This window comes from Ectopseudomonas composti (assembly GCF_001567565.1).
In the GTDB taxonomy this organism is placed as follows: Bacteria; Pseudomonadota; Gammaproteobacteria; order Pseudomonadales; family Pseudomonadaceae; genus Aquipseudomonas; species Aquipseudomonas composti_A.
Genome location: NZ_LSSW01000013.1, coordinates 56,828 through 111,304, shown reverse-complemented (window position 1 = coordinate 111,304; position 54,477 = coordinate 56,828). Strand labels below are relative to the sequence as shown.

Annotated in this window: 59 protein-coding genes (2 of these 59 only partly in view); 28 read left to right on the top strand and 31 right to left on the bottom strand. The window is 64.0% G+C overall.

Annotated features, from left to right (window positions below):
- Both PCLY_RS02825 and PCLY_RS02820 read right to left on the bottom strand, forming a co-directional pair.
- On the bottom strand, positions 1 to 182 hold the beginning of the coding sequence (locus PCLY_RS02825; protein ID WP_061237728.1) for a carbon-nitrogen hydrolase family protein. It extends 703 nt beyond the left edge of the window; the window shows 182 of its 885 coding nt (coding positions 1–182); it begins with the start codon at positions 180 to 182; its stop codon lies off the left edge, out of view.
- Positions 179 to 769: a GNAT family N-acetyltransferase gene (locus tag PCLY_RS02820; RefSeq protein ID WP_061237727.1), complete on the bottom strand. Its 591-nt coding sequence runs from the start codon at positions 767 to 769 to the stop codon at positions 179 to 181. Before PCLY_RS02820 ends, PCLY_RS02825 begins: the two co-directional genes overlap by 4 nt.
- Positions 770 to 881: 112 nt before the next feature.
- On the opposite strand from PCLY_RS02820, the gene PCLY_RS02815 reads away from it, so the two are divergent.
- Entirely contained in the window at positions 882 to 1,280 is a 399-nt protein-coding gene (locus PCLY_RS02815; protein ID WP_061237726.1) for a nuclear transport factor 2 family protein, read from the top strand.
- A gap of 84 nt (positions 1,281 to 1,364) precedes the next feature.
- Here PCLY_RS02815 and PCLY_RS02810 read toward each other — a convergent pair whose 3' ends face one another.
- The 4 genes from PCLY_RS02810 to PCLY_RS02795 form a co-directional block, all read right to left on the bottom strand.
- Positions 1,365 to 2,537 (bottom strand): MFS transporter, encoded by a 1,173-nt coding sequence (locus PCLY_RS02810; protein WP_061237725.1) that lies wholly within the window; start codon positions 2,535 to 2,537, stop codon positions 1,365 to 1,367.
- 76 nt (positions 2,538 to 2,613) lie between these two features.
- Positions 2,614 to 3,102: a DUF3237 domain-containing protein gene (locus PCLY_RS02805; RefSeq protein WP_061237724.1), complete on the bottom strand. Its 489-nt coding sequence runs from the start codon at positions 3,100 to 3,102 to the stop codon at positions 2,614 to 2,616.
- Between the two features lie 40 nt (positions 3,103 to 3,142).
- Complete coding sequence (locus PCLY_RS02800; RefSeq protein ID WP_061237723.1) at positions 3,143 to 4,477, bottom strand: alginate export family protein; 1,335 nt, start codon at positions 4,475 to 4,477, stop codon at positions 3,143 to 3,145.
- 127 nt (positions 4,478 to 4,604) lie between these two features.
- Positions 4,605 to 5,867 carry a serine hydrolase domain-containing protein gene (locus tag PCLY_RS02795; RefSeq protein ID WP_082767997.1) on the bottom strand — a complete coding sequence of 421 codons (1,263 nt, stop codon included), beginning with the start codon at positions 5,865 to 5,867 and terminating at the stop codon, positions 4,605 to 4,607.
- 146 nt (positions 5,868 to 6,013) lie between these two features.
- Between PCLY_RS02795 and PCLY_RS02790 the strand changes: the two genes are divergently transcribed.
- From PCLY_RS02790 to PCLY_RS02755, 8 genes are all read left to right on the top strand, one after another.
- Positions 6,014 to 6,625: a TetR/AcrR family transcriptional regulator gene (locus PCLY_RS02790; RefSeq protein ID WP_061237721.1), complete on the top strand. Its 612-nt coding sequence runs from the start codon at positions 6,014 to 6,016 to the stop codon at positions 6,623 to 6,625.
- 211 nt (positions 6,626 to 6,836) lie between these two features.
- Positions 6,837 to 7,526 carry a thermostable hemolysin gene (locus PCLY_RS02785; protein WP_061237720.1) on the top strand — a complete coding sequence of 230 codons (690 nt, stop codon included), beginning with the start codon at positions 6,837 to 6,839 and terminating at the stop codon, positions 7,524 to 7,526.
- The gene (locus PCLY_RS02780) at positions 7,510 to 8,958 is read left to right on the top strand and encodes an AMP-binding protein (protein WP_061237719.1); all 1,449 of its coding nucleotides are present in this window, start codon (positions 7,510 to 7,512) and stop codon (positions 8,956 to 8,958) included. The genes PCLY_RS02785 and PCLY_RS02780 overlap by 17 nt, the downstream gene beginning before the upstream one ends.
- Positions 8,955 to 9,614: a TenA family transcriptional regulator gene (locus PCLY_RS02775; RefSeq protein ID WP_061237718.1), complete on the top strand. Its 660-nt coding sequence runs from the start codon at positions 8,955 to 8,957 to the stop codon at positions 9,612 to 9,614. The genes PCLY_RS02780 and PCLY_RS02775 overlap by 4 nt, the downstream gene beginning before the upstream one ends.
- Positions 9,615 to 9,618: 4 nt before the next feature.
- Positions 9,619 to 10,410 (top strand): SDR family oxidoreductase, encoded by a 792-nt coding sequence (locus PCLY_RS02770; RefSeq protein WP_061237717.1) that lies wholly within the window; start codon positions 9,619 to 9,621, stop codon positions 10,408 to 10,410.
- An 11-nt stretch (positions 10,411 to 10,421) separates the two neighbouring features.
- On the top strand, positions 10,422 to 11,072 hold the full coding sequence (locus PCLY_RS02765) for a tetratricopeptide repeat protein (RefSeq protein WP_061237716.1): 651 nt from the start codon (positions 10,422 to 10,424) through the stop codon (positions 11,070 to 11,072).
- Positions 11,073 to 11,099: 27 nt separating this feature from the next.
- Entirely contained in the window at positions 11,100 to 11,756 is a 657-nt protein-coding gene (locus PCLY_RS02760; RefSeq protein WP_061237715.1) for a response regulator, read from the top strand.
- Positions 11,753 to 13,243, top strand: coding sequence for an ATP-binding protein (locus PCLY_RS02755; protein ID WP_061237714.1), 1,491 nt, complete (start codon positions 11,753 to 11,755; stop codon positions 13,241 to 13,243). The genes PCLY_RS02760 and PCLY_RS02755 overlap by 4 nt, the downstream gene beginning before the upstream one ends.
- Positions 13,244 to 13,472: 229 nt before the next feature.
- Here the strand turns inward: PCLY_RS02755 and PCLY_RS02750 are convergent, their stop codons facing one another.
- The 9 genes from PCLY_RS02750 to PCLY_RS02710 all read right to left on the bottom strand — a co-directional run bounded on the left by PCLY_RS02750 (position 13,473) and on the right by PCLY_RS02710 (position 19,576).
- On the bottom strand, positions 13,473 to 13,775 hold the full coding sequence (locus tag PCLY_RS02750) for a ribbon-helix-helix domain-containing protein (protein WP_061237713.1): 303 nt from the start codon (positions 13,773 to 13,775) through the stop codon (positions 13,473 to 13,475).
- A 90-nt stretch (positions 13,776 to 13,865) separates the two neighbouring features.
- The gene (locus PCLY_RS02745; RefSeq protein WP_061237712.1) at positions 13,866 to 14,447 is read right to left on the bottom strand and encodes a DJ-1/PfpI family protein; all 582 of its coding nucleotides are present in this window, start codon (positions 14,445 to 14,447) and stop codon (positions 13,866 to 13,868) included.
- 96 nt (positions 14,448 to 14,543) lie between these two features.
- Positions 14,544 to 15,152, bottom strand: a complete 609-nt coding sequence (locus tag PCLY_RS02740) for a DUF2846 domain-containing protein (RefSeq protein ID WP_061237711.1) — start codon at positions 15,150 to 15,152, stop codon at positions 14,544 to 14,546.
- 155 nt (positions 15,153 to 15,307) lie between these two features.
- A complete protein-coding gene (locus tag PCLY_RS02735) occupies positions 15,308 to 16,219 on the bottom strand; it encodes an SDR family oxidoreductase (protein ID WP_061237710.1) in 912 nt (303 codons plus the stop codon).
- A gap of 111 nt (positions 16,220 to 16,330) precedes the next feature.
- Positions 16,331 to 16,636, bottom strand: coding sequence for a hypothetical protein (locus PCLY_RS24990; RefSeq protein WP_061237709.1), 306 nt, complete (start codon positions 16,634 to 16,636; stop codon positions 16,331 to 16,333).
- 92 nt (positions 16,637 to 16,728) lie between these two features.
- Positions 16,729 to 17,259 carry a DUF1569 domain-containing protein gene (locus PCLY_RS02725; protein ID WP_061237708.1) on the bottom strand — a complete coding sequence of 177 codons (531 nt, stop codon included), beginning with the start codon at positions 17,257 to 17,259 and terminating at the stop codon, positions 16,729 to 16,731.
- Positions 17,252 to 18,145, bottom strand: coding sequence for an alpha/beta fold hydrolase (locus tag PCLY_RS02720; RefSeq protein ID WP_061237707.1), 894 nt, complete (start codon positions 18,143 to 18,145; stop codon positions 17,252 to 17,254). Before PCLY_RS02720 ends, PCLY_RS02725 begins: the two co-directional genes overlap by 8 nt.
- Positions 18,142 to 18,918, bottom strand: a complete 777-nt coding sequence (locus PCLY_RS02715) for a class II aldolase/adducin family protein (RefSeq protein WP_394326845.1) — start codon at positions 18,916 to 18,918, stop codon at positions 18,142 to 18,144. Before PCLY_RS02715 ends, PCLY_RS02720 begins: the two co-directional genes overlap by 4 nt.
- 208 nt (positions 18,919 to 19,126) lie before the next feature.
- The gene (locus PCLY_RS02710; RefSeq protein ID WP_061237705.1) at positions 19,127 to 19,576 is read right to left on the bottom strand and encodes a flavodoxin; all 450 of its coding nucleotides are present in this window, start codon (positions 19,574 to 19,576) and stop codon (positions 19,127 to 19,129) included.
- A gap of 102 nt (positions 19,577 to 19,678) precedes the next feature.
- Here PCLY_RS02710 and PCLY_RS02705 point away from each other — a divergent pair, with 102 nt between their 5' ends.
- Both PCLY_RS02705 and PCLY_RS02700 read left to right on the top strand, forming a co-directional pair.
- Positions 19,679 to 20,125 carry a PAS domain-containing protein gene (locus PCLY_RS02705; RefSeq protein ID WP_061237704.1) on the top strand — a complete coding sequence of 149 codons (447 nt, stop codon included), beginning with the start codon at positions 19,679 to 19,681 and terminating at the stop codon, positions 20,123 to 20,125.
- Between the two features lie 50 nt (positions 20,126 to 20,175).
- Positions 20,176 to 20,799 (top strand): PilZ domain-containing protein, encoded by a 624-nt coding sequence (locus PCLY_RS02700; protein WP_231740098.1) that lies wholly within the window; start codon positions 20,176 to 20,178, stop codon positions 20,797 to 20,799.
- Positions 20,800 to 20,808: 9 nt separating this feature from the next.
- Here the strand turns inward: PCLY_RS02700 and PCLY_RS02695 are convergent, their stop codons facing one another.
- Positions 20,809 to 21,762 (bottom strand): MerR family transcriptional regulator, encoded by a 954-nt coding sequence (locus PCLY_RS02695; protein WP_061237870.1) that lies wholly within the window; start codon positions 21,760 to 21,762, stop codon positions 20,809 to 20,811.
- Between the two features lie 407 nt (positions 21,763 to 22,169).
- Between PCLY_RS02695 and PCLY_RS02690 the strand changes: the two genes are divergently transcribed.
- From PCLY_RS02690 to PCLY_RS02660, 7 genes are all read left to right on the top strand, one after another.
- Positions 22,170 to 22,736 (top strand): antibiotic biosynthesis monooxygenase, encoded by a 567-nt coding sequence (locus tag PCLY_RS02690; RefSeq protein ID WP_061237702.1) that lies wholly within the window; start codon positions 22,170 to 22,172, stop codon positions 22,734 to 22,736.
- 317 nt (positions 22,737 to 23,053) lie between these two features.
- Positions 23,054 to 23,764 (top strand): dihydromonapterin reductase, encoded by a 711-nt coding sequence (folM, locus tag PCLY_RS02685; protein ID WP_061237701.1) that lies wholly within the window; start codon positions 23,054 to 23,056, stop codon positions 23,762 to 23,764.
- 22 nt (positions 23,765 to 23,786) lie between these two features.
- Positions 23,787 to 24,347 carry a GTP cyclohydrolase I FolE gene (gene folE / locus PCLY_RS02680; RefSeq protein ID WP_061237700.1) on the top strand — a complete coding sequence of 187 codons (561 nt, stop codon included), beginning with the start codon at positions 23,787 to 23,789 and terminating at the stop codon, positions 24,345 to 24,347.
- Entirely contained in the window at positions 24,347 to 24,718 is a 372-nt protein-coding gene (gene folX / locus PCLY_RS02675; protein WP_037003250.1) for a dihydroneopterin triphosphate 2'-epimerase, read from the top strand. The genes folE and folX overlap by 1 nt, the downstream gene beginning before the upstream one ends.
- Before the next feature lie 75 nt (positions 24,719 to 24,793).
- Positions 24,794 to 25,087 carry a DUF1244 domain-containing protein gene (locus tag PCLY_RS02670; RefSeq protein ID WP_061237699.1) on the top strand — a complete coding sequence of 98 codons (294 nt, stop codon included), beginning with the start codon at positions 24,794 to 24,796 and terminating at the stop codon, positions 25,085 to 25,087.
- Positions 25,084 to 25,425 (top strand): HopJ type III effector protein, encoded by a 342-nt coding sequence (locus PCLY_RS02665; protein ID WP_061237698.1) that lies wholly within the window; start codon positions 25,084 to 25,086, stop codon positions 25,423 to 25,425. The genes PCLY_RS02670 and PCLY_RS02665 overlap by 4 nt, the downstream gene beginning before the upstream one ends.
- Positions 25,426 to 25,587: 162 nt before the next feature.
- Positions 25,588 to 26,175 (top strand): putative glycolipid-binding domain-containing protein, encoded by a 588-nt coding sequence (locus PCLY_RS02660; RefSeq protein ID WP_061237697.1) that lies wholly within the window; start codon positions 25,588 to 25,590, stop codon positions 26,173 to 26,175.
- Positions 26,176 to 26,210: 35 nt separating this feature from the next.
- Here PCLY_RS02660 and PCLY_RS02655 read toward each other — a convergent pair whose 3' ends face one another.
- From PCLY_RS02655 to PCLY_RS02635, 5 genes are all read right to left on the bottom strand, one after another.
- Positions 26,211 to 26,540 (bottom strand): AzlD domain-containing protein, encoded by a 330-nt coding sequence (locus PCLY_RS02655; protein WP_061237696.1) that lies wholly within the window; start codon positions 26,538 to 26,540, stop codon positions 26,211 to 26,213.
- Complete coding sequence (locus PCLY_RS02650; RefSeq protein ID WP_061237695.1) at positions 26,540 to 27,250, bottom strand: AzlC family ABC transporter permease; 711 nt, start codon at positions 27,248 to 27,250, stop codon at positions 26,540 to 26,542. The genes PCLY_RS02655 and PCLY_RS02650 overlap by 1 nt, the downstream gene beginning before the upstream one ends.
- Positions 27,251 to 27,313: 63 nt before the next feature.
- Positions 27,314 to 28,123, bottom strand: coding sequence for a PAS domain-containing protein (locus PCLY_RS02645; RefSeq protein WP_061237694.1), 810 nt, complete (start codon positions 28,121 to 28,123; stop codon positions 27,314 to 27,316).
- Positions 28,123 to 28,785 carry a response regulator gene (locus PCLY_RS02640; protein WP_061237693.1) on the bottom strand — a complete coding sequence of 221 codons (663 nt, stop codon included), beginning with the start codon at positions 28,783 to 28,785 and terminating at the stop codon, positions 28,123 to 28,125. The genes PCLY_RS02645 and PCLY_RS02640 overlap by 1 nt, the downstream gene beginning before the upstream one ends.
- Positions 28,782 to 29,891: a sensor histidine kinase gene (locus tag PCLY_RS02635; RefSeq protein WP_061237692.1), complete on the bottom strand. Its 1,110-nt coding sequence runs from the start codon at positions 29,889 to 29,891 to the stop codon at positions 28,782 to 28,784. Before PCLY_RS02635 ends, PCLY_RS02640 begins: the two co-directional genes overlap by 4 nt.
- Before the next feature lie 300 nt (positions 29,892 to 30,191).
- Here PCLY_RS02635 and PCLY_RS02630 point away from each other — a divergent pair, with 300 nt between their 5' ends.
- The 6 genes from PCLY_RS02630 to PCLY_RS02605 all read left to right on the top strand — a co-directional run bounded on the left by PCLY_RS02630 (position 30,192) and on the right by PCLY_RS02605 (position 39,031).
- On the top strand, positions 30,192 to 31,562 hold the full coding sequence (locus PCLY_RS02630) for an NAD(P)-binding domain-containing protein (protein WP_061237691.1): 1,371 nt from the start codon (positions 30,192 to 30,194) through the stop codon (positions 31,560 to 31,562).
- Positions 31,563 to 31,641: 79 nt separating this feature from the next.
- Positions 31,642 to 33,987 (top strand): DUF1989 domain-containing protein, encoded by a 2,346-nt coding sequence (locus PCLY_RS02625; protein ID WP_061237690.1) that lies wholly within the window; start codon positions 31,642 to 31,644, stop codon positions 33,985 to 33,987.
- 123 nt (positions 33,988 to 34,110) lie between these two features.
- A complete protein-coding gene (locus PCLY_RS25350; protein WP_061237689.1) occupies positions 34,111 to 35,097 on the top strand; it encodes a methyl-accepting chemotaxis protein in 987 nt (328 codons plus the stop codon).
- Positions 35,098 to 35,344: 247 nt separating this feature from the next.
- On the top strand, positions 35,345 to 36,715 hold the full coding sequence (locus tag PCLY_RS02615) for an ammonium transporter (protein ID WP_061237688.1): 1,371 nt from the start codon (positions 35,345 to 35,347) through the stop codon (positions 36,713 to 36,715).
- A gap of 55 nt (positions 36,716 to 36,770) precedes the next feature.
- Entirely contained in the window at positions 36,771 to 36,950 is a 180-nt protein-coding gene (locus tag PCLY_RS02610; RefSeq protein WP_037048173.1) for a hypothetical protein, read from the top strand.
- 425 nt (positions 36,951 to 37,375) lie between these two features.
- Entirely contained in the window at positions 37,376 to 39,031 is a 1,656-nt protein-coding gene (locus PCLY_RS02605) for a methyl-accepting chemotaxis protein (protein WP_061237687.1), read from the top strand.
- 50 nt (positions 39,032 to 39,081) lie between these two features.
- Here PCLY_RS02605 and PCLY_RS02600 read toward each other — a convergent pair whose 3' ends face one another.
- The 6 genes from PCLY_RS02600 to PCLY_RS02575 form a co-directional block, all read right to left on the bottom strand.
- Complete coding sequence (locus PCLY_RS02600; protein WP_061237686.1) at positions 39,082 to 39,768, bottom strand: type 1 glutamine amidotransferase; 687 nt, start codon at positions 39,766 to 39,768, stop codon at positions 39,082 to 39,084.
- Positions 39,769 to 39,778: 10 nt separating this feature from the next.
- Positions 39,779 to 40,120 (bottom strand): DMT family transporter, encoded by a 342-nt coding sequence (locus PCLY_RS02595; protein ID WP_061237685.1) that lies wholly within the window; start codon positions 40,118 to 40,120, stop codon positions 39,779 to 39,781.
- A gap of 101 nt (positions 40,121 to 40,221) precedes the next feature.
- Positions 40,222 to 41,352 (bottom strand): aminomethyltransferase family protein, encoded by a 1,131-nt coding sequence (locus tag PCLY_RS02590; RefSeq protein WP_061237684.1) that lies wholly within the window; start codon positions 41,350 to 41,352, stop codon positions 40,222 to 40,224.
- Between the two features lie 89 nt (positions 41,353 to 41,441).
- Positions 41,442 to 42,470: a heme-dependent oxidative N-demethylase family protein gene (locus tag PCLY_RS02585; RefSeq protein ID WP_061237683.1), complete on the bottom strand. Its 1,029-nt coding sequence runs from the start codon at positions 42,468 to 42,470 to the stop codon at positions 41,442 to 41,444.
- Positions 42,471 to 42,480: 10 nt separating this feature from the next.
- Complete coding sequence (locus tag PCLY_RS02580; RefSeq protein ID WP_061237682.1) at positions 42,481 to 43,425, bottom strand: PDR/VanB family oxidoreductase; 945 nt, start codon at positions 43,423 to 43,425, stop codon at positions 42,481 to 42,483.
- A complete protein-coding gene (locus PCLY_RS02575) occupies positions 43,422 to 43,967 on the bottom strand; it encodes a dimethylamine monooxygenase subunit DmmA family protein (RefSeq protein ID WP_061237681.1) in 546 nt (181 codons plus the stop codon). The genes PCLY_RS02580 and PCLY_RS02575 overlap by 4 nt, the downstream gene beginning before the upstream one ends.
- Before the next feature lie 494 nt (positions 43,968 to 44,461).
- Here PCLY_RS02575 and PCLY_RS02570 point away from each other — a divergent pair, with 494 nt between their 5' ends.
- The 3 genes from PCLY_RS02570 to PCLY_RS02560 all read left to right on the top strand — a co-directional run bounded on the left by PCLY_RS02570 (position 44,462) and on the right by PCLY_RS02560 (position 48,649).
- Positions 44,462 to 45,661, top strand: coding sequence for a GGDEF domain-containing protein (locus PCLY_RS02570; protein ID WP_061237680.1), 1,200 nt, complete (start codon positions 44,462 to 44,464; stop codon positions 45,659 to 45,661).
- 482 nt (positions 45,662 to 46,143) lie between these two features.
- Positions 46,144 to 48,105, top strand: coding sequence for a methyl-accepting chemotaxis protein (locus PCLY_RS02565; RefSeq protein WP_061237679.1), 1,962 nt, complete (start codon positions 46,144 to 46,146; stop codon positions 48,103 to 48,105).
- Positions 48,106 to 48,181: 76 nt separating this feature from the next.
- Positions 48,182 to 48,649, top strand: a complete 468-nt coding sequence (locus PCLY_RS02560; protein ID WP_061237678.1) for a GNAT family N-acetyltransferase — start codon at positions 48,182 to 48,184, stop codon at positions 48,647 to 48,649.
- An 899-nt stretch (positions 48,650 to 49,548) separates the two neighbouring features.
- On the opposite strand, the gene PCLY_RS02555 is transcribed toward PCLY_RS02560, so the two are convergent.
- The 4 genes from PCLY_RS02555 to glnT form a co-directional block, all read right to left on the bottom strand.
- The gene (locus PCLY_RS02555) at positions 49,549 to 50,874 is read right to left on the bottom strand and encodes an FMN-binding glutamate synthase family protein (protein WP_061237677.1); all 1,326 of its coding nucleotides are present in this window, start codon (positions 50,872 to 50,874) and stop codon (positions 49,549 to 49,551) included.
- A gap of 30 nt (positions 50,875 to 50,904) precedes the next feature.
- Entirely contained in the window at positions 50,905 to 51,588 is a 684-nt protein-coding gene (locus tag PCLY_RS02550) for a GltB/FmdC/FwdC-like GXGXG domain-containing protein (RefSeq protein ID WP_061237676.1), read from the bottom strand.
- A 160-nt stretch (positions 51,589 to 51,748) separates the two neighbouring features.
- Positions 51,749 to 52,651, bottom strand: a complete 903-nt coding sequence (locus tag PCLY_RS02545; RefSeq protein WP_061237675.1) for a class II glutamine amidotransferase — start codon at positions 52,649 to 52,651, stop codon at positions 51,749 to 51,751.
- Positions 52,652 to 52,775: 124 nt separating this feature from the next.
- The gene (gene glnT, locus PCLY_RS02540; RefSeq protein ID WP_061237674.1) at positions 52,776 to 54,110 is read right to left on the bottom strand and encodes a type III glutamate--ammonia ligase; all 1,335 of its coding nucleotides are present in this window, start codon (positions 54,108 to 54,110) and stop codon (positions 52,776 to 52,778) included.
- Positions 54,111 to 54,354: 244 nt separating this feature from the next.
- On the opposite strand from glnT, the gene PCLY_RS02535 reads away from it, so the two are divergent.
- Positions 54,355 to 54,477 carry the beginning of a helix-turn-helix domain-containing protein gene (locus PCLY_RS02535; RefSeq protein ID WP_061237673.1) on the top strand. 477 nt of this gene lie beyond the right edge of the window, so 123 of the gene's 600 nt are visible here — the first part of the coding sequence; the start codon lies at positions 54,355 to 54,357; its stop codon lies off the right edge, out of view.

Here is a 54,477-nt window from a genome sequence, read left to right as displayed (position 1 = left end):
AGATCGCTGCGCTGGGTCTCTGGCAACTGCCCGGTCAGCACCAACCCGGCGTATTCCGGCAGCAGCAGCAGGTCGGCGCCCTGCCCGGCCGCCTCTTCGCACAGCGCGCTGAGGTGCGCGGCGTAGGCGTCCCAGCTGGTCAGCAGGTCGATGTGATATTGGCAGGCGGCAACCTTGATCATGGTGTGAGTTCCTTCAACCAGAACGACATGGGCTTGGCCGACTCCTCGGCTTCGTCCAGGTCGCGCCAGTGGTACTGGGTGTGCAATTCGGGGTGATGACGGTAGCCACGACGCGCCCAGAAGGCGTCCAGCGGCTGATAGTCGGCAGGCCGGCGCGGGTGCTCGGCCGGGCGCTGCACGGCGCAGAAGGCGCACCAGTTGAAGCGCCCCAGGCGCCGTGCATGGGCCTCGCGCTCGGCAAAGAAACGCACGCCCAGGCCGCGCCCCCGCCAGGCCGGCAAGACCACCGACTCGGCGCAGTAGAAGATGCGCGCAGGATCCCAGCCGGCATCGATGAACGGCTGCTGGAACTCTTCGGTTTCGTCCATCAATGGCAGCGCGGTGGAGGCGCCGACCACCCGACCCTCGTCACGCACCAGCACGCACAGGCTGCCCGCGCTGCGCACATAGGTGTCGAGGTACTCGGCCTCGTAGTCGAAGCTGCCGTCGTAGAGGTAGGGAAATTCGCGGAAGACCGTGATCCGCAAATGCGCCAGGTCTTCGATATGGGGCGCGATCTGCGGCCCCTGGAGCAATTCGATGTCCATCTGGAGTCGTTCGCCAGCAGCAGGGTGACGCCGGCGGCTATGCCGGCACGAAAGCGCGAACTTATCATGCGTGCCAAGCAACCACTAACCACGCTACGAAAGGAATTTAGCCATGACCGCCACCGAACTGGTTCAGGCCTACTATGCCGCCTTCAACGCCGGCGACATGCCCGCTTTCCTCGACCTGCTGGCCGAGGATGTGGTGCACGACATCAACCAGGGCGAGCGCCAGGTTGGCAAAGCCACCTTCGCCGCCTTCATGGACAAGATGAACCGCTGCTACCGCGAGCGCCTGGCCGACATCGTGGTCATGCAGAACGCAGCCGGCGACCGCGCCGCCGCCGAGTTCGTGGTACACGGCGAATACCTGGCCGACGACGAAGGCCTGCCGCCGGCCAACGGCCAGACCTATGTGCTGCCGGCCGGCGCCTTCTTCGAGATCAGGGACGGCAAGGTCGCGCGCATCAGCAACTACTACAACCTGGGCGACTGGGTTGCACAGGTAGGCTGACCACCCGCGCCATACCCGTCTCGCGCCGCTCGGCGACTGCAATGAGCGGCCCGGGGCACCTTCATCGGTGCCCCAGGCCTCACCTCAGACCGAGTACCCGAGCGGTTTGCCGTGCGGGTTGCGGCGCCCGAACAGCAGCATGATGATCACCAGCATGCAGCCGATCAGGATCGCGCCCGAGGACAGCACGAAGATGCTGAAGCGGTCGTTGCCCTCGATGAACAGGCTGAGCAGGGTCGGCGCCGCAGCGGCTGATGCCACCTGCACCACGCCAACCAGCTTGGTCAGGCGCCCGGTCGGGTCATGGGTCACCACCGAGGACATGTAGTAGGACAGCGCCAGGTTCCAGCCGAAGTTCATCAGGAACACCGCGATCATCAGATCCGAAGCCGTGTGGATGCGCGTGGCGAGCATGTAGATGGCGCCGAGTACGGCCAGCGAACCGGTGAGGATCATCGACACGCGGCCCAGGTGACGACCGGCGATGCTCGGCAGCGCCGCACCCGGCAGGCCGCCGAGCAGGCCGATGCTGATCGCCCAGCCGATGTCCACCGGCGCAATGCCGGCTTCACTGGCGATGCCTTCGACGAAGCCCCACAGCGAGTAGATCGCCAGCTGCAGGAACAGCATGCCGAGCAGCGAACAGACGCCGATCAGGGTCAGCCCGGACAACAGCGGCACGCTGGAGCGCTGCTGCTGATCCTCACTCTGCTTGACCGGCAGGATGAAGCACACCAGGCAGAGCAGCACGAACCAGGCCACCAGGTAGTAGATCGCTCCGGAGAAGCCCTGCCACTCGGCGACGATCGGCAGGATCACCGCGCTGCTGGCGAACAGCGCAGTCTGCACGAACAGCAGGATGCCGAAGGAGCGATCCGGCCCACTCATGCGGCCCAGGCAGTAGATGGCGTAGGAATACAGGATGCCCGAGCAGATGCCCGAGATGCAGCGCAACACCAGCAGCGTGTCGAGCTGGGTGACGCTGGCCGTGGCGGCGTTGGCGAGCAGCAGCACGAGGGCCGTACTCAGGGCGATGGTGCGTGGCCCGAGAAAGCGCAGCATCGGCACGTACAACAGCGTGCCGACGATGGAACCGCACATCTCGGCGGACATGGTCCAGCTCTGCTGGAGCAGGCTCAGGGTCAGGCGCTCGGTCAACAGGCCGATGAAGATCGGCTGCACACCGATGACGATGATCGAAGCAGCCGCGATGAAAATGCACGCGGCGCGTACGAGGGTTTGGTTAGCGATGTTCATGGTCGGTACCTGCCGGCTGGGCCACCGGGTGGCCTGCCGCTTCAGTGAAATTCATGAATGACGAAAGGAAAGCCGGTCAGACGAGTCGGTAACAATGAATGGCAACCAGGTCCGCAGCGGGATAAATCACCTTGCCGATCAGTGCGCTGCGGGTCAGCCAGTCCAGCCGCCCGCTCGCCACCTGAAAACGCGGCGAACAGCTGCACTGGTACTCCTGCTCGCCGACCGGCCAGATGCCCTGCGCATCCAGTTCACGGGCCTTGTCGCTGAGCACGAGCAGGCCGACGTTGTGGATGTTGATCAGCTCACCGCGATCGCTGAGCAGGCTGTAGCGAGCATCCAGCTCACCCACGCCGTCGCTGCGCTGCAGGTAGAAGTCGGCGCCGCCGGCGAGGACTTCGCCGCGCACGTCCAGGCCTTCGAAATGCCCGCCAAGTATTCTGAAGTTGCTGCGCTGGCCATCCGTGCAGGCGCCCAGTTGATCCCCCGCGGCAATTGACACGTGGATACTCATCACCCATTCCAGAGTCGGCACGCCGAGCCCGGTTTGCGCTGTGTTTGTCATCACGCACTCCTGCGCCCCGAGAGGCGCTGCTGGCTCGGTTTCAGTAACGGTAGGTAACGTAGAGTTCGAGGGCGCTGAACGGGTCGTCGCCGCCGAAAGCATGCTTGGCCGCCGACTTGGCATTCACCCAGTTGTAGGCCACCGAGCCGTAGAAACTCGGAGTAGGCGTCCAGTCGAGAAACACCACGGTCTCGTCGGCGAAACGGCGACTGTCCATGGCGGCGCCGCGGAAGTTCTTCTCGTCGAGCCAGAACTGGTAGTGGATGGTGCCGATGGCCAGGGTGTCGGTCAGGCGGCTTCTGAGCGAGAACTGCTGAACCCGCTCGTTGCTGTTGAACAGCAGGTAGTTGCCCACCACGTCGCCGATCAGCCAGCTGCTCCAGTCGACGAAGCCCTTGCTGAGCGGGTCCCAGGCTTTCTGGGTGTTGTCAGCCAGGTTGTCGTCACCGGAGAACACGGCGTAGCGGTAGCCAAGCGTGGGTGTGAACGGCAGATCCTGAAACTGGTAATCGGCTTGCGCGTACCAGGCCTTCGCATCGAATTTCAGCCTGGAGTCGCCGCCGCGCTGTACGGCGTACTCGCCATTGAGGGTCAGGTTCGGCAGCCCCGGCAGATGGCCGCGCAACGCGCGCAGGTTGAAGACCTGCATACCGTCGCGGCGCATCGCGTCGCTGCTCTTGCTGGCCTCGGTGTCGACCTTCATGGCCATGACGCCGAGGGTCACCTGGCCTTCGAGGTCGTAGTCCAGGTTGGCGCCGCTCATGCGGTAGTCGCCGTAGTGGTCGTCGGTACCCAGGGTGAATGCCTGGGCCTGTACCGGGCCGTGGCTCCAGTCGAGGATCGCCGAATCCTTGAAGGCGGTGCGCGGAGCGAGCCAGTAGGCACCATCGCCGAACAGGTCGAGATTGCCATCCATGACGATGAAGCCGCTGCCGATGGTGTAGTTCTGCCGGCCGGCGGTGAGCTTCCAGTCGCCAGCGCGGATGCCGACGTAGGCCTCTTCGGTGTTGATGCGGTTATCGGAGCTGCGCGTGAATCCTCCTGCATCGCCGTCACCGAAGGTCCAGGTGCCAATCGCCGACGCGCCGGCCAGCAGGCTGACGGTTTCGTTGAGTGAGTAGTCGAGGGTGATACCTGGCTTGAGGTAGGCCTCCTGCCAGTCGACCTTGGAACCCTTGTTTTCGAAACTGCGCATGTCCACCGCACCGGCACCGAAGTTGACGCCGCGGGTGCTGACGGAGGCGGCTCCGGCCGTCAGGTTGAGTTCGCCTTTGAGGTTCTCGTATTCGAACGGGTAACCGGCCAGAGCCGGTTGGCTGAGCAGCGGAATGCCGAGGGCAAGCAGCACGCAGGGGGAACGCTTGGACGTGTACATATGAAGCTCCTGTGTATTTTTTTTGTATTACAGGGCAGTTGGTGGCGGCCGAATCGACCACCGATTACCTGACGCAGCAGGCTGGAGCGCTGGCGAACCGGCGCTCTTGGTTCTTGTATTCGGTGAGTCAGCCGTGCAGATGGGCGGCGATGGTTCTCAGCATTTGCACGGTGTCGATATCCAGCTCGGTCACCGCATCGGGCAGCGACGACTGCTTGACGATCACCACGTCCGAGTTGAAATCGACGAACAGGTACTGGCCGTGGATGCCGCTGGCCATGATGGCCGGGCAATGATCGTTGAAGACGTACCACTGGCTGCGGTAGGAAGCGCCCGGGGTCCACTCGGAGAAGTCCTTGTGCACGCCGTAGATGGCCGGATCGGAGCCGGCCGCGATGGCCTCGATCACCGCCTTGTCGATGACCTGCTCGCCATCGACCTTGCCGCCGTTGGCGAGCATCAGGCCGAAACGGCCCATGTCGCGCAGGGTGGCGTTGAAGCCGGCACCGGCGACGCTGCGCCCCCAGGGATCGGCCATGAAATAGGCATCGCGCTCGCAGCCCAGTCGCTGCCACACGGCCTGTAGCTGCTCGGCGCAGCCCACGCCACTGGCACGCTCCATGACCCAGGCCAGCACTTCGGTGGTGGCGGTCACGTAGTGGAACAGGCCGCCATGTTCGCAGCGCTTACGCAGCGACGGCAGGTACTGATACAGCGACTCGTACTGGGCATATTCGGGCAGCGCCGGCTTGAAGCCGCAGGCGTAGCCGTACTGAGAGCTTTCCGAGGCGGGATCGTCGTACATCTCGGTGTAATGAACACCGACAGCCATGTCGAACAGCTGGCGCACGGTGGCATCGCCAAAGGCGCTGCCGGCCAGTTCCGGCACGTAATGCTGGGTCTGCGCCTCGGGGTCGAGCACGCTGTCGTGGATCAGTTGTTCACCGAGTACGCCGATCAGCGACTTGGTGACCGAGAACATGATGTGGCGGTCGCTGGCGACCTGGCCATTGAAGTAATTCTCGTAAACCACGCGGCCCTTGTGCAGGACCAGGAAGCTGTCGGTCTTGCTGGCGTGCAGGTGGTCGAGCACGCTGACGCTGCGCCCGCAGGTGCTTGCGAACCGCAGACCTTCGACCTCTACCGGCGCATCGGCCAGCACAGAACTGGGTCGCGCCCCGGCGGCGACATCGATGGTGGGACGCAGGCGTGCCAGGTTGCGAAAGCCCCAGCGGTTGAACGGCGGCGACATCCAGTTGGCCCAGGTCACACGCTGTTGCGGCTCGGCAGGGAAACCCTGCATCAGTACGGGCTCTTGTTGTTCTTGGTCGTACATCTCGCTGACTTCCGTATTACGGGAAACCAGGGAGCGGTCGAGGATATGGTTCATCTGACTCATCCTGGAAGTGGCCCTGCGTGCAGCAGGTACAGGAAATAATTAATGCCATTAACTATTTAAGTCAATAAAATATTTTTGCGAGAAAACCTAAGCCGCTATCATTCACACATGCCCTCCCCACCAACCAAGGAGCGACGGTGAGCGGACTACGTGAACGTCAGAAGGCACTGCGCCGCAAGGCCATCTCGGCAGCGGCCGTGGCGCTGTTCCAGCGCCAGGGATTTCGCGAAACCACCGTCGAGCAGATCGCCCGCGATGCCGGTGTCTCAGCGCCCACGGTGTTCAACTACTTCGGCAGCAAGCACGAGATCATCCTGGAGATGATCAAGGAGGCCGACCGCCGCGCCCTGGTCGACGTGCACACGCGCATCCGTGACTTCGACGACCCGATCGACGCGCTCTGCCATCTCGAACACATCCTCGTCAGCTATGCGTTGCACGTGCTGCCCCCCGCACTTTGGCGCGAGCTGCTGCCGCTGGTGCTGGTCGGTGGCAACGGTGGCCTGCCCGAGGCCTACCGGCAGATGAACCGGGGCCTGCAGGCCGAGATCGCCAATGTGCTGCGCGAGCTGCAAGCGGCCGGCAAGCTGCGCGCCGACCTGGACGTGGAGCTGGCCGGCTTTCTGCTCAATGACTATTCGCACCTGCAACTGCTGCGCCTGACCGCCAGCGACGAGCTGGACATGCAGGCCCACTCGGCCACCGTCAGAGCCACCACGCGCCTGATGTTCGAAGGCATGCGCGCCTGATCGCATCCAACAGGCGGCCGACCTGCCCTGATGCAATCCAGGCGGCAACCTGACAGCACACTCTCACGGCCCGGCCATCGCCTCGGCGCGGATTCATCCGCGATGGCACGGCGGAAAAACCACAGGTCCGAAACATTCTGCAAAGGCTTAATACAGCGTTAAGCCAACCCCTCACACAATCGGCACCAGGTTCATTACCGAGGTTCCGCACATGGAACTACCCTGGGCGCATCATGATCGTCCCGTTGCCCGCATCGGCCGCGGCGACAGTTACGAACTCCACCTGGCCTCCCCCGACAGCGCACGTCGTGTTGTCCTGGAGCAGTTCATTCGCCAGCGCTTCGAGTTGCAGCACGGCGCGCGCATCCGTCACTTCATGCCCTGCCTGTTCGGCCTGGAAAACCCGGCCGGTCAGCTGCTCGGCGCGGTGGGCGTACGCAGTGGCAACAGCGGCCCGCTGTTTCTCGAGCGCTATCTGGACGAGCCGATCCAGACGGCCATCGGTGCGCGCCTGGGCAACAGCGAGCCGGGCCGTGGCGAGGTGGTGGAGGTCGGCAACCTGGCCGCCGACAGCCCTGGTGCGGCGCGCCTGCTGATCGTCGCCCTGACCGATCTGCTGGTGGCCCTGGGGTTTCGCTGGGTCACCTTCACCGGTACGCCGACCCTGCTCAACAGCTTCCAGCGCCTGGGCCTGACCCCCATCGCCCTGGGTGAAGCCAATCCGGCGCGCATGGGCGAAGAGCTGGCCGACTGGGGCAGTTACTACGACAACCGTCCGCTGGTCATGGCTGGCGACATCCACGGCGGCCATCAGCGTCTGCTGCAGCTGGGCGCCTATCCGCGTCTCGGCCATCAACCGTTCTATGCCCTGGAGGACATGCCTGATGTGGTCTGCAGCTGAATCCCTGTTCGCCCGCCTGGCCGAGTTCGGCCCGCAGATCGCCCTGGCAGAAGGCGAACGCACCCTGACCTATGCCGAATTGCTCGGCGCGGTCGCGGCGCGTGGCAGGCACCTGCGTGCTCTCGGTACCCATCGCGTGGCACTGGCCCTGGACAACGGCATCGACTGGGTACTGTGGGATCTGGCTGCGCTGCATGCCGGCCTGGTCTGCGTACCGGTACCGGCGTTCTTCTCCGCCGAGCAGCAGCGCCATGTGCTCGACAGCGCCGGCATCGACTGCCTGATCGGCAACGGCGCCCCCGGCTTCGCCAACGTGGAAGCCAATATTCATCGCCGCACGGTGGCACAACCAGCTGCGCTGCATGCCAACACCTGCAAGATCACCTACACCTCCGGCACCACTGGCCAGCCCAAGGGCGTGTGCCTGGACCTGGCCACCCAGCTGGCCGTGGCCGGCAGCCTGGTCGAAGCCAGCGCCAGCCGCGATGTGCAGCGGCACCTGTGCATTCTGCCGCTGGCGACCTTGCTGGAGAACATCGCCGGCGTCTATGCGCCGCTGCTGGCCGGCGCTCGGGTGGAATTGATGCCCATGGCGCAGATCGGCCTGACGGGCGCCAGCGGCTTCGACCTGGCGCGTTTTCTCGAAGCCCTGCAAGCGGTCCAGCCGAACAGTCTGATCCTGCTGCCACAGCTGTTGCTGGCGCTGGTCAGCGCTGCCGAGCGCAAACTGCCGGTGCCGGGCTCGCTGCGCTTCGTAGCCGTCGGTGGCGGGCGCGTCTCCGCCCAGTTGCTGGAACGGGCCGACGCCTTGGCGCTGCCGATCTTCGAGGGCTATGGCCTGTCCGAATGCGCCTCGGTGGTGTGCCTGAACACACCCGAGCAGCGCCGTATCGGCAGCACCGGCAAGCCGCTCGGACACCTGCAGGTAACACTGGCCGCCGACGGCGAAGTGCTGGTCAAGGGCGCCCGCATGCTGGGCTACCTCGGTGAGCCGGCGCCGCAAGGTGAATGGCTGAGCACCGGTGACCTCGGTCATTTCGAGCAGGGTTTCCTGGTGCTGCACGGGCGCAAGAAGCATCAGTTCATCACCGCCTACGGACGCAACGTCAACCCGGAGTGGGTCGAGTCCGAGCTGGTGCAGCAGTTGCCCCTCGCCCAGGCCTGGCTGCACGGCGAGGCGCTGCCAGCCAACGTCGCGGTGCTGGTAGCGCGTTTCCCCAATACCCCCGATGCGCAGTTGCAGGCCGCCGTGGATGCCGTCAACGCAGGCCTGCCGGACTACGCCCGCGTGCACCACTGGCTGCGCGCCGATGCCCCTTTCAGCGCGAGTAACGAGCTGGCCACGAGCAATGGTCGCTTGCGCCGCGCCGCCCTCTTCACCCATTACCAAAACGCCATCCATGAGCTGATGGCGGAAGGAGTAAACGCATGAGTTTCTACGAATCCCTGCTGGCCCAGACCCAGGCCGAACGCGACTACCTGCTGGGCGCGCCGATCATCCATCAGGCCATGACCGGCCAGGTCGCCCTGCACAGTTACATCGCCTTCCTCACCGAAGCCTACCACCACGTCAAGCACACCGTGCCGCTGCTGATGGCCTGCGGTGCGCGTCTGCCGGAACGCCTGGAGTGGCTGCGCGAAGCCATCGCCGAGTACATCGAGGAAGAAACCGGCCACCAGGAATGGGTGCTCAATGACATCGCTGCCTGCGGGGCGGACAAGGAAGCGGTGCGCAACGGCACCCCGCACATGGCCACCGAGCTGATGGTGGCCTATGTCTACGACCGCATCGCCCGGCACAACCCGGTGGGTTTCTTCGGCATGGTCAACGTCCTCGAAGGCACCAGCATTGCCCTGGCCACCCAGGCCGCCGGCATCATCCAGGACAAGCTGCAGTTGCCGGCCAAGGCCTTCAGCTACCTCAACTCCCACGGCAGCCTGGACCTGGAGCACATCGAGTTCTTCAAGAAACTGATGAACCGCCTGGACAACGACGATGACAAAGCCGCTGTGGTGCACACTGCCAAGATCGTCTACCGCCTGTACGGCGACATGTTCCGCAGCCTGCCGCTGTCGGGCGAGGAGTAAGGTCATGCAACCGACGGATTGCCGTGCCCTGCTGACCGGTGCCAGTGGCGGCATCGGCCTGGCCCTGGCGCATCGCCTGGCCAGCGAAGGCGCTCATCTGCTGCTGGTAGGCCGTCGCCTGGAACCGCTGCAGGCGCTGCTGCAGAGCTTCCCCCAGAACGTGCAGCTGGTACAGGCCGACATCGCCACCCGCAACGGACGTGATGCGCTGGTCGCTGCCGCGCAGAACTTCGGCGGCTTGAACTGCCTGATCAACGCAGCCGGGGTCAACCGCTTCGGCCTGCTCGACCAACAGGACGAGCAGCAGATCGCTGAGCTGATCGACCTCAACGTCACCGCCACGCTGCAGTTGACGCAGCGCCTGCTGCCACTTCTGCGCGCACAACGGCGCGCCCTGGTGATCAATGTCGGCTCCACCTTCGGCGCCATCGGCTACCCGGGTTTCGCCGCCTACTGCGCCAGCAAGTTCGCCCTGCGCGGTTTCTCCGAGGCGCTGCGCCGCGAGCTGGCCGACACCCATGTGCGCGTCCTCTATTTCGCACCGCGTGCCACCCATACGTCGATGAACGTGCCCAGCGTGGTGGCGATGAACGATGAGCTGGGTGTGGCCATGGACCACCCCGAGCAGGTGGCCGATGAGCTGCTCGATACCATCCGCCGCGAGCAGGAGGAACGTCACCTGGGCTGGCCGGAACGCCTGTTCGTGCGCCTCAACGGTCTGCTGCCACGCGTGGTCGACCAGGCCCTGCGCAAGCAGTTGCCGATCATTCAACGCTTTGCCCGCCACAAGCACTGAGGAGATTTCCCGTGAACGCATTTCGCACCCTGATCATCACCGCCCTCGGTTTCACCGCCCTGCCCGCCTTCGCCCTCAGTGACAACGGTCAGGCTCAGTTGCAGCAGTTGCAGACTCGCTGGGCCGAGATCAATTACCAGACTCCGCAAAAGCAGCGCGAAGAGGCCTTCGCCAAGCTCGTCACACAGGCCGACGCGGCCCTGGCCAGCGAGCCCAAGGCACCGGAACTGCTGATCTGGCGCGGCATCATCCTCAGCACCCAGGCCGGCGCCAAGGGTGGTCTCGGCGCTCTGGGCCTGGTCAAGGAGGCCAAATCCAGCCTGGAACAGGCGCTGGCCATCGATCCGCAGGCCCTGGCCGGTTCGGCCTACACCAGCCTCGGCAGCCTGTACTACCAGGTGCCCGGCTGGCCGATCGGCTTCGGCGATGACGAACAGGCCGAGAAAATGCTCACCCAGGCCCTGGCCATCAACCCGGACGGCCTCGACCCGAACTACTTCTATGCTGACTACCTGCAACGGCAGAAACGCTACGAGGAAGCTCGCGCCGCCCTGGAAAAAGCCTTGGCCGCCAAGGATCGCCCGGGCCGTGAACTGGCCGACAAGGGCCGCCGTGCAGAAGCCCAGGCGCTTTTGCAGCAGGTCAAGAGTAAACTCAAGTAACTCGGACGCACCCTTACAGGAGTTGCCATGCGCATTCTTCTCGTCGAAGACGACCAGGCATTGGGCGAAGGCATTCGCACCGCACTGAAACCCGAAGGCTATACCGTGGACTGGCTGCAGGACGGCGCCAGTGCGCTGCATGCGCTGAGCCACGAGAGCTTCGAGTTGGCCATTCTCGACCTTGGCCTGCCGCGCATGGATGGCCTGCAGGTGCTCAAGCAGCTGCGCGCCAACGCCAACCCGGTGCCGGTGCTGGTGCTCACGGCACGTGACGCCACCAGCGACCGCATCGCCGGCCTCGATGCCGGCGCCGATGACTACCTGATCAAGCCCTTCGACGTCGCCGAGCTCAAGGCACGCCTGCGCGCCCTGCTGCGGCGCAGCTTCCAGCGCCCCGAGCCGGCGCTGGAATACCGCGGCATCCGCCTCGATCCGGCGAGCCAGGTGGTCGAATACCAGGGCCAGACCATCAACCTGCCGCGCAAGGAATTTCTCCTGCTGCACGAGTTGTTGATCCAGCCCGGTCGTGTGCTGACCCGCGACAAGCTGCAACAGGCGCTGTATGGCTGGGACGAGGAAGTGGAAAGCAACGCCCTGGAAGTGCACGTGCACCACCTGCGCAAGAAGTTCTTCCCAGAGCTCATCCGCACGGTACGCGGCGTCGGTTATCTGGTGGACAAATGAGGTTGCTGAAAACCTTCGGCTCCATCCGCACCCGTCTGCTCGCCCTGCTGCTACTGCTGATAGCGGCCAGCTTCGGGCTGATCAGCCACAAGATCTACAACGACTCGGTGCACGAGGTACGTGAACTGTTCGATGCGCAACTGGCGCAGACCGCTCGCCTGCTCATGGGCCTGGTACGTCACGACCTCAGCGAGACCGAGCGCCGCGAAATGCAGGCGGTGCTCGACGAGGCCCTGCTGCTGCACAGCGCACGCAACCCGGACAACCTGCTCGGCCACGAATATGAAGGCAAGCTGGCTTTCCAGATGCTCGACGACGATGGCGAGCTGCTGTTCCAGTCCGCCAGTGCTCCGCCCGGCCTGCTCAACGACATGATCGAGCAGCTCGGCCTGGCCCTGCCCAATGATCAACAGCCGATGCGCGAACGCCTGGCGCAGCTGGCCCGCTACCTGATCGGCTACCACACCCTGACCATCGGCGAGCACCAATGGCGGGTGTTCGTCCTGCACGATAGCCGCGACTACCACTGGGTACTGGCTGGCGAGCGCGAAGACGTGCGCGGCGAGCTGATCGGCAAGATCGCCCAGCGCAGCCTGCAGCCGCTGCTGATCAGCCTGCCCATCGTCGGCCTCCTGCTGTGGCTGACCGTGGGCTGGGGCCTGTATCCGCTCAAACGCATGGCCGATGCCATTCGCGGCCGCGCGCCGGACAACCTGGCGCCCCTGGTCTTCCCGCCGCTGCCCAACGAACTGGAGCCGATGGCCGCGGCGCTGAACCGCCTGCTGATGCAGGTCAACCAGTTGCTGGAGCAGGAAAAACGCTTCATCGCCGACGCCGCCCACGAGTTGCGCACGCCCCTGGCCGTGCTGCGCATCCACGCGCAGAACGCCCTGGAGGCACCGGATCCGGGTGACCGCGAAGAGGCGCTGAAACAGCTGGGTAACGGCGTCGACCGTGCCACCCGCGTGGTCGCCCAACTGCTGACCCTGGCGCGCCTGGATCCCAACGGCGTGCGCCTGAACATGAGTGACCTCGACCTGCTGGCCTTCCTGCGCAGTGAACTGGCCGAGCTGACACCACTGGCCCTCAATCGCGGGCAGGAGCTGATTCTCGAAGCGCAGGAGCCTGGTGACTATCAGTTGCCGGCGGATGGCCCCAGCCTGGGCATCCTGTTGCAGAACCTGGTGAGCAATGCCGTGCAGTACACGCCGACCGGCGGCTGCATCCAGGTACAGTTGCAGGCTACGCCGCAGAATCTGGTCCTGCAGGTACTCGACAGTGGCCCCGGTGTGCCGGTGGAGTTGCGCGAGCGCTTGTTCGAACGCTTCTTCCGCACTGGCGAAGGCCAGGGTGCTGGCCTGGGGTTGTCCATCGTGCGCCGCGTGGTCGAATTGCATCAGGGCAGTATCGCCCTGGACGAATCACCGCTCGGCGGCCTGCGCGTCAGCGTGCATCTACCTCGACGTGGCAGCAGCGCGACGGCGTGATCACAGCGACCCGGTTGACGAGCCATCATAGCCATCACTAATTACCAGAATAGAGACAATCCGTTTCATCAATCGAAGCGGTTTCCCGATCATGCACGCCTGTTCCCCCCCTCACAGGAGCCACCGCGCATGAGCCTGATCAAACGATTCTTCCAGCAGCCCCGCACAGCCCAGCAAGCCGAGGCCGCCAAGGCGCAGGAACATCCCAACTTCTGGATGTACCAGTGACTCAGGCGTTGGCACCCACCACCCTCAGCGGTACCTGACGCCCGGCCTTCTGAGCCAGGTAGCGGGTGCAGCTGACGCGCAGGAACGAGGCGAAATTGACCACTTCGCCGCGAAAGTCCATGACCTCTTCATACAGCTTGGCGATCAGCTGGTTGGTGGTCATGCCATCGACCTCGGCGATTTCGCGCAGGATGTCCCAGAACTGATTTTCCAGACGCAAGGTGGTCACCACGCCACGGATGCGCAATGAGCGCGAGCGCGATTCGTAGAGGATGGGATCGGCCTTTACATAGAGTTCACACATCGCCTTGATCTCCTCGTGAGCGTCGTCGCCCGGACGCGATCCGGGGGTACCGACAATGGTGCGCCCCCGAATGGCATCCGGCTACCTGGGTTACAGGCGAATTTCCGTGCCGAGCACCTTGAGAAACGCCGCCAGCCAGGCCGGATGCGCAGGCCAGGCCGGCGCGGTGACCAGCTTGCCCTGCACGTGGGCCTGATCCACCGGAATGTCCACATAGGTGCCGCCGGACAGCCCCACCTCCGGCGCGCAGGCGGGGTAGGCGCTGCACTCGCGGCCTTCGAGCACGCCTGCGGCAGCCAGCAGTTGCGGGCCATGGCAGACGGCGGCGATGGGCTTGTCGGCCGCGGCGAACGCCTTGACCAGGGCGATCACATCGGCGTTCAGGCGCAGATACTCGGGCGCGCGGCCACCGGGCACCAGCAGCGCGTCGTAGTCCTCGGCACGCACCTTGGCGAAGTCATAGTTGAGGGCGAAGTTGTGGCCCGGCTTTTCGCTGTAGGTCTGATCGCCCTCGAAATCGTGGATGGCGGTGCGCACCGTCTGCCCCGTGACCTTGTCCGGGCAGACCGCATGCACGGTGTGGCCGACCATCTGCAGCGCCTGGAACGGCACCATGGTTTCGTAGTCCTCGGCGTAGTCGCCGACCAGCATGAGAATCTTCTTGGCAGCCATGATCGTCTCCTGAAGGTAGGTGGAACGAACGCCATTATTCGCCCCTGTTACTTCCGACAGGTAACAGCCGGGTACTACTCCCCGCCTTGCCGGAGATCAGATACCGACCTTGTCCAGCGACTCACCGATCGAGCGCCAGAAACCACGCTGCGGCCGCTCCGGTTCCTGATCGCTGGCCTCGATACGCGCCAGCGGCTGAACCTGGCGGGTGGCCCTCAACTCGGTCTGCGCCAACTCGGCTGACACCAGCTGCAGCGGGCCTTCGCCAGCGCCGCCGGGCACAACGCCGCTCGGGGGCGGGCCGTCCTCGTCGTAACGCAGGTAGTAGGTGGCGCCGACTGCAGCGTCGAGGGTGAAGCTGGCGATCAGGGTGAAGTCGAACGGCCCGTCGGCCAGCAGCGTCCAGAAGCTGCCTGCCAGCGGCCGGCGCATCTCCAGCTTGTAGTTGGCGGCATCGAACTCCAGCACCAGGTAGCCGTTGCTGGGCAGGCTGCCGATCAAGCGGTTGTCGAGAAACAGCCCCGGCGCCTCCAGCTCCTGGTCGGCCCAGTCGTTGCGCGGGCGATAGAGATAGACCAGCGCATGGTTCTCGTCACTGAGCCTGTGAGGCGCGAAGGCTTCACCTTGCGTGGCACCGAAGAAAGCACCCGGGGTGGAACAGGCGGCCAGCAGGACGATGGGCAGCAACCACAGCAGACGGCGCATCGGTCATTCCTTCTGATGATGATGCAGCGAGCTTAGCCGCGCTGTGCAGCGGCGGCACCCGACGAAAGTGCGGCCCAGCGCTACCCGCCCGAGAGTCGATCAGGCGAACGAAAAAGGCCGGCATCGCGGCCGGCCTGATGGTGTTTCCATGCGACTCAGAGTGCGTACTTCTGCAGGTTCGCCATCATCTCCTTGAGCGCCTCGACGTTGTCCGCCGGGTGCGCAGCGCCCTCGAAATCGCAGATGCGTTGCCACTGCGCCGCCACGTCCTCCGGGCTGAAGCCCGCCTTGGGATCGAAACCGGCGCCCAGGCTGCGCTCCCAGCGCACCTTGCCGATCCAGCCGCCGCCGACCTCGAACAGACCGCCGCTGTCCTGACAGGCCGCACTGCCCAGGTACACCACCAGCGGGCTGACCAGCTCGGGCCCCAGTTGCTCGAACACCTGCGGCGGGATCAGACCTTCGGTCATGCGCGTGGCACCGGTGGGGGCGATGGCGTTGACCAGGATGTTGTTCTTGCGGCCTTCGATGGCCAGGGTACGCGTCAGGCCGTATAGGCCGAGCTTGGCCATGCCGTAGTTGCTCTGGCCGAAGTTGCCGTAGATACCGGAGGTGGACGAGGTGAAAATTACCCGGCCGAAGTTCTGCTCGCGCAAATGTGGCCAGGCCGCGTGGGTGGTCTTGTAGGCGCCTTCGACGTGGACCTTGTAGACCAGATCCCAGTCGACGTCCTCCATCTTGGGGAAACTCTTGTCGCGCAGGATGCCGGCGTTATTGACCAGCACGTCGATGCGGCCGAAATGATCCAGCGCGGTCTGCACGATCTTGTCGCCATCGGTCACCGAGTCATGGTTGGCCACCGCGCTCCCGCCGAAGGCGCGAATCTCTTCGACCACCTTGTCGGCAGCCGAGGCGTTGGCCCCTTCACCGTGGGTGCTGCCGCCGAGATCGTTGACCACCACCTTGGCGCCGTGCCGGGCGAACAGCAGCGCATGGGCACGACCCAGGCCACCGCCGGCGCCGGTGACTATGACTACTTGATCTTCGAAACGGATGGCATCGCTCATCGGCAGCTTCCTCGGGCAGGTTGTGAATGCGCCGAGTGTCAGGCAGCCCCGCGTGCTTCACAAGGCGCGCGGGGCTGCTGAATGACGGCCGATAATGCGACCTTATGCGGCTCAGTTACCAGTGCCGGAACCGGAACCGGAACCGGAACCCGAGGAGCCTGAGCCCGAACCGTTGCCGCCAGTACCATCGCCCGACCCAGCACCCTGACCGCCCGGGTTGCCCTCGGTGTTCGGCCCTTGAACCGGCGGGATGCCATCCTCGTCGTCGGCCGGAGGCATCGGCTTGGTGTCGTCCGGCGTCGTCGGCATGGTAGTGCCCGTAGAGGTGCCGCCACTGGACTCGGTATCGGCAAGAGCCGGCAGCGCCATCGCGCCCAGAATCCCGCTCAGCAGCAGTGCAGATAACGTCTTGTTCATCGCTAACCTCGACTTTCCTGTGAGTGACACAGTTACTGAGTCGCTCACGAAGACCGAGGTTCGACAAAAATTATTCGAGCGCCCGCCCCTGCTCAGACCATGCGGATCAGGCTCAGGTGGTTGTACAGGTGCAGCACGTGCGCCTCGGCGTATTCGGCATGATCGAGCGCACCGTAGGCGAAGTGCGGCTGTAGCTCGCCCTCGTGAGCGGCGAAACGTGCGAACGCCACCTGCAAGCGCTGCAACGCCTGCGCCTGACTGGCCGGCTCACTCAGAGCAGCGGCGCCGGGGATCGCTTCATCCAGCGGATGACGCATCGCCCCGCGCGCACTGAATACGGCGAACGCCGCAGGGCCCAGGCTGTGGCGAAACCAGGCCGGCTTCAGCTCGGGGTAACCGTCGATGCAGTAGTCGATGCTCTGCGCGCAGTGATTGAACACCTCGCTCGGGCTCCAGCCACGAATGCTGCGCAAGGTCTTGCCATGCAGGTCCGCCAAGACCTGGCGCGCGCCCTCCAGGCTGACGTCTGCCGGTCGCGGCCCCCCTGGCAAGGCCCAGTAGCCGACACCGAGTGCGGCGACGCCGCCAAGTGCAGCGCCTTTGAGCAGGGTACGTCTACGCATGCGCGCTCCTCGCATCGCGAAACTGCAGGTAATGATCGAGCACGGCGGCTGGCGCCTCCAGCTGTGGATAGTGGCCGATACCGTCGAGCAGCACCGTGTCGGCGCCGCTGATCAGCTCACGGTAACGCGCCACCATGTGCGCGCCGGAGATCGGATCGAAGGCACCATCGATCACCCGCATCGGCAGCGTCGTGGCCTGCATCGCCGAGACCCAGCGCTGGCGCTGCTGACGCCGCTCGGGCATGTAGCGAATCAGGCGATGCATCACCGCCGGGCCATCGTTGTAAGCCACCAGTTGCCACAGGGCATCCAGCTCGGCGTCACTGGCCTGGGTGTGCGGGCCGAAGATGCGGGCAAAACTCTGCGCCAGCTTGCGCCGCGAAAACAGGCGTCCGATCAGCGGCCCCAGTGGCCCGAGCAACAGCTTTTGCACCCGCACCGGATGATGCGTCTCGGGGAACAGGCCGCCATTGAGGAACACGCAGCTCGCCAGCTGCAGCCGCCCCTGCTGATGCCGCGCGATCAGCTCCTGAGCGACGCTGTCGCCATAATCGTGGGCCAGCACGTGCAGCGGGCGTTGCTCGCCGACATGGGCCAGCAACGCCTGCTGCAGATCGGCCTGCTCCAGCAGGCTGTAGGCATGCCCGCGCGGCTTGGCCGAATAACCGAAGCCGAGCATGTCGCAGGCAATCAGCCGGTAGCGCTCGGCCAGCGGCGCCCACAGGCGGTGCCAGTCCCAACTGGCGGTGGGAAAACCGTGAATCAGCAGCAGCGGCTCGGCGTCGGCCTCACCGCCCAGCCAGTAGCGAATCTGTCGACCGGCGAAATCCAGCGTCAGCGCCCTTGCCCTCCAGTCATCCAGCTCGATCCCTGGCAAGCCCGTCACTGGTCATAACCCGGCATCTGCTGGTCCAGCTTGCGCAACAGTGCCGGCCACGGCAGCGCTCCGCCCATGCCCTGTGACGTCTTCATCACACCCGCGACCATCGCCCGCGCACCGTCGAGAATCTGCTGCGGAATGTGGATCAGCGCGGCACCGCCGCTTTGCGCCATGACCTGGATCTCGCAGGCACGCTGCAGGATGAACATGCCGAGGAAGGCATCGGCAATGCTGCCGAACGCGGTCAGCAGTCCGTGGTTGGGCAGGATCATGAAGTTCTTGTCGCCCAGGTCCGCCTGCAGCCGCGCCTTCTCGTCATGATGCAGCGCCACCCCTTCATAGCCGTGGTAAGCCAGGCTGGAGAGAACGAACAGCGATTGCTGCGACAACGGCAGCAAGCCCTGCTGCTGCGCCGACACGGCGATGCCGGCTGGCGTATGGATGTGCAGCACGCACCCGACGTCCTCGCGCACCTCGTGCACGGCACTGTGGATGGTGTAACCGGCCGGATTGATGTCGAACGGGCTGTCCATCAGCTTGTTGCCCGCCAGGTCGACCTTGACCAGGCTCGACGCGGTGATTTCGTGGAACATCAGCCCGTAGGGGTTGATGAGAAAGTCCTCGGTGCCCGGCACCTTGGCGGAGATATGCGTGAAGATCAGGTCGTCCCAGCCATAGAGGGCGATAAGCCGGTAGCAGGCGGCGAGGTCGACGCGCGCGCGCCATTCGACCTCGGACACCTGATTCTTCACGGCAGGGAGCTTCAGCGGAGCATTCACGGCGGTCACCTCGATATTCTTGTTGATCGGTGGTGTCCGCAGTCTAGCCAGGCGCGTCGCCGGCGATAGTTGCCCTGGCAGCCATGTTGATGGCTTTACGAGTCACGGCGCCGATGCGCCGCGGGGCGATAGGCAGGTATTCGCCGTCTTTATCGGCAGTAGCCAACCTCGGGCAAGCGACCAGCCCGAGGTGTCGCGAGGCTGCGCGTCAAGCCTTCAGCGCGGCAGCGAGGTCGTGCAGCCAGGGTTCGGCATCGGCTTCCGGGGTCACCGTCTCGCTGGAGTCCAGACGCAGCATCTGCGCCACCTCGCGCAGGCCCAGCTCGGCATACAGCTCACGTATCAGCTCGCCGCCGCCGCAGAAGGTGTCATAGCTGGAGTCGCCCAGCGCCAGTACTGCAGCCGGCTTGCCGCTCCAGGCCGGCAGGCGGTCGCGAATTTCGCAGTACAGCGGCAGCAGGTTGTCCGGCAGTTCGCCCATGCCGGTGGTGGACGTCACGGTGAGGAACGCATCCGGCGCAAAGGCCAGCAGCTCCTCGAGGCTCATGTTCGACTTGTACCAGGCATCCAGCCCGGCGGCCTTGAGCAGGCGCTCGGCATGACGAGCGACTTCCTCGGCCGTGCCGTAGACCGAGCCCGAGAGAATGGCGACTTTCATGACAACTCCAGAAACAGGAAAAACGCCGCGCATTATGCCGCAAGTGGACAGCCCGACCCGATGTTTTAGAATGCAACGCACCTCCATCGCGGAACCGGACCCATGATCAATGCCAAACTGCTGCAACTGGTAGTCGACGCCTCCAACGATGGCATCGTGGTGGCCGAGCAGGAGGGCGAAGACAATATCCTGATCTACGCCAACGCGGCATTCGAACGCCTGACCGGCTATACCTGCGATGACATCCTCTATCAGGACTGCCGCTTCCTGCAGGGCAGCGACCGCGCCCAGCTCGGCCTGCAGGCCATTCGCGAAGCGGTCAAGGCCGGCAAGCCGTGCCGTCAGATCATTCGCAACTACCGCCAGGATGGCAGCGCCTTCTGGAACGAGCTGTCGATCACGCCCGTGCTCAACGAGAGCGATCAGCTGACCTACTACATCGGCATCCAGAAAGACGTCACCGAGCAGGTCGAAGCCAAACAGCGCGTACGCGAACTGGAAGCGGAAGTGGCCGAGCTCAAGGCCGAACTGACGCGGCTGAGAAGCTGACGAACGGCCAAAACTATCCTCCGGCAGCGCAGTCAGATGAGTTTGTTCACATGCAGTCTCATCCCATGCAAAGCGACCCGCTGCTGACTCAGGACGAACTGGATTTCATCCAGAAGATCGTCTCCAAACCTGCGCAAAAGCGACGCACCAATGTTGCGCCGCAGTTGACGCTGGGCGAACAACTCAATGAGCTTCTGGCCCGCCTCGGCGGCGAAGAACAGTTGAGCCTGGACACCCACACCGACCAGCAGCACCTGAGTTTTCCCCTGCACCTGATTCAGGATGGGCACAGCCAGTCGCGTCTGGAGCTGGGCGCACCCTTGATCTTCGAACAAGGTGTGAGCGAACGCCCCTGGCGCCTCGTGCTGCCCATGGCGCTGACCCTGCTCGACAGCAGTGATCGCCCCAGCGGCCTCAAGGCGCTGGAGTTGTCGAACAACGGGATGCGGGTGAAGTACAGCAAGAGCGGCACGCCGGCCAAGGATCAATTGCTGCAGCTGCTTCTACCGCAGGGGCAGCGCGTACAACTGCGCGCCCAGCTGGTCAGGCGCGTCGGCCAGACGCACTACGCCTACACCCTGCAGACGCTGCATGCTGAAGATGAACAGACCCTGCGCCAGTACCTGTTCGAGCAGCACAGTGAACTGCACCTGCAAACGGCGGCGGTTGGCTGAAGCGCCGCTTCAGGTGTCGAGGTGACCGGCCAGAAACTGCTGCAGACGACGCTGCATCAGACGCCCTTCATTACCCAGACAGGCAATGGCCGAGCCGGCCAGACTTTCCTCCGCCAGATCGGCACTGTCACCGGCCAGCAACACCGGGCATTGCAGCCCCAGCGCCAGACGTGCCAGCTGCCGCGGAAATTCCTCGCCTGGCGGCTGATTGCTGAAGACCACCAGCGCCTGCGGCTGCATGCGTTCGCAGACCAGCGCCAGGTCGGTCAAGGGTACTCCGGGGCCCATCACCGTCACTTCGATGTCCTGATTGCCCAGCAACAACGCGGCAACCAGCAGCTCCAGCTCCCGGCAGTGACTGGGTAAAGCCACCAGCAGAATACGCTCGCGCGAATCATCACGCCCCAGTTGCAGGCGCTGCAGGCAGCGCCCACGCAGGAAGCCGTCGAGCATCAGCCACTCGCCGCGTTGGCCCACTTCGTCCTGACGCAGCAACAGCTCCTGCCAGACCGGCATGAAGATGTCCTGAAACACCACCGGCAGCGGATAGCAGGAAAAAATCTGCCCGTAGAGGCGTTCCAGGCGAGGCTCGTCGAAGTTCTGCAGCGCACTGCGCAGCTGCTCCTGCCACTGACTCCAGTCGTCACCGCTGACTTCGTTGTAGGCGGGCGCAGCGGTGCTGCGACTGCCGGCACTCTTGGCCAGGATCGAGCCGACCTTGCTGACCGCGACGCCGCGCTCGATCCAGGCGAGGATGCTGCGTACTGCATCGATATCGGCTTGCGAATAGAGGCGATGGCCGCTGTCGGTCCGTGTCGGTTGAATCAGGCCATAACGCCGCTCCCAGGCACGCAAGGTGACCGGGTTGACGCCGGTAAGACGGGACACCTCACGGATGGGGAACAGCTCTTCCTGCTTCAACGCGCTGGACGTAAGCGATGTGACGGAGGCGAGTTCGGGCATGGCTTCGGGCATCATGGCAACGAATGTTCGGGAATTGTAACCCAGCTTGGCCGGGCTCACATTGTGCAAGAATTATACAAGATAGCTCCATGCACAACCCGGCTTGGTCATCGAGCCTTTGTTTCTGCGGCGACTGCTCGCTCTGTGCGCGTAAGCGGCTAGGAGTGGGGCTATCGACTGTTCTGCCGCCTGCGCCCTCATCTGGCGCAATTACCGCACCCTGACAGTGCGGCGCATTGCCGAAGAAACGACACCTGCCCGCCCCAACGCCCACCATCAGCTGGCGCTGGCTAATTTCCGCAAAACGGGAATAATCCTTGCTGCATTGTTCGTCGAGCACAGCACCCCGTGTTCGACCACGCCCAACGCCATACCCCGGCTGACGGCAACACCCGAGGAGATACACAATGTCCCCTGTAACCCTGATGGTGGCGCGCCGCGTCGCCAATGGCCGTTATCACGACTTCATCGCCTGGCTGCGTGAAGGCGAACACCTGGCCACCGACTTCCCGGGCTATCTCGGCTCCGGCGTACTGGCACCACCAGCCGGTGACGACGAATTCCAGATCGTTTTCCGTTTCAGTGACGAACAGACCATGGCCTCCTGGGAGCATTCCGCCTCACGCCAGGCCTGGCTGCAGCGTGGTGCAGGGCTTTTTGCGCAACCGCAGGAAAAGCGCGCAGTCGGCCTCGACGCCTGGTTCGGCAGCGCCCACCGCCAAGCGCCGCGCTGGAAGCAGAGCGTGGCGATCTGGCTGGCGTTCTTTCCGGTATCACTGGCGTTCAACCTGCTGCTGGGCCCTTGGCTCGCCGACTTGTCACTGGTGACCCGCGTACTGTTGTCGACGCTGGCCCTGACGCCACTGATGACCTATCTGTTCATCCCGCTATCCACGCGCCTGCTGGAGCCTTGGCTGCTGGGCAACCAGCCGCAGCGCTTGAACAGGCGAGCCGTAAGCATCGGCAAATCCTGATCGCCCCCGCCCCCACCGAATCGGCCAGCCCAGCGCTGGCCGATTTCGTTGCGCAGCCACCAACACCTATACAAAACACACAGAACGTACAGGTAACGTATAAATAAAAACCGCTCAAACATCCCTACAAAAAGCCTTGAAACTCAGACAAATAGGCCTATCCGCTGATCCTGACGGCAAAACCACATGGCCCGCATGGTTGTACAACCTGCAGCTCTGGTATAGCTTTGTCCGACGATTGACCAACATCGCCTGCCACGGCCAGGTATTGCAGGGGCGCAAGCGCCCTGCCCTCCCATGTCTCACACGAGTTGCACATGAGCGCTGCCAGCTTCCCCATTCTGATCACCGGCGCCGGCCAGCGAGTCGGCCTTCACTGCGCCGAGCGCCTGCTCGACGCGGGCCAGCCGGTGATCATCAGCTACCGCCAGGAACGCGACAGCATCGCGCGGCTGCGTGAGCGCGGCGCCATCGCCGTGCAGGCCGACTTCAGCGATGAAACGGGAATTCTGACCTTCATCGAGCAAATCAAGGCGCAGTGCAGCGGCCTGCGCGCAATCGTGCACAACGCCTCGCAGTGGCTGGCCGAAACACCCGGCGAAGAGGCCGATGCCTTTCGCCAACTGTTCAGCGTGCACATGCTGGCGCCCTATCTGATCAACCTGCACTGCAGCGATCTCCTGCTGCAGTCGGCCCAGGCCGATATCGTTCACGTAAGCGATGACGTGGTGCGCAAGGGAAGTGCCAATCGCCCGGCCTACTGCGCCAGCAAGGCCGGCCTGGAAAGCCTGACGCTGTCGTTCGCCGCGCGCCTGGCGCCACGCATCAAGGTCAACACCATCGCGCCGGCATTGCTGATGTTCAACGCCGACGATGACGACGCCTACCGCACCAGGACCCTGGCCAAATCGGCGCTGGGCATAGAACCCGGCCCAGAGGCCTTCTACCAGACGTTGCGCTATCTGCTGGACACCCCCTACGTAACCGGAACCACCATTACCCTCAACGGCGGCCGCCACCTCAAGTGAGGCGACCGCTCAGGACCCTGCCATGAGCCAACCACTTTCCCAGCAATATCGCGAAATTCTTCTAGGCCTCGGTGAAAATCCGGAGCGCGAAGGCCTGCTCGACACGCCCAAGCGGGCCGCCAAGGCCATGCAGTATCTGTGTCATGGCTACCAGCAATCGCTGGACGAAATCGTCAACGGTGCGCTGTTCGAGTCCGACAACGACGAGATGGTGATCGTCAAGGACATCGAGCTGTACTCGCTGTGCGAACACCATCTGCTGCCCTTCATCGGCAAGGCGCATGTCGCCTACATTCCTACCGGCAAGGTGCTCGGGCTGTCCAAGGTAGCGCGCATCGTCGACATGTACGCGCGGCGCCTGCAGATCCAGGAGAACCTCACCAAGCAGATCGCCGACGCCATTGCCAGCGTGACCAACGCCGCCGGCGTCGCGGTGGTGATCGAAGCCAAGCACATGTGCATGATGATGCGTGGCGTGGAGAAGCAGAACTCGGTGATGAGCAGCTCGGTGATGCTTGGCGCCTTCCGCGAGTCCTGCAACACTCGCCACGAATTTCTGCAATTGATCGGACGGAACAACTAATGCCGCGACTGGAACCCGGAATGGCGCGCATCCGCGTCAAGGACCTGCGCCTGCGCACCTACATCGGCATCAAGGAAGAAGAGATCAACAACAAGCAGGACGTGTTGATCAACCTGACCATCCTGTACCCGGCCGTCGATGCCGTGCAGGTCAACGACATCGAGCATGCGCTCAACTACCGCACCATCACCAAGGCGATCATCGCCCATGTCGAGGGTAATCGTTTCGCCCTGCTCGAACGCCTGACCCAGGAAATCCTCGACCTGGTCATGACCCACCAGGCCGTGCGTTACGCTGAAGTGGAAGTGGACAAACCCCATGCCCTGCGTTTCGCCGAGTCGGTATCGATCACCCTCGCCGGCCATCGCTGACAGCCTCCCCTGGCGGCTTGTCGCTCCCCGGCGAGGCTCTTATCATCGCGCCACCCAATCCCCGGAGAGCCCACCATGACCGAGCAAGAACGCCTCGAGCTGGAAGCTGCAGCCTTTCGCGCACTGGTACAGCACCTGCGCAGCCGTCCTGACGTGCAGAACATCGACCTGATGAACCTGGCCGGTTTCTGCCGCAACTGTCTGTCCAAGTGGTACAAGGCCGCCGCCGACGACCTCGGTGTCGACGTCAGCGCCGACCAGGCCCGCGAGAGCGTGTACGGCATGCCCTATGCCGACTGGAAGGCCAAGTATCAGAAAGAGGCCTCTGCCGAGCAGAAAGCCGCATTTGCCAAAGGAAAGCATGAATGACCGCTCTCAATGCGCTGCGCAGCCGTCTGCAGCAGGACGACTACGCCTTCAGTGAAACCCTGGCCTTCGTCGCCGAGCACTATGACTATCAGCCCAGCGCCTTCCGCAACGGTGACGTGGAGAACGCGGCCGGACAGAACGAAGGCTCCTGCAAGACGCTGGGCCTGGCCCTGCTGGAAGGGTTCAGCCAGGACGAAGCGCTGCGCGCCTTCGGTGAGCACTACCGCAGCGTAGTGGCCACGCCGCAAGGCAGCGATCACGGCAACATCCGTGCGCTGATCAAGCATGGTCTGGACGCCGTGAAGTTCGAGCAGCAACCGCTCAAGCCGAGAGTTTGAAGCTGTAGCGCAAAAAACTGCGCAACTGTCAGCAAAAGCTGACAGACATCACATTGCTATCGTTTTATGCTGCGCGCACAAACAACATGGAACACGAGGGAACGTGTTCTGCGCGCAGTAGCCGCCTTCCCTCCTGTTTCGCGCTCGGCATGGAGTCGACCGATGCAGCAAACCCTGGTATGGAAACCCTGGTACACCCCCGGCGTGGAAACCCTGCGCCTGAGCCAGGATGCCAATGGCATCCACGCTACCAGCCACCTCATGCAAGTCATCAAGGGCAACAGCATCGTTGCCAACTACCTGATCGATTGCGACCCACGCTGGCGCTTCCGCCGTCTCTGGCTGAAGGTCGACAACCACGGCCAGCGCAACCTGTGCCTGCAGCGCGATCTGCGTGGTAACTGGCTGCTCAACGGCGAACCGCGCCCCGACCTGCAGCAATGCCAACACGTCATGCTCTCGGCCTCGCCTTTCACCCACACGCCAGCCCTGCAACGCAGCGCGCTGGAGACTGGGCAGAGCGAGGAAATGCAGGTCGCCTATATCGACATGCTCAGCCTCAAGGTGGAGTCACGCCAGCAGCGCTATCAATGCCTGCGGCGCCGCCCCGGTGAAAGCCTCTACCGCAGCCAGGCCGAAGGACGCGCGCAGGCAGAGCTGAGCGTCGACGACCAGGCGCTGCTGCTCAAGGCCGACGAACACTACCTGCGCCTGAGCCAGCGCGAGCTGAAGGTCAGCGCGCTGGTGTAGAGGGCCTCAATGCACGATGCGGGTGCCGCCCATCTTCAGATGGGCAGTTGCCCGAACGCCCAGCGCAGCAGAAAGAACACCAGCAAACCACCACCAATGGTCGCCAGCAGATGCCGGGTACAGGCGACAATGGCGATGGCCGCCACACCCGCCAGCAGATAGGCATTGTTCCAGCTCAGCATCCAGTTCTGTCCATCCGGCATCAGCATGCCGGGTATCACGATGGCCGTGAGCACGGCAGTCGGTACGTAATGCAGCCCCTGCCTGATCAACGGCGGGAAACGCAGATCAGGGAAGGCGAAGAGGCTGTAGCGAGTGATGAAGGTGATCACCAGCATGCCCAGGATCAGCAACCAGATATCCATCAGGCCAACTCCTCCTGCAGCGCCGGATTGCGTCGCTCCAACCACACGCCGACGACGATGCCACTGGCCGCAGCCGCCATCAGCCCGAGCTTGTAGGGCAAGGCATGGCACAGCAGCGCCACGGCGCCAGCGACCAGAGCGGCAGCCACTTGCGGCTGGTTGCGCAGCATCGGCACGACGATGCCGATGAAGGTCGCCAACATGGCGAAGTCCAGCCCCCAATCAGCGATGTTTGGCACCGCCTGGCCGAACAGCACGCCGACCAGCGTGCACAACTGCCAGTTGCAGTACATGGCCAGGGCCGCGCCAAGAAAGTACCAATGGCGATAGACCCCCTGGTCGCCCCGCGCATAGCGCTGCACCACCACCGCATAGGCCTCGTCGGTGAGCCAGAAGGCCAGCGGCATGCGCCAGCGCTTGGGCAGATGACGCACGTGGGGCTGCATGCTGGCGCTGTACAGGGCGTGGCGCAGATTGACCACCAGGGTGGTCAGCAGCACCACGGCGATGCCGGCACCACCGCTCAGCAGGCTGATGGCGATGAACTGCGCCGAGCCGGCGAAAACCAGCAGGGACATGCCCTGAGTCTGCCAGGGATCGAGCCCGGCAGCGCCTGCCAGGCTGCCGAAGATGATGCCGAAGGGAATCGCGCCGAGCAGCATGGGCAGCATATCGCGGGCGCCGTGGGTGAATTCGTGTTGACGGGACATAGAACCTCCTTGGGACGGCGAGCTTAGCCAAACGCCCCAGGCAGGTCTTGAACGTTCTTGCTCTCAGTAAAAGCCCGCGACCACCTCCTGCAGATACGCCGATTCGCCATCGCGCGGCATGACCACCCCCTCCAGCCCGAGCAGATCGCCGAGATCCGAGTAGATGCCACGGCCACGCTCGCTGACCGCCTTCTCGCTGCCGTCGGCGCACAATAGGCGATAGTCGAAGCTGAATGGCCGCGCACTGCGCACGCCCTCCTGGACGAGACGCCAGATGCGTCCGCGATCCTCAGGATGGATCAGGCTGTTGAAGGTCAAACTCTGGCTGTCGACCAGCGCGTGTGGCGCGTAGCCAGTCAGCTCCAGGCAGCCGGCGCTGACGTACTCCATGGTCCACTGCCGATTGTTGCGGCAGCGGTACACCATCAGCGGCAGGCCATCGAGCAGGTTGCTGAGGCTGCGATAACCTGCCTGCAGCTGCTGATTACGCGGCACCTGGGCACTGATGTCGGCCAGGCTGGCCACGTAGCCACACGTGCGCCGCACCAGCCGGGCCTCGACCCAGTACAGCTCACAACCACGGCCGAGGTAGCGCAAACTGCCGATCCACGGCGGCATCCCCACACTCAGGCCGTGCATGGCCTGCTGCCATAGCCCCCGATCCTCGATATGCAGAAACTCACGGTGATCGAGGCCCAGGCAATCGCGCACGCGATGTCCGCTGAGCACTTCCCAGCCACGATTGCCGCGCACCATGGTCCCGGACTCATCCAGCTGAATCAGCGCCACCGGCAGCTCATCGAAATCCGGCGTACCGATGGCCCTGGCAAGACGGCCACGCAACGGCCCCAGGCATTGCTTCAGCCACTCCATCACGACTCTCCCATGCCATCGCTCAGGTTCATACGATGCGCCCAGGCTGCCAGCTCCAGGCGCGAGCGCAGGCTGAGCTTGCTCAGCAGATGCTTTACGTAGATCTTCACCGTGCCCTCGCTGATGCCCAATTGACGGGCAATCAACTTGTTGCTGAAGCCCTCGGTGATCAGCACCAGGGTCTGCCGCTCGCGCTCGGTCAGCTCGACGCGCGGCGCCTCGCGGCAAACTGCGCGCTCACGCATGCCGCCGGCCAGCAGCGCCGAGAGCGCCGGATCGAGCCGCGCCTGCCCGCTGGCGCAGGCCGTGACCGCCTCCAACAGCTCCTCCGGCTCGCTGTCCTTGAGCAGATAGCCATCGGCGCCGGTGCGCAGCGCGGCGAGCAGATCGTCACGGGCAGCCGAAGCGGTCAGCACCATGACCCGACTGTCCGGCAGATCCAGCTTGAGCGCATGCAACGTATCCAGCCCATCCAGACCGGGCATGTGCAGATCGAGCAGGATCATGTCCGGCAGCAGACGCCGTGCCAGCTCGATACCCGAGGTACCGCTGGATACGCTGCCAACCACCCGAAACGCCCCGGATGCTTCGAACAGCTCCGCCAACCCTCGTCGCAACAGCGGGTGGTCATCGATCAACAGCAGGCTGAAAGGCGCGTTCATGTTCGTCCCCACTGCAGGCGTACGCAGGTGCCCTTGCCAGGCGACGATTCGATGGCCAGCTGTGCGCCGATGGAAGCCGCCCGCTCACGCATGATGTTCAGGCCGAAATGCCCTTCTTCTGGCGGCATCGGTGGCAACCCGACACCGTCGTCATGCACCGCCACCACCACACCGCTGCCCTGCGGCCACAGGCGTATCGACACCTGCCTGGCATGTGAGTGACGCACGACATTGGCCAGCGCCTCACGCACGATCTGCAGCACCTGCAACTCCACCTCGCTCGGCAGCGAATGGGCGGGCAGGCGATTATCCAGGCTGAAGACGCAGCCATTGCTGCGCGAGAACGCCTCCACCGAGGCTTCCAGTGCCTGGCGCAGGGAGTGGCCGTCCATGGTCAGTCGCGCACTGCTGATCAGCTCGCGCACCTGCCGATGCATGACCCGCAAGCCCTCACGCAAATCGTCGAGCATGACATCGGCCGCCGCGTGCTCTCGCTGCTCCAGCACAGCCTGCAAGCGGCTGGCCCGAATCTGCAGGTAACTGAGCTGCTGCGCCACCGAGTCGTGCAGCTCACGCGCCAGTACGCCACGCTCGGCGCTCAGTTCGCGCCGACGTAGGCGCCGCTCCTCGGCGAAGGCCTGCAGGGCCTCTGCCAACGGGCGAGCCATCTCGCGCAAGCGATCACGCTGCCACAACTGCGGGCGGCGGGCGAAATCCACCTGCAGCACAGCACTATGCCCCTGCTCCTGATAGAGGCCGGCCAGAGCACGATAGCGGCCCTGAGACAGGCACCCGGCACAAAGCTTCACAGCACCTGGCAGCGGCAGTTCATCACCGTGCCCGGGGCAGTCGCCTGCCTCCAGCGCGGCCGGCGCTCCCAGGTAGCGCCAGCCCGGTCCCCCCTGCTGCGGCAACCACAGGCTGAGCGCGGCAGCATCGAGCGCGCGCTGCAGTTCCGGCAGCAGCTCCAGTAGCGGTGCATCAGCTCCGCCCTGCTGCAACAGGCGCAGGGGCAAGGCGGCGAGCGCCTGACGATAGGCCGGCGCTGCCGGCACGCCTCGTGGCCGACGCTCGGCCAGGAAGGTCCGCAATAGCAACTGGAGCATGCGCTCTCCACCAAGGCAGGTGATGGTCAATGGAACCAGCAATTTCCATGCCCCAGGGCGTTCGGTAAAAAACACCATAAAGAAAGATTATTTCCCGAAGAGAAACAAAAACACTCACTCAATTGCACCAGCGAGAGGCCGTCCTGCCCCGCAGCGGGGCAACGCCAGGCGGCCATCTACCCCCAACGAGGTATCTCTTCAGAGCGAATTGCAGGGAGGCGCCAAGCCCGTATCGTATTTCTCAGCAGGAACTTTTATTTCCTTAAAGTCATTAGAAATGATCGACACTGGAGACTCTCCATGACCACTCGCATCGCCATCATCGGCGCCGGCCCCTGTGGCCTGGCTCAGCTTCGCGCCTTCCAGTCCGCCGCCGCCAAGGGCACGCAGATTCCCGAACTGGTCTGCTTCGAGAAACAGAGCGACTGGGGCGGCATGTGGAACTACACCTGGCGCACCGGTCTGGACGAGCACGGCGAGCCGGTGCACGGCAGCATGTACCGCTACCTGTGGTCGAACGGGCCGAAGGAATGCCTGGAGTTCGCCGATTACACCTTCGACGAGCACTTCGGCCGGCCGATGGGCTCCTACCCGCCGCGCGAAGTGCTGTGGGACTACATCAAGGGTCGCGTCGAAAAGGCCGGCGTGCGCCAGTACATCCGCTTCAACACCGCCGTGCGCGGGGTCGCCTTCGACGAGGCCAGCGGCCAGTTCGAGGTCACCGTGCACAGCTACGACCAGGACCTCACCAGCAGCGAACACTTCGACTACGTGGTGGTCGCCAGCGGCCACTTTTCCACCCCCAACGTGCCTTATTTCGAGGGTTTCGAGAGCTTCGCCGGGCGCGTGCTGCATGCCCATGATTTTCGCGATGCACTGGAATTCAAGGGCAAGGACGTGCTCATCGTCGGCGCCAGCTACTCGGCAGAGGACATCGGCTCGCAGTGCTACAAGTACGGTGCACGCTCGATCACCAGTTGCTACCGCAGCGCGCCGATGGGCTACAAGTGGCCGGAAAACTGGGAAGAGAAACCGCTGCTGAGCCACGTCCAAGGCAGCACCGCGTTCTTCGTCGACGGCACCAGCAAGCACGTCGACGCCATCGTCCTGTGCACCGGCTACAAGCACCACTTCCCTTTCCTAGCCGAGAACCTGCGCCTGAAGACCGACAACCGCCTGTGGCCGCTGAACCTGTACAAGGGCGTGTTCTGGGAGGACAACCCGAAGCTGGTCTACCTCGGCATGCAGGACCAGTGGTACAGCTTCAACATGTTCGACGCGCAGGCCTGGTACGCCCGCGACGTGATCCTCGGACGTATCGCCCTGCCCGACCACGCCGCCATGCACGCCGAGAACCTGGCCTGGCGCGAGCAGGAGCTGACCCTGAAGAACGCCCAGGAAATGTTCGAGTACCAGGGCCAGTACATCCAGACCCTGATCGACGCCACCGACTACCCCAGCTTCGACATCGCCGCAGTGAACCAGACCTTCCTCGAGTGGAAGCACGACAAGTACGACGACATCATGGGCTACCGCAACAAGTGCCACCGCTCGCTGATGACCGGCACCCTGGCCACGCCGCATCACACCCCCTGGTTGGAAGCACTGGACGATTCGCTCGAAGCCTACCTTTCCGATTCGCCACAGACGGCCATCAAGGCCGTGGGCTGAGCCCCCTGCCAGCCTGCGCACGCCCCCCCAGGGTGCGCCATGCGCACCGGTAGCAATCACAAGAACCCAGGTGCCCTGCATGCAGATGCCCGTGATTTCCCGGCCGCACGAGCCGGCGCTGTTCGCTCGCACACCGGGAGTGGAACGCCACCGCGTCGCCCCCGGCGGGCTGACGGTGATCGCCCTGGAGCCGGGCGACCGGATCGAGGTAATCGACCTCGAAGGCGACCAGTTGGCCGAGCTGCTGGCCTTCGACGAAGCGGGCCGCGAAGCACTGGCCGCCCTCGGCCTGCAGGCCAGCCCCGGCGCCGACTTCATCGGCCGTCTGCTCAGCGATGGCAGCCGCGAATCGCAGCACGTTGCCAGCGGTTTGGGCAAACGCCATATCGATGCTCGGCACCTGCCCGCGGCGGCGTGTCTCTGGCAGCCCGCTACGCCCGCCGGCTTCAGCCGCAGCCTGAGCGCCAGCGCGGCGCTGCTGGTGATAGTCGCGGCGCCCGGCGGCGCGGTCACCGTGGACAGCCAGCAACGCGCCAGCGAGCTGCGCCTGCTCATCCACCGCGCCAACCCCTCGAGCCTGCTGATTCCCAGCCTGCCGGCGCCGCTCGGCGAAGTGGTCGACGAATTCACCATCGCCCCTGGCACGGCGCGTGACTACATCGTCGCGCCGGGTCAGTACATCCAGGTGATCGACGTCGCCGGCCGGCAGTGCTCGGACTTCGTCGCCTTCGACCGCCATGGCCTCGACGCCGGCCGCGAGATCGACCTCGACCCCACCGTCACCCGCACCCTGAACGGCAACGCCTATCCCGGCCCGGGCCTGTTCAGCCGCTTCTTCGATCGCGACCTGCGGCCGATGCTGGAGGTGGTGCGCGACACCGTCGGCCGCCACGACACCTTCGCCCTGGCCTGCAGCGCACGCTACTACGAGGCGCAGGGTTACTTCGGCCACGCCAACTGCAGCGACAACCTCAGCCGCGCGCTCGCCGCCCACGGCGTGCAGGCGCGGCGCGGCTGGCCAGCGATCAACTTTTTCTTCAATACCGGAATCGATGCGCACCAGCAGCTGACCCTGGATGAACCCTGGTCGCGCCCCGGCGACTACGTGCTGCTGCGTGCCCAGCGCGAGCTGGTGTGCGCCAGCAGCTCCTGCCCGGACGACATCGACCCGGCCAACGGCTGGCAGCCGACCGACATCCATATCCGCCTGTATGCCGACAAGGAGCGCTTCAGTATCGCCATGGCCAACCGCAAGACGCCCGACGCCGACCCAGTGCTGACCCGCGAAAGCGGCTTCCATCCGGGCACCAGCGCCCTCACCCGCCAGTTCGTCGACTATCGCGGCTGGTGGACGCCCACCCAGTTCGACGGTTACGGCACGCTGGCCGAATACCACGCCTGCCGCGAACGGGTGGCGGTGATGGATCTGTCCGCCCTGCGCAAGTTCGAGGTGCTCGGCCCCGACGCCGAAGCCCTGCTCAACCTCTGCCTGACCCGCGACGTGCGCAAGCTGGCGGTCGGCCAGGTGGTGTACAGCGCCATGTGCTTTGATCACGGCGGCATGCTCGATGACGGCACGCTACTGCGCCTGGGGCCGGACGCCTTTCGCTGGATCGGCGGCGAGGACTTCGGCGGCGACTGGCTGCGCCAGCAGGCCGAGAAGCTGGGCATGAAGGTGTGGATCAAGTCCGCCTCCGAGCAGATCCACAATATCGCCGTGCAGGGCCCGCTCGCCCGCGAGCTGCTGCGGCAGATGATCTGGACGCCCGGCACTCAACCGAAGCTGGATGAGCTGGGCTGGTTCCGCTTTCTCATCGGTCGCCTCGACGACTATGACGGCGCACCGTTGATGGTCTCGCGCACCGGCTACACCGGCGAGCTGGGCTATGAAATCTGGTGCCACCCCAGCGATGCGATGAAAGTCTGGCAACGCCTCTGGCAGCTCGGCGAACCGCTGGGGCTGGCGCCGCTCGGCCTGCACGCGCTGGACATGCTGCGCATCGAGGCCGGGCTGATCTTCGCCGGCTACGAGTTCAGCGACCAGACCGATCCGTTCGAGGCCGGCATCGGCTTCTGTGTGCCGCTCAAGAGCAAGCAGGACGACTTCATCGGTCGCGACGCCCTGCTGCGGCGCAAGACGCACCCCCTGCAGCAGTTGGTAGGCCTGGAGCTGGACGGTAACGAGCCGGCCGCCCACGGCGATTGCGTGCATGTCGGCCGCGCTCAGGTCGGCGTCATCACCAGCGCCACACGCTCGCCGGTACTGGGCAAGAACATCGCCCTGTGCCGCCTGGCGGTGGACTACTGCACGCTCGGCACGCGGCTGGAGGTCGGCAAGCTGGATGGCCAGCAGAAACGCATCGGCGCCACTGTCGCTGCCGGCACCGTGGCCTATGACCCGGACAAGAGCCGGGTCAAGGCCTGAGGTCGGCAGGCCGCGAGCACCGTGCGCACTGCCGCGGCTTTTGGAAAGAGAATTGCTAGGGAACCGGGCAGCGGCTGCCAATCAGGAGGGCAGCCCTCAACGACCCCCGAGGAGGATCGGCCGATGTGGTTCAGCAATACGACCCGAAACCTGGCCAGTGAACTCAATCAGTGGCTCGAACACCTGCTCAGCCAGCGCCCGCCGGCAGGCGAACGACCGCACCTGCAGCAGCAACCGCAATTGCTCGGCAGCCTGCAGCGTCTGCAGCGCGACTGGGAGGAGCTGCAGCGCATTCGCCAGCACAGCGAGCAGCAGCCTGCCGCACCCTGCAGCGCCGAGGACTATGCGGCGTTGCAGCGCCGCCTGCTTCAGGCCGAGCAGCAGAGTGCACGGCTGCAGGAGGAGCTGCACGCCAGCCAGGCGCAGAACCAGGGCTTCCTGGAAGAGCGCGCGCACTGGGAGGAAGAACGTCAGGTCTGGGAGCTGACCAAGCGCACCCTGACCGAGGGCTGCTGGGCGATGAACGTGGTCGATGGCGACCCGGACCACCCGCAGAACCTGATCCGTTGGTCCGAGCAGTTCCGCGAACTGATCGGCTACAACCGCGCCGAGTTTCCCGACGGCTGGGACAGCTACTTCAAGGTGGTCAATCAGGACGACCTGAAAGCCGTGATGCAGGCCTTCAACGCCTCGATGGTGGACAGAAGCGGCGACGGTTTCTACGCCGTGGAGTACCGCATGCGCCACAAGACCCGTGGCGAAGTCTGGTACCGCGAGCGCGGCCGCTGCCTGCGCGATGCCCAGGGCAAGCTGCTCTACGTCACCGGCGCGGTACGCGAGATCACCGATGAAAAAGCCGCCGCCAGCCTGCAGGAGCGCGAACAGGCCAGCATTCAGGCCACCTACGGGCAGATCGCTCAGGTCGCTGGCGTGATCAAGGGCATTGCCGAGCAGACCAATCTGCTGGCCTTGAACGCCGCCATCGAAGCCGCGCGTGCCGGCGAGCAGGGCCGAGGTTTCGCCGTGGTCGCCGACGAAGTGCGCAACCTGGCACGGCGCACCCAGGAATCGGTGCAACAGATCCAGGGCATGTTGCAGAAAAACCCATGACAACGACCCATTTTCATGCGTGATGCCAGCGAGATGAACACAAAGGGGGCATTTTTTAACCGGATGTTTCCAAGCAATCCCAGCCTTTGGCCCGCGGGCCAGCGAGCCGCCTTCTGGCACAAGGATTGCCTATTCATTCAGGGAACTTTTTATAACTACAGATAAATAACGCGCCTGCATGGCGTCCACCTGAAGTCCCACTGCCAAGACCGACCGACATTCCAAGAACAGTATCGAGGATTGATAGATGGAAGAGCAGAAGACCCCCACTCTGGAGGAGCTACAGGCTCTGATAGAGATGACCAACACCCTGAATATGGAAATATTCTACTGGTGGTGTATCGCCCTGATGATCTGCATTCATGTGGGCTTTCTCTCCTACGAGATCGGCGCGTCTCGTCTGAAGAATGCACTGGCTGCGGGGGTGAAGAACATCCTCGCCTTCGGCTTCATCGTACCCAGCGTGTTCCTGGTCGGCTGGGCGGTCTACAACGGTTTCCCGGACGGCATCGTGCCGCGCATGGACGCCATTCTCGCCGGCATGCCCTGGAGCCAGTCCATGGGCCCGAACATCAGCGATAACGCCACCGGTATCTTCTGGGCCGCCTTCGCCATGTTCGCCGCCACCACCGGTTCGATTCTCTCCGGTGCGCTGATCGAACGTACGCGCATGAGCGCGTTCATCATCATGACCATCTTCCTCGGCGGCTTCCTCTGGCTGCTGGCGGCCTCCTGGGGCTGGCACCCGGAAGGCTGGCTGACCGTCAAATGGGGCTTCCATGATGTCGGTGCGGCGGGCTGCGTACACATGATCGCCGGCTTCTTCACCCTGGCGGTGGTGATCAACCTCGGCGCACGCATCGGCCGCTTCAACGCCGATGGCAGCGCCAACGCCATCGTCGGTCACAGCATGCCGATGAGTGTGGTCGGCCTGATGCTGATCATCGTCGGTTTCTTCGGCTTCCTCGGCGGCTGCATCATCTACAACTCGGGCGCACAGTGGATCAACATCTACGGCCAGCCGACCAACCTCTCGGCGTTCGCCTTCAACACCCTGATGGGCTTCGCCGGCGGCCTGATCGGCGCCTACCTGACCACCCGCGAGCCGTTCTGGATGATGTCCGGCGGCCTGGTCGGCATCATCTCGGTAGCCCCGGGTCTGGACCTGTACCACCCCGGCCTGGCCTACCTGATCGGCATGGGCGTATCGGCCACCGCGCCGCTGATCAACAACCTGCTGCTCAAGTTCAAGCTCGATGATGCCGTCGGTGCCTTCGCCGTGCATGGTTTCGGCGGCTTCGCCGGTATCGTCATCAGCGGCATCTTCCTGGCCGGTTACCCGAACGTGAACGGCATGCCGGAGATCAGCTTCTTCGGCCAACTGGGCGGCGCTCTGGTCATGGCAACCCTGGGCTTCGTCCCCGGCTACCTGATTTCCTATGCCCTGAAGAAGGCCGACCTGCTGCGCGTCCCGGCGCATGCCGAAGAACGTGGCCTGGATCTGACCGAGGTGCCAGCCCAGGCCTACCCGGAATGGGCTTCGATGTATGGCCCGAGCAGCAGCGTCGGCGGCAGCGAGCCGGCAGCACTGGCCACCGCCACGCCGAAGTCGGCCTGAGTCTTTTTTGTAGCCTGGCCGCTCAAGCGGCCAGCCCTATCGCGAGGAACGCAGCATGAGCATCACTACCTACGAAGGCGCCAGCGCCGTATTCACCTTCGCCGACAAGCCGGCCATTCTGGTTTTCATCAGCTTGCTGGTGGCCGGCGTCAGTCTCTATGCGCTGATCGCCACCATGATCCACGAGAAGCACAGCTACGCCCTGCCGGACGAAAAGCTACCCAAGCTCAAGTAAGGCCATGGCCGGCGGCGCTCGCCGCCGGCCATCTCCAGATCACTCAAGCGCCAGCCAGTCCCTCCCCTCGCACGCCCTCATCGCTCCCAGACAGCGGCTCTCGGAAATCGCCTCGTCCACATGCCATATCGCGACCCTAAAGAAGCGAAGCGGCATACCGATATCTATCCTAAGCTCAAGTCCAATCATCTTGATCCATTTGCTGAGCGCCACGCAGAGCGAGACTCAAGCCCAGCAAGCCACAACCACGCCAGACAATGACAGCTGACCACAGTGCGAGTCAGCCAAGGAGCGCACCTTCAGACGACAACCTCGTTAGGGACATAGAGCTAGACGCAGGATGCACATAAATAAAACGCAGCCATCGCTCTTGCGTACATCAAAACAATCCGCACAAACGCGTCATATCCCTAGAGGGTGCCTCTATGCCGTCTACCGCAACTGGCTTCTCGATCCGCACACTGCTGTACGCCAGCTATGGCTCTCTGCTCGCCCTGTTGCTGCTGATAGCAGGCGTCTCGCTCTACAACCTCGCGGCATCGGACGAAGACTTCTCCATCTACATCAACGGGATAGAAACTCGTAAAAAGCTGGCCAACCAGCTCAGTGACGCCGTCAGTGACAGGGCCATCGCACTGCGCAACCTGGCGCTCAACAGCGAGCCGGCAGAGCGTGGGGCGCAGCGTGACTTCATCGCCCAGAAAGAGAAGAGAGTCGTCGACAGTCTCGCCGCCTTGCGCCAGGCAATCACGACCCACAAGGACGTTTCAACAACAGGGCACGAGCTGCTCGCACGCATCGAACAACTGGAAGCACGCTACAGCGAGGTCGCGCACAGCATCGCCGAGCACCTGTTCAACGGTGAAGACGTGGAAGCGAAACGCATGGTCAAGGAGCAGTGCACGCCTCTACTTGAGGAGTTGACCGGCACCCTGGAGGGCTATCTCAAGCACACCACCGAGATTGCCGACCAACGCTTGAGCGAAAACGAAGCGCACTACAAGGAAGAGCGCAATATCCTCATTCTGATCACGGCGATCAGTTTCATACTCGCCGCCCTGCTCGGCCATCTGATCAGCCGTAAACTGCTGCGCGCCCTGGGCGCCGAACCAGGCGACCTGAACCGCATCGCCCAGCGTGTCGCCGAGGGTGACCTGCGGACGATGGAAGCCGCCGTCAACAGTGCGGAAAACAGCGTGCTTGCCGCCCTGCTGCGCATGCAGCAGAACCTGCGCCAGGTCACCCAGGGCATCGATGCCTCATCACGTACCGTGGCTCACTCCAGCCAGGAATTGAGCGAGTCGAGCCTGCGCAACGCCGAAAGCGTGGCCCAGGCTCAGCGCGAAGTGGAGCAGATCGTCACCGCCGTGCACGAAATGGCGGCGACCGTGCAGGACGTGGCGCGTAGTGCCGAAACCGCCGCGCAAGCCGCCAGCGAGGCTGACGAGGCCGCAGCGCAAAGCCAGCAGAAAGCCGGGCAGGCAGTGAACCTGATCGGCGAACTGGCGCAGGTGATCGACAATTCCAGCGAGGCCATGGGACGCCTGAAAGCCGAAAGCAGCAATATCGGCAGCGTGCTCGACGTGATCAAGTCAGTGGCCGACCAGACCAACCTGCTGGCCCTCAACGCAGCCATCGAAGCGGCTCGTGCCGGTGAGGCCGGGCGCGGCTTTGCCGTGGTCGCCGACGAGGTACGCAGCCTGGCCCGGCGCACCCAGGAGGCCACCACCGAGATCGAAGGGCTGATTGCCAGCCTGCAGAAGATCGCCGACGAGACCGCGCGCTACATGGAACGCTGCCAGAACTCCAGTTCGCAGTCGGTTTCCGGCGTGTCCGAGGCTGGCGAGGCGGTGGCCCGCATCGTCAGCATGATCGAACGCATCAACGGCATGAACCAGCAGATCGCCACGGCCGCCGAGCAGCAGAGCGCGGTAGCGGAAGAGATCAGCCGAGGCATCGTCTCGGTACGCGACAGCACCGAGCAATCGGCCTCCGCCTTCCAGCATGCACAGCAGGAAAGCGAGAGCCTGGCGCGCACCAGCGAAGCATTGCGCGGAAACATCGCGCACTTCCGCCTCTGACGCCGCTCGCTGGCGCGGCCTGCCCAGGCCGTGCCAGCGACGCCCGTTGGCTAGCCGAGCAGGTAGTCCAGTACCTGTGCCATCAACGCATGGCCTGGCTGATAGCGCTGCGCCTCGGCTGCCAGTTGGGCGGGTGTCTGCACCCAGGGGCCTGGCTCGAGTTCATCAGCGCATTGGTGCAACAGATCCGCCACGATCGCAGGCGTCATCTCCGGGTGGCACTGCAGGCCGATCACCCGCCGCCCGAGCTGAAACGCCTGATGCCGACAGGCCTCGCTGGAGGCCAGCAATCTGGCGCCTTCGGGCAGCTCGAAAGTTTCGCCGTGCCAGTGCAGCAGCTCGATACGGTCGGGAAAGACGAAGCTGTCCTCGCCCGTCGACTCGGCCCGCCACACCGGAAACCAGCCAATCTCTGCCACCGCGTTAGGCTGCACGCGAGCGCCAAGCGCACTGGCGATCAACTGGGCGCCCAGGCAGATACCGAGCACCGCTACTCCAGCGTCGATGGCCTGGCGCAGGAAGGCCTTCTCCTCGATCAGCCAGGGCAACTCGGCTTCATCATTGACGCTCATCGGCCCGCCCATAGCGACGATCAGATCGCAGCTACCGGGGTCTGGCAACTGAGCATCCGCCTCGAAGAAGCGGGTGTAGCGCAGCTCCGCGCCGCGCGCCTGCAACCACTCGGCCATGCTGCCGACATCCTCGAAGGGTACGTGTTGCAATACCTGCACGCGCATGACGGGTTCCTCAGGTCAGTGGCTCGGGGGCGAAGAGTTTCAGGCCGACGATGCCGGCGACGATCATCACCAGACACAGGCTGCGCAACAGGTTCAGGCTCTCGCCGAGAAACAGCGCGCCGTAGGCCACCGTGCCCAGGGTGCCGATGCCGACCCACACCGCGTAGGCCAGGCCCAGCGGCAACTCGCGCACCGACAGGCTCAGCAGGTAGATGCTCAGCGCCAGGAAGAAGCCGCAGTACAGGCTAGGCCACAGACGGGTGAAGCCGTCGGTACGCGGGATGATCGAGGCGTAGAACACCTCGCAGATACCGGCCAGCAGCAGAAAACCCCAACCGTTCAACCAGGCCATCGCCCTCTCCTTGCACTGAAGGCACAGCGGGCCATGTCTCTATGACCCGCTTTGCCCGCGAAAACTCGTCCGCGCCGACTCCCGGTCGCAGTCCCTGACTCTCAGCCCTTGGCCGTGCGCTTCTTCTTCTCCGGATCATCGAACGGCAGGCTGTGGGCGATGGCGCTCACCGCCAGGCTGCCTTTCACCTCCAGCGGCGCGCCCTGCTCTGCATAGGGCACGTCCATACGCGCGATGGCCATGGACTTGCCAGACAGCCGCGAGTACATGGCGCAGGTGATCACCCCCACTTGCTTGCCGTCGGCCCACAGGGTGTCGCCAGCCTCGGCAGCCTTGTCGCCGTCGAGCAGCACGCCGAAGATCTTGAAGCGCTCCTTGCCTTGCAGGCGGCGATGCTCGTTGGCCCCACGGAAATCGCCCTTGGTCGGCGACACGGTGAAGTCCAGCCCCAGCTCCCACAGGGTGTCGCCGGCCGGCTGGTCGGCGAAGGGGTACATCTCGGAGTTGTCGTAGGGGAAGAACAGCAGGTAGCTCTCCACCCGCAGCCAGTCCAGTGCGGTGAAGGCGCAGGGGATGATGCCCAGGCCCTTGCCCTGCTCAAGAATGCGGTCCCAGATCGCCGGCGCGTCGGCGGCCTTGCAGAAGATCTCGTAGCCACGCTCGCCGGTGTAGCCGGTGCGCGAAATCATCACCGGGCGGTCGAACAGCTTGGTTTGCAGGTGATGGAAGTACGCCAGCTCACGAATTCCGGGTACGTGCTCGGCGAGAAAATCCACCGCCAGTGGGCCTTGCAGCGACAGGTCGTGCAGGTCGTCGTCGAACAACACCGCCACCTGCCGGCCCTGGGCCGAACGCAGCAGCATCTCGTGACCGTTGCCGGAACCGTGCACCACCATGAAGGCATTGGGGCCAGTGCGGTAGATCACGCAGTCGTCGACGAATTTGCCGGCCTCATTGAGCATGGTGGCGTAGACGCTCTTGCCCGGATAGACCTTGGAAATGTCGCGGCTGGTGGCGTATTCCAGCAAGCTCTCGGCATGCGGGCCGACGTAGTGCACCTTCTTCAGCCCGGACACATCCATCAGCCCAGCACGGGTGCGGATCGCCTCGTGCTCGTCGGCCAGGTCGCTGGCGTAGGTCCAGGCCGTGCCCATGCCGCTCCAGTCCTCGAGCGTGGAACCCAATGCGCGGTGACGCTCGGCAAGGGCGGAAATACGCCAGGAATTGGCCATGGTGGTTCTCCTATCGAGTGCGGTTGGCCTGCACGCAGGCGAGTGGTTCTGTTTCCCCTCCCCCATTTCTGGGAGAGAGCTGAGCGGAATCAGGCGGCCTGGGCCTGCGGGTCGAACTGGCGCAGCCAATCCACCACGGTCTGGCGGTAGCGGGTCAGGCCCTTGTAGTCGGCGATTTCGTCCGGCAGGTCGCGCAGCACGCGGTGCAGACGGCAGGCCCAGGCCGGATTTGTGGCCAGTTCTTCCAGGCTGATCAGGTAGGTGCGGATGCCGAACAGCAGCGCATTGCTGCGTGGCAAGCGCGGCATGAACTGCAGCTCGACGCGCAGGTGCACCAGGCGCGCGACGTTTTCCGCCGTCACCAGGCCGCGCTCATGGCCCCATTCGTGGAAGGTCTCCGAGGAGGTGTCCAGGCGCGGGTTGATGGTCATGGTCCAGTTCAGGCGGCGCACCGGGTGGCCAACCTGGATGTTCAGCAGGTACTTCAGCGCGCGCTCGAACACCCCGAGCTGATGCGCCACGCCCGGCACCGGCGCATGCCACTGCTTGAAGCTCATGCCGGCGTCGAACTTGATCGACCAGTCCGCCGGGCAGGTGACCATGCCGGCATCCATGAACAGGTCGCCGTCACGCTGATCGAGCACGGCGAAGTCGCCCTGCACCTGACGGGTGATGTATTCCAGCGGCTCGAACGGCAAGCTGCTGGCATCACCGAAGGTGAAGCGCTGCTCGATGCCCAGCGGGCGGTTGCTCCACAGCCACTGGTCACCGTCACGCTCAAGGGCGAAATGCTCGGGATAATCGGTGGCCAGGTGCTCCATCAGCATTTCCAGGGTGTCCCATGCGGCCAGGGCCATGTGCGGCATCACCAGGCAACGATCCGGGTCTTTCTCCAGCACGCAGGCGCGCTCGGCCATCTCCGAAAGGTAATGCTCGTCGATATCGAACCAGTGCTCGAACACCGAGCCCGGCGCGCGCGGCGTGGCCGGCTCGATATTGACCGAGTACATGTAGCTGTCTTCGGCAAAGGGGAAGGGAAAACGGGCGATGGCCTGCGGGCTGTTGCTGAAGGTGAAATCGTCCCGGTAGGTTTCCAGCGGCTTCATCACGACGGACATGGCGGACTCCTCAGAGGTCGAGCAGCAGCGTGCCGGAGCAGCCGCCACGGGAAACACAGGGCATCAGCGTGGCACTACGCTGCTGCTCATCCAGGTAGTGGTCGCGGTGTTCCACCTCGCCGCTCAGGTAGCGCGTGGTGCACTGCCCGCACACCCCACCGCGGCACAGGTTGGGCACCTCGACACCGGCTGCCTCCAGCGCTTCGAGCAGGCTGTGGTCACCCGGCACCTGCAGGCGCTGACCACTGCGCGCCAGCTCGACGCTGAACGGCTGACCCGGCTCCGGCGAGGCGAAGGCTTCCCAGTGCAGGCGTCCGGCCGACCAGCCATGGGCGGAGGCAAGCAACTTGAGCTCGTCGAGCAGGCGTTGCGGGCCGCAAACGTACAGATGGCTGCCTAGCGGCTTGCCGGCGAACAGGCTGGCGCAATCCAGGCGCTGGCCGGCTACGGCGTCGTAGCCATGGAAACGCTCGCCCAGGCGCTCGCGCAACTCGGCGGCGTAGGCGTCGGTGAAGCCACTGCGGTAGGCGTAGTGCAATTCGAACGAAGCGCCTTGCACCTCGAGCTCGGCCAGGTAGGCCATGAACGGGGTGATGCCGATGCCACCGGCCACCAGAATGTGGTGGCGAGCCTGCGAATGCAGGGCGAACAGGTTGCTCGGCACGCCGATCTGCAAGCGGTCGCCGACCCGCACCTGCTCGTGCAGATAGCGCGAGCCACCGCGCGAGGCGTCCTGCAGGCGCACGGCGATACGGTACAGGCCGCTGTCACGCGGATCACCCAGCAGCGAATAGGCGTTGCGCAGCGTGCGGCCCTCGATGGGCAATACCACCTGCACATGGCTGCCGCAGGAAAACCCCGGCAGCGCGCCGTCGAGCGCGGCGAAGCTGAACTCGCGCACCACCGGCGTCAGCTGGCGCACGTCGGTGACCTGCACCTCGATCATCGCGCTCATGCCGGCACCTCCGCCGCATAGGGGCTGTCCGGGTCGATGCAGACGCCCATGTAGGCGCCGAGGCGCTGGGAAAAATGCTCGCGGACGAACAGCTTCACCCGGCATTGGCCGCAGCTGCACTCGCCCTCGCTGCCGATGTCCTGGAAATGCCCGCAGTGCACGCAGTACAAGCGGCGGCGTGCGCCCTGCTTGAACAGCTCGATCTCGTCACCGAGCAGGCCGGCCTGTCGCGCCAGGCGATGCACATGCCAGAGAAAGCTCTCATCGCCGCAGACGTACAGCCGGGTGCCGGCCTCGGCCTGCTCCAGCAACATCTGCAAATGCAGGTACAAGGCCTCGCTGCTGGGCAGACTCTCCTGCTCGGTACTGCCTGGCAGCGTCTCGCCCAGGCATAGCAGCAAGGTCGGTGCGGGATCGTCGAGCAGCGCAACAGCCAGATGCGCCTGCTGGGCAACCACGACACGGCGGCTGGCCGGATGCGGAGACGCCTCGGTGGCATAACGCGGGGTACTGAACAGGGGTTCGGCACTGGATGCTGTCATCGGAAAACCTCCCGGATAAGCGCAGGACGATGGTCGGTTTGCCCCAAGCAAATTCCCTTGGAGAACTTTTTGTTCTCATGAAGAAAGCATGGACTGTGCCATTTCCGTCATCCCACGCCAGCGCTGGCGCTGCACGTTTCAGACGCTGCAAGCCCTTGAACGGCTGCACAAGCACGGGGCAGAACGCGCCGTCGCAGCGCACACAGGCCTGAGCTGAACAGAGCACTTGAGCGGTGAAGAAAACACCCATCACACCCGCGCAAAAAAACCTGGGTATTGGTCAGGACAAGACCTCTGCGGGGCAGAAGCTGCGTTCAGCCAACTGATGGGGTTCGGTTAAAAAATGCTGCCAACTGCTCATCCAGCGGTAGCTACTGGCGTAATAATGGCGTTACCTTGCAAGCCCAGCGCGTAACGCCAACACTTCGACAGGCGCGCGCGGCAAGTTCTATCTCAGTGGCATCTGTCATCTACCAGCAAAGGAACCAGGCACGATGGGCGCCTCCGAGTCAGGCAAAGCCTCGTTCAGGCAAACCGGTCGAGTGATCCCGGCTCACTTGCACGCGGCCTATCAGCGCTACGTCGTCCAGCAGCATGGGCGTTTCCTGCTGGCGATCAACTTCATCGCGATGATTGCCTACGACCTCTACGTTTTCGCCGATGCCTTGCTGATCCCCGACATGGCCTGGGAGTCGCTGGCGCTGCGCATAGGGTTGAGCCTGATTGGCCTGGTCAACATCTATCTGGTGTTCTGGCGCTCTCGCAACGTGTTGCTGATGGACATGCTGATGCCGGTGCACGACATCATCTCCACCATCGCCTGGTTCGAACTGCTCAAGCGCAGCACTTCGCCCGACGTGCCCACCTTCGTCTATGCCTCGGTGGTGTTCATCATCCTGGCCAACCTGGGGGCGCGTTACAGCTTCCGAGGCATCCTCGCCTGCTCCTGCGCGATCTCGGCCATCATTCTTTACAACCTGTGGCTGCTGCACGATGGCCAGAGCAAGCCGCTGCTGGTATTCAGCATTGCCTACCTGCCGGTGCTGCTGTTCAGCCTGTTCATCAGCTGGACCAACATCAGTGGCGTGCGTCTGGCCTTTCTCGACGATCAGGAAAAGCAGCGCCAGCGTGATGAACTGGCCGCGCTCAATCAGCGCCTGAGCGAGCAGGCCAGTACCGACGCACTGACCGGCGTGGGTAACCGCCGCGCCTTCGACCTGGCACTGCAGGAGCATTGGCAGCAGATGCAGCGCAATGGCCGCCCCTTCTCCCTGCTGCTACTGGACATCGACTTCTTCAAGCCCTTCAACGATCACTACGGTCATCAGGTGGGCGACCAGTGCCTGCGCCACGTCGCCGACTGCATCAGCAACAGCCTGCGCCATGGCCAGGGCGAGATGTATCGCTACGGCGGCGAAGAGTTCGTCATCCTTCTACAGATCACCGATGCCGACGAGTTGAACACGCTGGCCGAACGACTGCGTGAACAGGTGGCCAGCCTCGCCATCGAACATCGGCACCGCCCCGATGCGCTGAATCGGCTGACCATCAGCATTGGCGCCAGCACCACCCAGGCCGCCGGCGTACACCAGGCCCAGGACCTCTTCGCCCACTGCGATCGTCTGCTCTATCAGGCCAAGCAGCTGGGGCGCAACCGCGTGTGCAGTCAAACGCTGCAAGCCCAGGCTGTCTGAACAGGCTCACGGCGCTTGCCCGCGAGCTCGAGGCCCCGTTGGCATCCCCGCGCGCCATATCGCCACAAGATTGACGACAAAAAACAAGCGCCATTGCTCTCGATCAACAGAGCATCCCACCCGAACGCATAACCTATGCCCTGCGCTCCGACGACCGAGCCTGCAACTCGTAGCTTCTGACCTAGACTCTCAGGAGAAAAATCGGAGCAAGCTTTTTGTTAGCGGTTCACTTGGTCATTGATTAAAGAAAATCACTGAACACGCGACAAAGCTCATAAGTCGGTTCAGTGAAGCGTCTGTTCAACACAGAAGCTGGCCTGAACCACCCCACCGATAGCGGCAACAGGTAAAGCGAACCATGCAATGGAGTGCACTCAGTCTTCCTAGAAGAAGCGCATCAAGGCCACTCGATAGCAGCCGTTTGCAATCGTCGTACAGCTCAACTGCCGACACTTCAACGATGACGACAAGGCTTGCTGACCATGCTTAAAAATGCCCCGCTGAGCGTGAAGCTCCTGCTCATACTGATCTTTCCCCTACTCGGCTTTCTGGCTTTCTCTGGCATGTACCTTGCCGGCAAGTACCAGACGCTGAGCGAGATGAACCGCACGCTGACCGCTAGCGCGACCGCGCAGAAGATCAGCATCCTGGTCACCGCCCTGCAGCGCGAGCGCGGCGCCAGTGGCGTATTCCTGGGCAGCAAGGGAACGGCCATGGCTGACGCCCTGAAGCAGTTCCGCCTCGATAGCGATACGGCGGCCAGGCAGATGCAGACGCTATCGGCAGATGCCACGGCAGGCCTGGAGCAGGTGCTGCAAGACCTTGAGACGATCAGCGCCTTGCGTGAGCAGGTCGACAAGCAGGCGATCAACAGCGGCGAATCCGGTGCTCGCTATACCGACCTGATCAAGGCCCTGATCGGTTACACCCACTCGCTGGAGGCCAGCATCAGTGCTCCGCAGATTCTGCGCGCCCTCGGCGCTCTCAATCAGTTCGTGGAGATGAAGGAGCGCGCAGGACGCGAACGCGCGCTGCTGGGCGTGGCCTTCACTCAGAACCAGATCAGCGCCGATCTGCTGTCACGCCTGAGCCGCAATCTTGGCGAGTTCTCGGCCTATCAGGACGCGTTCCAGCGCCGGGCAGAAGCAGACATCAAGCGCAAGCTGGACGAGGCGCTGCAGCAGCCCGCCGCGCAGGCCGCCAGCGACATGCAGCGCAAGGCCCTGGAAACGCCGCTGGGCGAAGCGCTGAACACCAAAGCCGAAGACTGGTTCAAGCACTCGACCGCCCGCATCGACCTCATGTTGCAGGTAGAAAACGAACTGGGGCAGAACGTCGGCCTCCTCGCCAGCAGAGCCCACGAGGAAGCGAAGCACGGCCTGTGGCTGACCATCGCGATCATACTCGGCGTCCTGACTGCAGTCGTGGTGCTGTCCTTCCTGATCATCCGCAACATCAAATCGGCCGTCAGCGATGTCAACGACACCCTGGTCGCCTTGTCGAAACGAGACCTCACCGCCCACACCCACTACACGGGCCGCGATGAGTTCGGCGTGATCGCGCACAACCTCGACAACATGACGCAGCAAATCAGGGAGGTGATCCAGGCCATCGGCGGAGCCACTGCGCAGGTCGCCAGCGCCGCCGAGCACTCGTCGACCGTAGCGCTGCAGACCAGCCAGCACGTGGCGCAGCAGCGCCAGGGCACCGACCAGGTCGCCACCGCGATCAACGAGATGAGCGCCACCGTGCGTGACGTGGCACGCAGCACCACCGAAGCAGCCGAGATGTCGCGTCGGGTCAATGACGACACCCTGCTGGGCAAGACCGAGATCGAGAACACCGTGCGCCTGGTGCAGGCCCTGTCGACCCAGGCCGAGCAGACCGCACAGATCATCCTCGAGCTGAAAAACGAGAGCGACGCCATCTCCTCGGTACTCGACGTCATCCGTGGTGTCGCCGAGCAGACCAACCTGCTGGCGCTCAATGCCGCCATCGAGGCGGCTCGCGCTGGCGAGCAGGGCCGTGGTTTCGCCGTGGTCGCCGATGAGGTGCGCCAACTGGCGCAGAAGACCCAGGACTCCACCGTCAGCATCCAGCAGATGATCAGCAACCTGCAAAGCGGCTCCGACCGCGCCGCCAGCTCCATGCAGGAAACCCTGAACAAGGCTCACGCCGGCGCCAGCAACGTGGTCAAGGCCGGCGAGTTGCTCGAACAGATCGCCGACGGCATCGCCAGCATCAGCGACCGCAACATTCAGGTAGCTTCGGCCGCCGAGGAACAGAGCCTGGTGTCGGAAGAGATCAACCGCAACGTCAACGACATCAACGACCTGGTCATCCAGGTCAGCGCCGCCGCTGAAGAGACTGCGCTGAATAGCCGTGAGCTGGCAGGCCTGGCCGATCACCAGCAACAACTGGTCGGTCGCTTCAAGGTAGCCTGACAGGATCACGCTGCCGGCCTCGAACGAGCCGGCAGCCGGTCCACCTGAACGAACACCCCAAGCCCGAGCCCCTGCCATGCCAATCGAAATCCGCCCTGCACGAGCGAGCGACGCGCCCGCGATAAGCCGGGTGATCATCAGTGCCCTGCGCGTCAGCAATGCGCGGGACTATGCACCCGAGGTGATTGAGCGGGTGGAGCAAAGCTTCAGCGTCGTGCGCGTCGCGCAGCTGATCGATACGCGCCAGGTGCTGGTCGCCGAACGCAACCGACAACTACTCGGCACCGCCAGCCTCGACGGCGAGGTTGTCAGAACGGTGTTCATCGATCCGCCGATGCAGGGCCAGGGCATCGGGCGCCTGCTCATGCTGGCCATCACCCGGCTCGCTCGCGAACAGGGGATAGCCGAGTTGCTCGTGCCCTCCTCGCTCACCGCTCGGGGCTTCTATCAACGCCTGGGCTTCGAGCTGCAACGGGAAGTCATCGACGGCGCCGAGCGCACCCTGGTCATGGCCCGCCGGCTCCAGGCCGACGCGCCTGATTGAGGCCACTCACCTGGCCGGGAGCTGTCGGGTGCCGTCGACGAACGTGAGCTGTGCAGAGAAGCGTCGTGGCTGAATCTCGCACTGACGAAAAAAGATTCTTCGCGTTATCGCGGGGAAGATACGCTTTACATCGGACTGGCAAGTTTGTGTGCGTATCGCTTACTGACTTAGCACTATCCATTACCGCGTCTGCTGAGCGTTTGGATTGCGCCCCTTACGGGCGCCACACCTTTCTTGCTTGCCCAAGAAAGGTGTGCCAAAGAAGGGCACCCCGACATCCGGGTTTCGCTGCGCGAAACTTCCCTCGCTCCGGTGCCGCTCCGGGGGCCGGCTTACATGGGCCATCCCTGGCCCATTAAGCCTTTCGCCGCATCCATGCGGCTCATCCCCCTACGCAACACCTCCACTCGGCCTGCTGAAGGGGACCAGGTCGCGAGCCTGCGACATCTCCGCAAGATCAAAGTCGGCAGCGTTTGACTTTTGCTCTTGAAGTGCGATCTCACAGACGACGCCTAAGTCCCCTTCAGGAGGCCGAGTGGAATCGCCGTGGAAGGGGGTGAGCGACATGGATGTCGCGAGAGCCGTGATGGGCCAGGGATGGCCCTTCTCGGCGTGCCCCTGGAGCGGTGATGGAACGAGGGAACCCCGGCGCAGCCGGGGCCGTATGCAGGGGTGTGTTTCTTTGCTTACTTTCTTTGCACAAGCAAAGAAAGTGAGTCGCCCGTAAGGGGCGAAACCCATCAGACCAGGCCGCGCGCTAATGGAGAGTGCCAAGTCATCGACAGCTAACACGTAATTGCCAGTCCGGTGTCAACCCGCACTTTCCCCAAAATATGCAAAGAACCCAAAAAAGGCCGCAACACCAAGCGTTGCGGCCCTTTTTCATCTTGCTGAGCGGCTCAGTACTGCAGCTGCCCCGGAACCCAGTTGGTGCCAGCCAGCGGTACGCGGGCCATGGCAGCTGCCTCCACGGTCAGGGCCACCAGATCCTCGGGGTCGAGGTTGTGCAGGTGCGACTTGCCGCAGGCGCGGGCCATGGTCTGCGCCTCCAGCACCAGCACGCGCAGGTAATTGGCCAGGCGGCGGCCGGCGGCGACCGGATCGAGGCGCTTGGACAACTCCGGATCCTGGGTGGTGATGCCCGCCGGGTCGCGGCCGTTCTGCCAGTCGTCGTAGTAACCGGCAGCCGAACCGATGGCTTTCAGCTCCTCGTCCAGGCGCGGGTGGTTGTCACCGAGGGCGATCAGCGCGGCGGTGCCGATGGCCACGGCATCGGCGCCAAGGGCCATGGCCTTGGCCACATCGGCGCCGGTGCGGATACCGCCGGAGACGATCAACTGCACCTTGCGGTGCATGTCCATCTCCTGCAGGGCCTGCACGGCCTGTGGGATGGCCGAGAGGATGGGAATGCCGACATGCTCGATGAACACTTCCTGAGTGGCCGCGGTGCCGCCCTGCATACCATCGAGGACGATGACGTCGGCACCCGACTTCACCGCCAGCTTGACGTCGTAGTACGGGCGGCTGGCGCCGATCTTCACGTAGATGGGTTTTTCCCAGTCGGTGATCTCGCGCAGTTCGGCAATCTTGATCGCCAGGTCGTCCGGGCCGGTCCAGTCCGGGTGACGGCAGGCGCTGCGCTGGTCGACACCGATCGGCAGGGTGCGCATTCCGGCGACGCGCTCGGTGACCTTCATGCCCAGTAGCATGCCACCGCCACCCGGCTTGGCGCCCTGGCCGAGGACGATCTCGATGGCATCGGCCTTGCGCAGATCGTCAGGGTTCATGCCATAGCGTGACGGCAGGTACTGGTAGACCAGGTGCTGCGACTGGCCACGCTCTTCCGGGGTCATGCCGCCGTCGCCGGTGGTGGTGCTGGTGCCAGCGATGCTGGCGCCACGGCCGAGGGCTTCCTTGGCCTGCGCCGACAGCGCACCGAAGCTCATGCCGGCGATGGTCACCGGGATCTTCAGGTGGATCGGTTTCTTGGCGAAGCGGTTACCCAGCACCACGTCGGTGCCGCATTTCTCGCGGTAGCCTTCCAGCGGGTAGCGCGACATGGAGGCGCCGAGCAGCAGCAGGTCGTCGAAGTGCGGCAGCTTGCGCTTGGTGCCGCCGCCACGGATGTCGTAGATGCCGGTCTCGGCGGCACGCTGGATTTCCTGGATGGACAGGCGGTCGAAGGTGGCGGATTCGCGCAGCACCGGGGTGTTTTTTTCGCTCATGTGCAGTTCCTCTTCGGGCAGGGTGCGCGATCAGTACGCCGAGGCGTTGTCGACCTTGAAGTTGTACAGCTGACGGGCCGAGCCGTAGCGTTTGAAGCTGGCCGGGTCTTCGTCGAAACCGGCGCGATTGAGCAGTTCGGCGAGTTCTTCCAGATGCTCGGGGCGCATGTCCTTCTCGATGCAGTCCGAGCCCAGCGACTTCACCGTGCCCTTGACGTAGATGCGCGTTTCGTAGAGCGAATCGCCCAGCGCGTCGCCGGCGTCGCCGCATACCACGAGCCTGCCGGCCTGGCCCATGAAGCAGCTCATGTGGCCAATGTTGCCGCCGACCACGATGTCGACGCCCTTCATCGAGATGCCGCAGCGCGCGCCGGCATCGCCTTCGATCACCAGCAGGCCACCATGGGCGGTGGCACCGGCCGACTGCGAAGCGCTGCCTTTGATGCGCACCATGCCGCTCATCATGTTCTCGGCCACGCCGACACCGACGTTGCCGTGGATGGTGACGCTGGCCTTCTGGTTCATGCCGGCGCAGTAGTAACCGGCGTGGCCGTCGATCTCCACGCTCAGCGCTTCGTTCAGGCCCACGGCCAGGTTGTGCTTGCCGCCCGGATTGCTCACCACCCACTCGCGCTCGGTGAGGGTCCTGGCCTGCTCGTGCAGGGCCTGATTCAGATCGCGCACGGTAGCGCTGGAAAGGTCGATGGTTTTCATAGTTATGTCTCCAAAAAGTGGAGAGTCGAATTCAGGCCGTCGCGAGCGCGCCGAGGGCAAGGAAGAACCGCAGCGAGCCGCGAGACAGTACGAGTAGTACGGCGAGCGGATCGTGAGGATCTGACGCAGCAATCGGTGTGCGCAGTAGGCCTGGAGCGACTCAAGCGCTGCGTTCCCAGATGTACATGGTGGCCGGCTCCGGCTCCCACACCTTGGCCTTGTCGATGCCCGGCAGGGTCGACAGCGCCTGGTATTCCGAGGCCATGGCCACGTAGTCGTCGGTCTCGGCGAGGATTGCCGGCTTGCAAGCGATGGGGTCGCGGATCACCGCGAAGCCGTCACGGGTGCCGATGGCGAAGGTGAAGAAGCCATCGAGATCCTCCAGCGAATGGTCGAGCGCTTGCTTGAGCGAATCGCCCTGGCGCAGGCGCCAGGTCAGGTAGCCGGCGGCTACCTCGGTGTCGTTCTCGGTCTCGAACTCGATGCCGTGGCGGCGCAGTTCCTGGCGCAGGCGGAAGTGGTTGGAGAGCGAGCCGTTGTGCACCAGGCACAGGTCCTGGCCGGTGGAGAACGGGTGGCTGCCTTCCATGGTCACCGCGCTCTCGGTGGCCATGCGGGTGTGACCGATGATGTGGCTGCCCTGCATTTTCGCCAGCGAGAAGCGCTCGGCGATGTCCTTGGGCAGGCCCATGCCCTTGAGGATTTCGATGCTCTGGCCGACGCTCATCACCCGCACCGCCGGCGCCAGTTCGGCGAGCACGGCACGTACCGCCGCCTCATCGGCATTGGTCTTGAGCACGGCGGCGCTGGCGTTCTGAAACCAGTCCAGCGAGCAGCCCAGGCGGCCTTCCAGCTCACCCATCAGGGCCTTGAAGTCATAACCGGCGGTGGTGCTCTGCAGGGTCAGCTTGATCCAGCCGTCCTTCACCTCGTCGCCGTAGATGGCGAAGCCGGCGCTGTCCGGGCCACGGTCGGTCATGGCCAGCAACATGGGTTCGAAGAGCGCGCCGAGCTGGCTTTCCAGCGCCGGGTTCTTCAGATACAGACCTACGATTCCACACATAAGAGCAGTCCTCACTTCGTTCGCCAGCTACACGCCTCAGGCGGCCAGCTGACCGAGTTGATACGGGTGTCGCGCCAGCGCTCGCAGCGCTTTCCTGGCGGCTTGAAACCGGTGGTTTGGCACTTCAGAAGAATTCGGTGTAACGCTCGATCTCCCAGTCGGAGACGTGGCGGCTGTACTCGACCCATTCCATGCGCTTGAGCTTGAGGAACTCGTCGACCATGTCCGCGCCCAGCACCTCGCGAAACAGCGGGTCGGCCTCCAGCGCGTCGCAGGCTTCCTTGAGCGATTGCGGCAGGGTGTCGATGCCGCGCGCGGCGATCTCCTCCAGGCTCAGGTTGTAGAGGTTCTCGTTGCAGGCCTTGCCCGGGTCGAGCTGGCGGTCGATGCCATCGAGGCCGGCGGCGATGATCGCGGCGGTCACCAGGTAGGGGTTGCAGCCGGCGTCCGGCAGGCGAAACTCGATGCGCCCGTAGGGGATGCGCAGCATCGCCGAGCGGTTGTTGTCGCCGTAGGCGATGAAGGCCGGTGCCCAGGTCGCGCCAGACAACGAACGACCAACGACCAGACGCTTGTAGGAATTCACCGTCGGCGCGGCAAACGCGCACAGCGCCGGGCCATGAGCCAGCAGGCCGGCGAGGAAGTGATAGGCCAGCTTGGACAGGCCCATGCCGCTGGGGTCGCTGGCGTCATGGAAGAGGTTCTTGCTGGTGCCATTGCCGATCGACAGGTGGAAGTGCATGCCATTGCCGGCGCGGCGTGGATCCGGCTTGGGCATGAATGAGCAGATCATGCCCAGGTCGTTGGCGATCTCGCCGGCGGCCATGCGGAAGAAGGTGAAGCGATCCGCCGACTCCATGGCATCGCTGTAGGTGTAGTTGATCTCGAACTGGCCGCAGGCATCTTCGTGGTCGATCTGGTAGATGTCGAAGCCGACCGGCTGCAGCGACTCGGTGAGCTTTTCCAGAAAGGCGCGCGAACGCGACAGGCCCTTGTAGTCGTAGCAGGGCTTCTCCAGCTTGTCGCTGGCATCGACCGGGCGCAGCTTGCCCTCGGCATCGCGGCGAAACAGGCTGAACTCCGGCTCCAGACCGGTGTTCAGCGTCCAGCCACGCTCGCTCAGGCGCGCCACCTGCTGCTGCAGCACGTAACGGGTGTCGAACGGCCAGGGCTGGCCATTGACGTGGCCGATGCACACCACGCGGCCATAGCCCGGCTGCCAGGGCACCGGCATCAGCGTCGACAGATCGCCACGAGCCATGAAGTCCGGACCGTGCGGCTCCATGCCCATGCCCCAGATGGCGAACCCGGCGAAACCGGCGCCCTCCTCGGCCACGGCCTTGAGCCCCGCAACCGGCACCGACTTGGTCTTGGCCGCACCGTGAATATCGACGAACTGGGCCAACACGTACTTGATGCCGTGCTGGTCGATGATTTTCTGGGTTTCGCTGGGCAACATGGTTGGGGCCTCCGCTGGCGTCGCCATTATTCCGCTGGGGAATTTTAATTTCCCCAAAAGAAATGCAAGCAGCTTGCCAACCTGGTCCTTGCCGTTGGAAATCCCGCAAAGCCCCGCCATTCTTCTATCCGTGAAGGAAAGATGCTTTCATAGGAGGAAATTCCAACCGTGAAAATGCACCGAAGAAAGGCAGTCTGCACATTCTCAGTGCGAATTTTTTATTCACAAGAAGATAAAAGCACGCATGACGACCTCCACGGAAATCCCTCCTCGCCTCAAGCTCGAGCAATACCTGGGCATGCAGATTCGCCGCCAGCGCCAGGCTCAGGAACTGAAGATCGCCGATGTAGCGCGTATCGCCGGCATC

Excerpts from the sequence above, each read along its gene's own strand:
- PCLY_RS02805 (WP_061237724.1), bottom strand. The coding sequence starts at position 3,102 with ATGACAAACACAGCGCAAACCGGGCTCGGCGTGCCGACTCTGGAATGG.
- PCLY_RS02645 (WP_061237694.1), bottom strand. The coding sequence starts at position 28,123 with ATGGAGTGGCTGAAGCAATGCCTGGGGCCGTTGCGTGGCCGTCTTGCC.
- PCLY_RS02745 (WP_061237712.1), bottom strand. The coding sequence starts at position 14,447 with ATGGCTGCCAAGAAGATTCTCATGCTGGTCGGCGACTACGCCGAGGAC.
- PCLY_RS02630 (WP_061237691.1), top strand. The coding sequence starts at position 30,192 with ATGACCACTCGCATCGCCATCATCGGCGCCGGCCCCTGTGGCCTGGCT.
- PCLY_RS02615 (WP_061237688.1), top strand. The coding sequence starts at position 35,345 with ATGGAAGAGCAGAAGACCCCCACTCTGGAGGAGCTACAGGCTCTGATA.
- PCLY_RS02800 (WP_061237723.1), bottom strand. The coding sequence starts at position 4,477 with ATGTACACGTCCAAGCGTTCCCCCTGCGTGCTGCTTGCCCTCGGCATT.
- PCLY_RS02725 (WP_061237708.1), bottom strand. The coding sequence starts at position 17,259 with ATGCGTAGACGTACCCTGCTCAAAGGCGCTGCACTTGGCGGCGTCGCC.
- PCLY_RS02665 (WP_061237698.1), top strand. The coding sequence starts at position 25,084 with ATGACCGCTCTCAATGCGCTGCGCAGCCGTCTGCAGCAGGACGACTAC.
- PCLY_RS02660 (WP_061237697.1), top strand. The coding sequence starts at position 25,588 with ATGCAGCAAACCCTGGTATGGAAACCCTGGTACACCCCCGGCGTGGAA.
- PCLY_RS02750 (WP_061237713.1), bottom strand. The coding sequence starts at position 13,775 with ATGTGTGAACTCTATGTAAAGGCCGATCCCATCCTCTACGAATCGCGC.
- PCLY_RS02600 (WP_061237686.1), bottom strand. The coding sequence starts at position 39,768 with ATGCGCGTGCAGGTATTGCAACACGTACCCTTCGAGGATGTCGGCAGC.
- PCLY_RS02585 (WP_061237683.1), bottom strand. The coding sequence starts at position 42,470 with ATGTCCGTCGTGATGAAGCCGCTGGAAACCTACCGGGACGATTTCACC.
- PCLY_RS02580 (WP_061237682.1), bottom strand. The coding sequence starts at position 43,425 with ATGAGCGCGATGATCGAGGTGCAGGTCACCGACGTGCGCCAGCTGACG.
- PCLY_RS02570 (WP_061237680.1), top strand. The coding sequence starts at position 44,462 with ATGGGCGCCTCCGAGTCAGGCAAAGCCTCGTTCAGGCAAACCGGTCGA.
- PCLY_RS02780 (WP_061237719.1), top strand. The coding sequence starts at position 7,510 with ATGTGGTCTGCAGCTGAATCCCTGTTCGCCCGCCTGGCCGAGTTCGGC.
- PCLY_RS02775 (WP_061237718.1), top strand. The coding sequence starts at position 8,955 with ATGAGTTTCTACGAATCCCTGCTGGCCCAGACCCAGGCCGAACGCGAC.
- PCLY_RS02555 (WP_061237677.1), bottom strand. The coding sequence starts at position 50,874 with ATGAGCGAAAAAAACACCCCGGTGCTGCGCGAATCCGCCACCTTCGAC.
- PCLY_RS02545 (WP_061237675.1), bottom strand. The coding sequence starts at position 52,651 with ATGTGTGGAATCGTAGGTCTGTATCTGAAGAACCCGGCGCTGGAAAGC.
- PCLY_RS02755 (WP_061237714.1), top strand. The coding sequence starts at position 11,753 with ATGAGGTTGCTGAAAACCTTCGGCTCCATCCGCACCCGTCTGCTCGCC.
- PCLY_RS02625 (WP_061237690.1), top strand. The coding sequence starts at position 31,642 with ATGCAGATGCCCGTGATTTCCCGGCCGCACGAGCCGGCGCTGTTCGCT.
- folE (WP_061237700.1), top strand. The coding sequence starts at position 23,787 with ATGAGCCAACCACTTTCCCAGCAATATCGCGAAATTCTTCTAGGCCTC.
- PCLY_RS02655 (WP_061237696.1), bottom strand. The coding sequence starts at position 26,540 with ATGGATATCTGGTTGCTGATCCTGGGCATGCTGGTGATCACCTTCATC.
- PCLY_RS02785 (WP_061237720.1), top strand. The coding sequence starts at position 6,837 with ATGGAACTACCCTGGGCGCATCATGATCGTCCCGTTGCCCGCATCGGC.
- PCLY_RS02560 (WP_061237678.1), top strand. The coding sequence starts at position 48,182 with ATGCCAATCGAAATCCGCCCTGCACGAGCGAGCGACGCGCCCGCGATA.
- PCLY_RS02635 (WP_061237692.1), bottom strand. The coding sequence starts at position 29,891 with ATGCTCCAGTTGCTATTGCGGACCTTCCTGGCCGAGCGTCGGCCACGA.
- PCLY_RS02820 (WP_061237727.1), bottom strand. The coding sequence starts at position 769 with ATGGACATCGAATTGCTCCAGGGGCCGCAGATCGCGCCCCATATCGAA.
- PCLY_RS02640 (WP_061237693.1), bottom strand. The coding sequence starts at position 28,785 with ATGAACGCGCCTTTCAGCCTGCTGTTGATCGATGACCACCCGCTGTTG.
- PCLY_RS02795 (WP_082767997.1), bottom strand. The coding sequence starts at position 5,867 with ATGAACCATATCCTCGACCGCTCCCTGGTTTCCCGTAATACGGAAGTC.
- PCLY_RS02590 (WP_061237684.1), bottom strand. The coding sequence starts at position 41,352 with ATGGCCAATTCCTGGCGTATTTCCGCCCTTGCCGAGCGTCACCGCGCA.
- PCLY_RS25350 (WP_061237689.1), top strand. The coding sequence starts at position 34,111 with ATGTGGTTCAGCAATACGACCCGAAACCTGGCCAGTGAACTCAATCAG.
- PCLY_RS02710 (WP_061237705.1), bottom strand. The coding sequence starts at position 19,576 with ATGAAAGTCGCCATTCTCTCGGGCTCGGTCTACGGCACGGCCGAGGAA.
- PCLY_RS24990 (WP_061237709.1), bottom strand. The coding sequence starts at position 16,636 with ATGAACAAGACGTTATCTGCACTGCTGCTGAGCGGGATTCTGGGCGCG.
- PCLY_RS02770 (WP_061237717.1), top strand. The coding sequence starts at position 9,619 with ATGCAACCGACGGATTGCCGTGCCCTGCTGACCGGTGCCAGTGGCGGC.
- PCLY_RS02815 (WP_061237726.1), top strand. The coding sequence starts at position 882 with ATGACCGCCACCGAACTGGTTCAGGCCTACTATGCCGCCTTCAACGCC.
- PCLY_RS02565 (WP_061237679.1), top strand. The coding sequence starts at position 46,144 with ATGCTTAAAAATGCCCCGCTGAGCGTGAAGCTCCTGCTCATACTGATC.
- PCLY_RS02650 (WP_061237695.1), bottom strand. The coding sequence starts at position 27,250 with ATGTCCCGTCAACACGAATTCACCCACGGCGCCCGCGATATGCTGCCC.
- glnT (WP_061237674.1), bottom strand. The coding sequence starts at position 54,110 with ATGTTGCCCAGCGAAACCCAGAAAATCATCGACCAGCACGGCATCAAG.
- folM (WP_061237701.1), top strand. The coding sequence starts at position 23,054 with ATGAGCGCTGCCAGCTTCCCCATTCTGATCACCGGCGCCGGCCAGCGA.
- PCLY_RS02740 (WP_061237711.1), bottom strand. The coding sequence starts at position 15,152 with ATGCGCCGTCTGCTGTGGTTGCTGCCCATCGTCCTGCTGGCCGCCTGT.
- PCLY_RS02810 (WP_061237725.1), bottom strand. The coding sequence starts at position 2,537 with ATGAACATCGCTAACCAAACCCTCGTACGCGCCGCGTGCATTTTCATC.
- PCLY_RS02690 (WP_061237702.1), top strand. The coding sequence starts at position 22,170 with ATGTCCCCTGTAACCCTGATGGTGGCGCGCCGCGTCGCCAATGGCCGT.
- PCLY_RS02595 (WP_061237685.1), bottom strand. The coding sequence starts at position 40,120 with ATGGCCTGGTTGAACGGTTGGGGTTTTCTGCTGCTGGCCGGTATCTGC.
- PCLY_RS02700 (WP_231740098.1), top strand. The coding sequence starts at position 20,176 with ATGCAGTCTCATCCCATGCAAAGCGACCCGCTGCTGACTCAGGACGAA.
- PCLY_RS02760 (WP_061237715.1), top strand. The coding sequence starts at position 11,100 with ATGCGCATTCTTCTCGTCGAAGACGACCAGGCATTGGGCGAAGGCATT.
- PCLY_RS02605 (WP_061237687.1), top strand. The coding sequence starts at position 37,376 with ATGCCGTCTACCGCAACTGGCTTCTCGATCCGCACACTGCTGTACGCC.
- folX (WP_037003250.1), top strand. The coding sequence starts at position 24,347 with ATGCCGCGACTGGAACCCGGAATGGCGCGCATCCGCGTCAAGGACCTG.
- PCLY_RS02695 (WP_061237870.1), bottom strand. The coding sequence starts at position 21,762 with ATGCCCGAACTCGCCTCCGTCACATCGCTTACGTCCAGCGCGTTGAAG.
- PCLY_RS02705 (WP_061237704.1), top strand. The coding sequence starts at position 19,679 with ATGATCAATGCCAAACTGCTGCAACTGGTAGTCGACGCCTCCAACGAT.
- PCLY_RS02610 (WP_037048173.1), top strand. The coding sequence starts at position 36,771 with ATGAGCATCACTACCTACGAAGGCGCCAGCGCCGTATTCACCTTCGCC.
- PCLY_RS02735 (WP_061237710.1), bottom strand. The coding sequence starts at position 16,219 with ATGAGCGATGCCATCCGTTTCGAAGATCAAGTAGTCATAGTCACCGGC.
- PCLY_RS02670 (WP_061237699.1), top strand. The coding sequence starts at position 24,794 with ATGACCGAGCAAGAACGCCTCGAGCTGGAAGCTGCAGCCTTTCGCGCA.
- PCLY_RS02575 (WP_061237681.1), bottom strand. The coding sequence starts at position 43,967 with ATGACAGCATCCAGTGCCGAACCCCTGTTCAGTACCCCGCGTTATGCC.
- PCLY_RS02550 (WP_061237676.1), bottom strand. The coding sequence starts at position 51,588 with ATGAAAACCATCGACCTTTCCAGCGCTACCGTGCGCGATCTGAATCAG.